The sequence below is a fragment of the Brevibacterium sp. Lmc1 genome, from assembly GCF_057654315.1.
The window spans coordinates 3,798,734-3,856,404 of the sequence record NZ_CM172803.1; the positions used below are offsets into that span (position 1 = coordinate 3,798,734).

At 64.9% G+C, this 57,671-nt stretch carries 45 protein-coding genes (1 of these 45 cut by a window edge); 15 read left to right on the forward strand and 30 right to left on the reverse strand.

The window, feature by feature from the left end; genetic code table 11:
- Positions 1–118: 118 nt before the first annotated feature.
- The gene (locus AC239G_RS17060) at positions 119–1,150 is read left to right on the forward strand and encodes an NAD(P)H-dependent flavin oxidoreductase (protein WP_181272436.1); all 1,032 of its coding nucleotides are present in this window, start codon (positions 119–121) and stop codon (positions 1,148–1,150) included.
- 48 nt (positions 1,151–1,198) lie between these two features.
- Here the strand turns inward: AC239G_RS17060 and AC239G_RS17065 are convergent, their stop codons facing one another.
- Entirely contained in the window at positions 1,199–1,930 is a 732-nt protein-coding gene (locus AC239G_RS17065) for a response regulator transcription factor (RefSeq protein ID WP_258041784.1), read from the reverse strand.
- 168 nt (positions 1,931–2,098) lie between these two features.
- Between AC239G_RS17065 and AC239G_RS17070 the strand changes: the two genes are divergently transcribed.
- The 3 genes from AC239G_RS17070 to AC239G_RS17080 all read left to right on the forward strand — a co-directional run bounded on the left by AC239G_RS17070 (position 2,099) and on the right by AC239G_RS17080 (position 6,009).
- Positions 2,099–3,010: a hypothetical protein gene (locus AC239G_RS17070; RefSeq protein ID WP_487489368.1), complete on the forward strand. Its 912-nt coding sequence runs from the start codon at positions 2,099–2,101 to the stop codon at positions 3,008–3,010.
- Positions 3,007–5,004: a sensor histidine kinase gene (locus AC239G_RS17075; RefSeq protein ID WP_487489369.1), complete on the forward strand. Its 1,998-nt coding sequence runs from the start codon at positions 3,007–3,009 to the stop codon at positions 5,002–5,004. Before AC239G_RS17070 ends, AC239G_RS17075 begins: the two co-directional genes overlap by 4 nt.
- A 117-nt stretch (positions 5,005–5,121) precedes the next feature.
- A complete protein-coding gene (locus AC239G_RS17080) occupies positions 5,122–6,009 on the forward strand; it encodes a hypothetical protein (RefSeq protein WP_487489370.1) in 888 nt (295 codons plus the stop codon).
- On the opposite strand, the gene AC239G_RS17085 is transcribed toward AC239G_RS17080, so the two are convergent.
- Together AC239G_RS17085 and AC239G_RS17090 are read right to left on the reverse strand one after the other, a co-directional pair.
- The gene (locus AC239G_RS17085; protein WP_482400870.1) at positions 5,951–6,355 is read right to left on the reverse strand and encodes a hypothetical protein; all 405 of its coding nucleotides are present in this window, start codon (positions 6,353–6,355) and stop codon (positions 5,951–5,953) included. The genes AC239G_RS17080 and AC239G_RS17085 overlap by 59 nt on opposite strands.
- A complete protein-coding gene (locus AC239G_RS17090; protein WP_487489371.1) occupies positions 6,352–7,365 on the reverse strand; it encodes a CPBP family intramembrane glutamic endopeptidase in 1,014 nt (337 codons plus the stop codon). The genes AC239G_RS17085 and AC239G_RS17090 overlap by 4 nt, the downstream gene beginning before the upstream one ends.
- A 181-nt stretch (positions 7,366–7,546) precedes the next feature.
- Between AC239G_RS17090 and AC239G_RS17095 the strand changes: the two genes are divergently transcribed.
- Together AC239G_RS17095 and AC239G_RS17100 are read left to right on the forward strand one after the other, a co-directional pair.
- Entirely contained in the window at positions 7,547–8,956 is a 1,410-nt protein-coding gene (locus tag AC239G_RS17095) for a sensor histidine kinase (protein WP_487489372.1), read from the forward strand.
- On the forward strand, positions 8,953–9,585 hold the full coding sequence (locus AC239G_RS17100; protein ID WP_487489373.1) for a response regulator: 633 nt from the start codon (positions 8,953–8,955) through the stop codon (positions 9,583–9,585). Before AC239G_RS17095 ends, AC239G_RS17100 begins: the two co-directional genes overlap by 4 nt.
- A gap of 106 nt (positions 9,586–9,691) precedes the next feature.
- On the opposite strand, the gene AC239G_RS17105 is transcribed toward AC239G_RS17100, so the two are convergent.
- From AC239G_RS17105 to AC239G_RS17115, 3 genes are all read right to left on the reverse strand, one after another.
- Complete coding sequence (locus AC239G_RS17105) at positions 9,692–10,453, reverse strand: 3-hydroxyacyl-CoA dehydrogenase (protein WP_173155457.1); 762 nt, start codon at positions 10,451–10,453, stop codon at positions 9,692–9,694.
- Between the two features lie 219 nt (positions 10,454–10,672).
- A complete protein-coding gene (locus AC239G_RS17110) occupies positions 10,673–11,251 on the reverse strand; it encodes an NADPH-dependent FMN reductase (protein ID WP_482400874.1) in 579 nt (192 codons plus the stop codon).
- Between the two features lie 8 nt (positions 11,252–11,259).
- The gene (locus AC239G_RS17115; protein ID WP_487489374.1) at positions 11,260–11,646 is read right to left on the reverse strand and encodes a hypothetical protein; all 387 of its coding nucleotides are present in this window, start codon (positions 11,644–11,646) and stop codon (positions 11,260–11,262) included.
- Position 11,647: 1 nt separating this feature from the next.
- Here AC239G_RS17115 and AC239G_RS17120 point away from each other — a divergent pair, with 1 nt between their 5' ends.
- On the forward strand, positions 11,648–12,307 hold the full coding sequence (locus AC239G_RS17120) for a TetR/AcrR family transcriptional regulator (protein ID WP_487489375.1): 660 nt from the start codon (positions 11,648–11,650) through the stop codon (positions 12,305–12,307).
- A gap of 67 nt (positions 12,308–12,374) precedes the next feature.
- On the opposite strand, the gene AC239G_RS17125 is transcribed toward AC239G_RS17120, so the two are convergent.
- From AC239G_RS17125 to AC239G_RS17140, 4 genes are all read right to left on the reverse strand, one after another.
- Positions 12,375–14,180, reverse strand: coding sequence for a dipeptide ABC transporter ATP-binding protein (locus tag AC239G_RS17125; protein WP_487489376.1), 1,806 nt, complete (start codon positions 14,178–14,180; stop codon positions 12,375–12,377).
- On the reverse strand, positions 14,177–15,238 hold the full coding sequence (locus tag AC239G_RS17130) for an ABC transporter permease (protein WP_244195243.1): 1,062 nt from the start codon (positions 15,236–15,238) through the stop codon (positions 14,177–14,179). The genes AC239G_RS17125 and AC239G_RS17130 overlap by 4 nt, the downstream gene beginning before the upstream one ends.
- Positions 15,238–16,329: an ABC transporter permease gene (locus tag AC239G_RS17135; protein ID WP_487489377.1), complete on the reverse strand. Its 1,092-nt coding sequence runs from the start codon at positions 16,327–16,329 to the stop codon at positions 15,238–15,240. Before AC239G_RS17135 ends, AC239G_RS17130 begins: the two co-directional genes overlap by 1 nt.
- A gap of 141 nt (positions 16,330–16,470) precedes the next feature.
- The gene (locus AC239G_RS17140) at positions 16,471–18,105 is read right to left on the reverse strand and encodes an ABC transporter substrate-binding protein (RefSeq protein WP_139469085.1); all 1,635 of its coding nucleotides are present in this window, start codon (positions 18,103–18,105) and stop codon (positions 16,471–16,473) included.
- 420 nt (positions 18,106–18,525) lie between these two features.
- On the opposite strand from AC239G_RS17140, the gene AC239G_RS17145 reads away from it, so the two are divergent.
- A complete protein-coding gene (locus AC239G_RS17145) occupies positions 18,526–20,064 on the forward strand; it encodes an alanine/glycine:cation symporter family protein (protein WP_139469084.1) in 1,539 nt (512 codons plus the stop codon).
- 289 nt (positions 20,065–20,353) lie between these two features.
- On the opposite strand, the gene fbaA is transcribed toward AC239G_RS17145, so the two are convergent.
- Positions 20,354–21,379: a class II fructose-bisphosphate aldolase gene (gene fbaA, locus AC239G_RS17150; protein WP_487489378.1), complete on the reverse strand. Its 1,026-nt coding sequence runs from the start codon at positions 21,377–21,379 to the stop codon at positions 20,354–20,356.
- Positions 21,380–21,597: 218 nt separating this feature from the next.
- On the opposite strand from fbaA, the gene AC239G_RS17155 reads away from it, so the two are divergent.
- The gene (locus AC239G_RS17155) at positions 21,598–22,920 is read left to right on the forward strand and encodes an MFS transporter (RefSeq protein ID WP_487489379.1); all 1,323 of its coding nucleotides are present in this window, start codon (positions 21,598–21,600) and stop codon (positions 22,918–22,920) included.
- A 36-nt stretch (positions 22,921–22,956) separates the two neighbouring features.
- Here AC239G_RS17155 and AC239G_RS17160 read toward each other — a convergent pair whose 3' ends face one another.
- Together AC239G_RS17160 and AC239G_RS17165 are read right to left on the reverse strand one after the other, a co-directional pair.
- Positions 22,957–23,445 (reverse strand): SRPBCC family protein, encoded by a 489-nt coding sequence (locus AC239G_RS17160; protein WP_487489380.1) that lies wholly within the window; start codon positions 23,443–23,445, stop codon positions 22,957–22,959.
- A 31-nt stretch (positions 23,446–23,476) separates the two neighbouring features.
- Positions 23,477–23,818 carry an ArsR/SmtB family transcription factor gene (locus AC239G_RS17165; protein WP_139469080.1) on the reverse strand — a complete coding sequence of 114 codons (342 nt, stop codon included), beginning with the start codon at positions 23,816–23,818 and terminating at the stop codon, positions 23,477–23,479.
- Between the two features lie 101 nt (positions 23,819–23,919).
- Between AC239G_RS17165 and AC239G_RS17170 the strand changes: the two genes are divergently transcribed.
- Genes AC239G_RS17170 through AC239G_RS17180 form a run of 3 tightly spaced genes read left to right on the forward strand, consistent with a single transcriptional unit; the run spans position 23,920 to position 27,232 of the window.
- Positions 23,920–24,564, forward strand: coding sequence for a TetR/AcrR family transcriptional regulator (locus AC239G_RS17170; RefSeq protein WP_139469079.1), 645 nt, complete (start codon positions 23,920–23,922; stop codon positions 24,562–24,564).
- Positions 24,561–25,499, forward strand: a complete 939-nt coding sequence (locus tag AC239G_RS17175) for an ABC transporter ATP-binding protein (protein WP_487489381.1) — start codon at positions 24,561–24,563, stop codon at positions 25,497–25,499. Before AC239G_RS17170 ends, AC239G_RS17175 begins: the two co-directional genes overlap by 4 nt.
- Complete coding sequence (locus tag AC239G_RS17180) at positions 25,496–27,232, forward strand: ABC transporter permease (RefSeq protein WP_487489382.1); 1,737 nt, start codon at positions 25,496–25,498, stop codon at positions 27,230–27,232. The genes AC239G_RS17175 and AC239G_RS17180 overlap by 4 nt, the downstream gene beginning before the upstream one ends.
- Here the strand turns inward: AC239G_RS17180 and AC239G_RS17185 are convergent.
- The 7 genes from AC239G_RS17185 to AC239G_RS17215 all read right to left on the reverse strand — a co-directional run bounded on the left by AC239G_RS17185 (position 27,222) and on the right by AC239G_RS17215 (position 36,612).
- Positions 27,222–29,513 carry a helix-turn-helix transcriptional regulator gene (locus AC239G_RS17185; protein WP_487489383.1) on the reverse strand — a complete coding sequence of 764 codons (2,292 nt, stop codon included), beginning with the start codon at positions 29,511–29,513 and terminating at the stop codon, positions 27,222–27,224. The two genes, AC239G_RS17180 and AC239G_RS17185, sit on opposite strands and share 11 nt — an antisense overlap.
- A 288-nt stretch (positions 29,514–29,801) precedes the next feature.
- On the reverse strand, positions 29,802–31,058 hold the full coding sequence (locus AC239G_RS17190; RefSeq protein WP_180345633.1) for an O-antigen ligase family protein: 1,257 nt from the start codon (positions 31,056–31,058) through the stop codon (positions 29,802–29,804).
- Positions 31,059–31,077: 19 nt separating this feature from the next.
- On the reverse strand, positions 31,078–32,256 hold the full coding sequence (locus AC239G_RS17195; RefSeq protein WP_139469075.1) for a glycosyltransferase family 4 protein: 1,179 nt from the start codon (positions 32,254–32,256) through the stop codon (positions 31,078–31,080).
- 4 nt (positions 32,257–32,260) lie between these two features.
- On the reverse strand, positions 32,261–33,622 hold the full coding sequence (locus tag AC239G_RS17200; protein ID WP_139469074.1) for a lipopolysaccharide biosynthesis protein: 1,362 nt from the start codon (positions 33,620–33,622) through the stop codon (positions 32,261–32,263).
- Positions 33,609–34,292 (reverse strand): sugar transferase, encoded by a 684-nt coding sequence (locus tag AC239G_RS17205; protein ID WP_487489384.1) that lies wholly within the window; start codon positions 34,290–34,292, stop codon positions 33,609–33,611. Before AC239G_RS17205 ends, AC239G_RS17200 begins: the two co-directional genes overlap by 14 nt.
- Positions 34,292–34,906, reverse strand: a complete 615-nt coding sequence (locus tag AC239G_RS17210) for an arsenate reductase/protein-tyrosine-phosphatase family protein (protein WP_139469073.1) — start codon at positions 34,904–34,906, stop codon at positions 34,292–34,294. Before AC239G_RS17210 ends, AC239G_RS17205 begins: the two co-directional genes overlap by 1 nt.
- A 5-nt stretch (positions 34,907–34,911) precedes the next feature.
- Positions 34,912–36,612 carry a tyrosine-protein kinase domain-containing protein gene (locus tag AC239G_RS17215; protein ID WP_482400882.1) on the reverse strand — a complete coding sequence of 567 codons (1,701 nt, stop codon included), beginning with the start codon at positions 36,610–36,612 and terminating at the stop codon, positions 34,912–34,914.
- Between the two features lie 380 nt (positions 36,613–36,992).
- Here AC239G_RS17215 and AC239G_RS17220 point away from each other — a divergent pair, with 380 nt between their 5' ends.
- A complete protein-coding gene (locus AC239G_RS17220) occupies positions 36,993–38,060 on the forward strand; it encodes an ATP-grasp domain-containing protein (RefSeq protein ID WP_139469071.1) in 1,068 nt (355 codons plus the stop codon).
- Here AC239G_RS17220 and AC239G_RS17225 read toward each other — a convergent pair.
- From AC239G_RS17225 to AC239G_RS17250, 6 genes are all read right to left on the reverse strand, one after another.
- The gene (locus tag AC239G_RS17225) at positions 38,049–39,212 is read right to left on the reverse strand and encodes a phenylacetate--CoA ligase family protein (RefSeq protein ID WP_139469070.1); all 1,164 of its coding nucleotides are present in this window, start codon (positions 39,210–39,212) and stop codon (positions 38,049–38,051) included. The two genes, AC239G_RS17220 and AC239G_RS17225, sit on opposite strands and share 12 nt — an antisense overlap.
- Positions 39,213–39,457: 245 nt before the next feature.
- Complete coding sequence (locus AC239G_RS17230; protein WP_139469069.1) at positions 39,458–40,678, reverse strand: DegT/DnrJ/EryC1/StrS family aminotransferase; 1,221 nt, start codon at positions 40,676–40,678, stop codon at positions 39,458–39,460.
- Positions 40,675–42,570: a polysaccharide biosynthesis protein gene (locus AC239G_RS17235; RefSeq protein ID WP_487489385.1), complete on the reverse strand. Its 1,896-nt coding sequence runs from the start codon at positions 42,568–42,570 to the stop codon at positions 40,675–40,677. The genes AC239G_RS17230 and AC239G_RS17235 overlap by 4 nt, the downstream gene beginning before the upstream one ends.
- A gap of 299 nt (positions 42,571–42,869) precedes the next feature.
- Entirely contained in the window at positions 42,870–45,557 is a 2,688-nt protein-coding gene (locus AC239G_RS17240) for a LuxR C-terminal-related transcriptional regulator (RefSeq protein WP_487489386.1), read from the reverse strand.
- A gap of 283 nt (positions 45,558–45,840) precedes the next feature.
- Positions 45,841–48,414, reverse strand: a complete 2,574-nt coding sequence (locus AC239G_RS17245; RefSeq protein WP_487489387.1) for a LuxR C-terminal-related transcriptional regulator — start codon at positions 48,412–48,414, stop codon at positions 45,841–45,843.
- A complete protein-coding gene (locus AC239G_RS17250) occupies positions 48,399–49,148 on the reverse strand; it encodes a helix-turn-helix transcriptional regulator (protein WP_427846182.1) in 750 nt (249 codons plus the stop codon). Before AC239G_RS17250 ends, AC239G_RS17245 begins: the two co-directional genes overlap by 16 nt.
- A 2,100-nt stretch (positions 49,149–51,248) precedes the next feature.
- Here AC239G_RS17250 and AC239G_RS17255 point away from each other — a divergent pair.
- On the forward strand, positions 51,249–52,442 hold the full coding sequence (locus AC239G_RS17255; RefSeq protein WP_139909269.1) for an acyl-CoA dehydrogenase family protein: 1,194 nt from the start codon (positions 51,249–51,251) through the stop codon (positions 52,440–52,442).
- Between the two features lie 38 nt (positions 52,443–52,480).
- Complete coding sequence (locus AC239G_RS17260) at positions 52,481–53,626, forward strand: acyl-CoA dehydrogenase family protein (protein WP_139469063.1); 1,146 nt, start codon at positions 52,481–52,483, stop codon at positions 53,624–53,626.
- Between the two features lie 407 nt (positions 53,627–54,033).
- Here the strand turns inward: AC239G_RS17260 and AC239G_RS17265 are convergent, their stop codons facing one another.
- From AC239G_RS17265 to pyrE, 4 genes are all read right to left on the reverse strand, one after another.
- A complete protein-coding gene (locus AC239G_RS17265; RefSeq protein WP_172171925.1) occupies positions 54,034–54,663 on the reverse strand; it encodes a TrmH family RNA methyltransferase in 630 nt (209 codons plus the stop codon).
- Positions 54,660–56,354, reverse strand: a complete 1,695-nt coding sequence (locus AC239G_RS17270; RefSeq protein ID WP_487489388.1) for an ABC transporter permease — start codon at positions 56,352–56,354, stop codon at positions 54,660–54,662. Before AC239G_RS17270 ends, AC239G_RS17265 begins: the two co-directional genes overlap by 4 nt.
- Positions 56,354–57,229: an ABC transporter ATP-binding protein gene (locus AC239G_RS17275; protein ID WP_139469061.1), complete on the reverse strand. Its 876-nt coding sequence runs from the start codon at positions 57,227–57,229 to the stop codon at positions 56,354–56,356. The genes AC239G_RS17270 and AC239G_RS17275 overlap by 1 nt, the downstream gene beginning before the upstream one ends.
- Positions 57,230–57,409: 180 nt before the next feature.
- Positions 57,410–57,671, reverse strand: partial view of an orotate phosphoribosyltransferase gene (gene pyrE, locus AC239G_RS17280; RefSeq protein ID WP_062862586.1) — the 3' end only. The gene runs 305 nt beyond the window's last position; 262 of the gene's 567 nt are visible here — the last part of the coding sequence; the start codon falls outside the window, past its right edge — the gene reads right to left on this strand; it ends in the stop codon at positions 57,410–57,412.

Genomic DNA, 57,671 nt, shown 5'->3' on the forward strand with positions numbered 1-57,671 from the left:
GTCACCTCATACTCGCCGCGGCCGATCGTGTGAGAATGGCGATGAGCACGCACGACCACGCGGCCGCCTCGCTCGGCTACAGACGCCGAGCCCGGGCCGCCGATAATAGGAGAGAACCGTGACGATCGCCTTCGCGAAGACCTCACTGCCCATCATCGGTGCACCCATGGCCGGTGGGACGACGACGCCCGAACTCACCGAGGCTGTCGCCCGGGCCGGCGGATTCCCCTTCGTCGCCGGCGGGTATCTCACCGCCGAGGCTCTCGCCCCTCTTATCACACGGATGCGCGAGACGACCTCGAACTTCGGCGTCAACCTCTTCGCTCCGAATCCCGTCCCTGTCGATCGCGAGGCTTTCGACGGGTTCGTCAGTGCGCTCGAACCGGCCGCTGCCGCTCGCGGTATCACGCTCGATCCCGAACCGGTCGAGGATGACGACAACTTCGACGACAAGCTCGACTGGCTCACCGAGCACCCCGTTCCTCTGGTCTCGCTGACCTTCAATCTGCCCACCGCCGAGGCGGTCGACCGCCTCCACGCCGTCGGCACTCAGGTCGTCGCCACGGTGACCTCGGTTGCTGAGGCCCGTGCGGCCGCCGAAGTCGGGGTCGACGGGCTCATCGTCCAAGGTCCGCACGCCGGCGGACATTCGGGTACGGCCGATCCGACGCGGACCATCGAGGACCGCGCGACCGTCGATCTCGTCCGTGACATCCTCGCCGAGGTGGACCTGCCCGTGGCAGCCGGCGGCGGAGTCGACGGTGAGGCCATGGTGGGAGAGCTCCTCGGTGCGGGGGCGAGCTCAGTCGTCGTCGGCACCCTGCTTCTGCGCTCCGACGAGGCAGGAACGGCACCCACTCATCGGGCTGCACTGGCCGACGACGAGTTCACGGACACCCAGCTGACCAGGGCGTTCACCGGGCGCCCCGCGCGTGCGCTGGTCAATGACTTCGTGCGGACGTTCGACCCGATCGCCGTCGACGCCTATCCGGCCGTGCACCATCTGACGAAGGAGCTCCGCGCCGCGGCGAAGAAGGCCGATGACCCGCACGGCCTGCACCTGTGGGCCGGAACCGGATACCGCAGCGCCCAGGACGGATCCGCGGAGACGATCGTCAAAGACCTCGGCGCTCAATTCGCCCGCGAGTAGTCGGCGAGCCGGCGTCCCCCGCAGACGCGCCTCTCCGAACCGCGCCGCTCAGTTCCCGGCGACGACCAACCCGGACTCGTAGGCGGCAACGACGATCTGGGTGCGGTCGCGCAACCCGAGCTTCGACAGGATCCTCGAGACGTGGGTCTTCACGGTCTGTTCGGCGAGGTACAGCTGTTCGGCCACCTCGGCGTTGGCGTGCCCCTTCGCCACCAGGGTCATCACGTCGATCTCCCGGTCGGTGAGCTGACCGAGCACCGCGGTGTCCTTGGCCACGGTGGGCCCGGCGACGTATTCGGCGATGAGGCGGCGGGTCACCGAGGGCGCGAGCAGCGATTCCCCACCGGCAACGACCCGGACAGCGGTGATCATGTCTTCGGCGGTGGCGTCCTTGAGGAGGAATCCGCTGGCACCGGCCCGGAGCGCGGAGAACACGTATTCGTCGGCGTCGAACGTGGTGAGCATGATGACTCGCGGGTGGTCGCCGGGCATGCTGAAGATCGCTCGGGTGGCGTCGAGTCCGTTGAGCGTCGGCATCCGAATGTCCATGAGGATGACATCGGGGCTCGTGCGGCGGACGAGGTCGACGACAGCGGATCCGTCATCGGCGCTGCCGACGACCTGCATGTCCGACTGCGCGTCGAGCAGCGCCCCGAACCCCTGCCGCACCATCGCCTGATCGTCGACGATGGCGACCCTGATCGTCGTCTCCGACGGAGGCGGCACACTCGCCGAGGCGGCTCCCCCGTCTCCGTTCCCCGCGTCCTCAAATCCCGGCATGGTCCAAACCTACCGGACAGCGGGGTCGCAGAACCCGCGCAATCCCCGAGAATCCGCCGCTTGGACCCGGTCTCGCGCAGATCTCATCCTCATGGGTGATACGTGCGGCGCTCATTTCACTCCTGCGTATGATGTGCCGGCGCATACCGGCTCCCTAACGTTCGAGTCATGATCATCACCGCCGTCATCCTCGCCACCGCAGCAGCGTTCTGCCTGGCCTTGGGCACCCACTTCCAGCAGCATGCCGTGGCCACGATGGCTCCGGGCCTGCGCCGTCGCGCTGCCTGGGCCACCGGGCTCGGCCTCATGGGGCTGGTCACGGTGCTCAACGTCATCGTGCTCGGACTCGGCCCGGTCGCCATCGTCCAGCCCATCGGCGCGGTCTCCCTCGTCTTCGCCGTCCTCATCGGCCGGCGGTACTTCGGGCTCCGCCTCGGTGCTCCGCTGCTCATCAGCATCGCGGTCACGCTCTTCGGAATCTTCTCCTTCGTGGCCACCTCGGCGAGGTTCGCCCACGACATCTCCGTGAACGCACAGTCGGTGACGTGGCTGCTCGCCGTGCTCATTGCCCTCACCGTCTTCGCGGGGCTGTTCTCGTTCAGCTCCGCCGGCCACATCCCCCGGGTCGTCATGACCGGGATCGTCTTCGGCACGGTCGCCGCGGCCACGCACGTCCTCGCCCGATCCGTCGTCATGTCGGGACTGCCCGGACTCGATACGTTCGGTCTGCGCTGGTGGACGCTGTTGGGCGCGGTCGGCCTGGCCTCGGCGGCGGGATTCTGGCTCGTCCAGACCGCTTACGCCTGCGGCCCCGCCGAGACCGTGCTGGCCGGCCTCACCGTCATCGACCCGATCGTCGCCGTCATCATCGGTGCCGCATTCTTCGGCGAGTACACGGGCCTGACTCCGCCGGCCACTCTCGGTCTGCTCGTCTCCGCAGCCATCGGCATCGGCGGAGTGTGGATGCTCTCGCGCTTCCACCCGAAGGTCCTCGAATCCCGCAGCACCGCTCGCACTGACACTGCGGTCGGCACCGCGCAGACGTCCTCGCACACAGCACAGGAAGGAATCACGCTGTGAACCACTCCCCCGATCTCACCTCCCCCGCACCCGCCGACGCGTACGCTGGAGACGTGCCCCGCCCAGCAGAGCCTCCGCAGATCGGCCCGAACTCCCAAGCGGCCGCCGATTCTCAGGCCGCAACCGCGCCGAGTTCGTGGTGGGCCAGAGTGTGGCACAATCTCGGCCGCGATGCCGGCCTCGTCGCCCCGAGCCTGCTCATCTCCCTTATCGCGTTCCCGGTGCTCATCGCCCTGTTCTCCGTCTCGATCGCCACTGTCATCGTCTGGGTCGGCGTGCTCCTCCTGCCGCTGACACTCACCGTCGCCCGCGCGTTCGGCGACCTCTCCCGGGCCCGTGCTCGTGCGTGGGGTGCCCCCATCGCCGAGGCGGCTCCCCGTCCCCGTGGACGCGGACTCCGCTGGTGGTTGGCTCCGCTGTCCGATGCGCGTGCGTGGTTGGATCTGCTCTTCGAGGCCGTGTTCGCACTGCCGATCCGGCTCTTCACGTTCTCGATCTCCCTGGCCTGGTTCGCAGGCGGTCTTGGCGGGATCACGTTCTTCGTCTGGGGCAGGTTTCTCCCCGAAGACGAAGGCGACACCGTCGACTGGGTGGTCGCCTGGGTGACGAACTCCTCGGTCACTGACCTCGGGTTCTCCGCCGAGGCGACGTTCCAATTCGTCACGGGCATCGTCCTGCTGCTGACTTTCCCCTTCATCCTCCACGCCATGGCTCTGCTCGAGATCGTTTCGATCCGCGCTGCCGGGTCGACTGATGGGGCAGCTGTCTCCGCGCAGGCGACTCGCTCAGAGCGGTCGGCTCATCCGGCGCAGTCGTCTGCACTGTCGGCCATCGCCGGGAGTCAGGGGTGGTTCTGGCTGATCGCAGCGTTCGTCGGGGTCGTGCTCGTCGCGGTCGCCTGGCCGGTGACCACCGTGCTCTACGGTGTCCCGACAGTCTTCGCGATGGTTCTTGCGTTCAGTCTCAGCGCCGCGCTCCTGCTGGCAGTGCGCTGGCCGATACCGGCGATCGGCCTCGGCCTCGTCGCTCAGCTGGCAGGCATTCTGCTCACTGCGGAAGTCTCGGGAGTGGTCCGACCGTTCACGGTCACCTCGCTGCTGGCTCTCGTGTTCCTTCACCTCATCATCGGTCTGCGGCACCGCTGGATCCACCTCGTCGCTCTGTGGTCGGGCAGTGCGCTCATCGGCGGGCTCGCTCTGGTCCTGCCGCATGCCGGCGAGCTGCCCGGGGCCTTGTCGAACGTCATCACCACCGCGGCCGTCGCCGCCGGTGCCGGAGCCATCGGCGTCATCGGCAACCTGCTCATCAAAGGTCGCAGGCAGCTCGAATCCGAACGCGAACTCAGCGCCGCGGAGCTGGCGAAACGGCAGGAGCTGGAAGAACGCAACCGCATCGCTCAGGAACTCCATGATGTCGTGGCGCACAGCATGTCGGTCATCAGTGTCCAGGCGACGACGGCGAAGTACCGGCTGCCCGGACTCGATGAGCGCAGCCTCGGTGAATTCGATTCGATGGCCTCATCGGCCAGGCAGGCGCTGACGGAGATGCGCGGATTGCTCGCGATCCTCCGCGGTGGCCGGGATGCCGACCTGGCGCCGCAGCCGACCGTCGACGACATTCCCGCTCTCGTCGATGTCACGCGCGGCTCCGGTGCGGTCGTCGATCTCGACTTCCCCACCGACCCCATGTCGCTGCCGCCGACGACGAGCCTCACGGCCTTCCGCGTGGTTCAGGAGAGTCTGTCGAATGCGCTGCGGCATGCCGCCGGCGCACCCGTGGCGGTCACCGTCACAGCCATCGGCTCCCGGCTCGAGATCTCCGTGCTCAACGGGGAACCCGACGGCGGGGCGGATGCGGTTGGGCACAGCCACCTCGGCGGAGGTTTCGGCATCAAGGGGATGCGCGAACGCGTCGAAGCCTTGGGCGGGAGCCTGCAGGTGGGGCCGACCCAGTACCGTGGTTTCGAGGTCAGGGCGTCGTTGCCGATGGAGTGAAGGTCCGAGGAAAGCGCTGAGGCGGCGCGGATTCGCGCCGAATCAGGCGAGCGTCGGGCGTCCGGTGCCATACTGGAAGTCCCCTCATGCTTTCCCATTCGGAAGGACTGTTTCCCCATGTCACAGCCGCCTCCTTCGCCATCTGCATCTCCGCCTTCGCCGGCGACCGCCTCGGCGTCGGATCCGAAGGCACCGAGACGATCGGTGCGGATTCTGCGGCGCACGATCGCCATCATCATCGTCGTGGCTTTCAGCCTGGCTGCGGCCGGCGGGATCATCGTCCTCCTCGGCGACATCGAGTCCGAAGCGACGTACAAAGTCATCGGCACCACGGCTCTGACCGGCGCCGTCAGTGTCGCAGCGTTCTGCGGTGCCACGCTCATCGGTCGCCGGACCCAGTGGTTCGGGATCGTCACGATCGGCATGGCTACGGTCACGATGGCGCTGAGCCTGTGGTTCCTCTGGGGCGACCCCTATGCAGATCCTGACAGCTATGAACTCGAAGAGGTCCTCTTCCAAGCCCTGTCCTCGTTCGCCCTCCTCACCGCTGTCGCCTCGATATCCGCGCTCATTCTGCTGCTGGTGCCCCGGTCCTGGGTGGTGCGGGTCGGGCTGCCGATCACGCTCGGACTGCTTGCTCTCGGCACGAGCCTGGTTCTCGTCACGATCTGGGTGGAACCGGCGTGGGAACTCGAGTGGCTGACCCGCCTCAACGGGATCGTATGGATCCTCGCCGCACTCGGGGTCGTCGTCGTGCCGCTGACTTCGCTGCTGCTCAGGACCGGGTCGAAGCCTGCGCGCGCCGACCGCGCCGGCGAGACGTCAGCCCGATCGACTCAACCGTCGTCGTCCCAGCCGTCGTCCCAACCGACGCCGGCTCTGTCGCCTTCGACGCTCGATCGCATCAACGCCGCCGCGCGGGCCAAGGGCATCACTGCAGATGAGCTCATCGATCGGCTTCTGACCGCGGAGCCTCGAACCCCTTCGGCAGACGAGAGTCGATGAAGCCTGCGACGAAGGCGCCGATGACGAGCAGGACGAGGAGCGCGATCATGCCGGCGAAGTTCGACAGCACAGGGTTTGTGAAGTCGAACAGTCCCGGCCAGATGGCGTAGACGACCACACAGCACACGCCCACGAATCCGAACACGTTGAGCGTCGCCTGGCCCGCGGACCGTGCGCGCTTCCCGCTGTGTTTTGAGGCTTCCTCTTCGGGGGTGCCGAACCCGGCGTCGGGTGTCGTCCCCGCCGCCTCGGCCCTGTCTTTGACCTCGTGGAGGACGGTGAGGACCTGGTCTTCTTCACACCCGCGCTTGCGCAGGTTCTGGGCGAGCTCGCTGTAGTAGCTCATGACAGGTTCGCTTTCGTTTCGGTGTCGGCATTCACATCGCTGTCCACCGCGGTTTCCTCGTTCTCTGGGCTGTCCCCGCGGGGACGCATCGGTTCACGGTCGGTCGGGCCGCCTCGGCGAAAGATCGATCCACCTCGGCGGAGATGATCGAGGACGACGATGATGCCGAAGACGATCGGAGCCGCTATCGACATGACGACCTCGACTGTGGGGGCGCTCGTCGCATTGAGGTCGGCACCGGCGAGCACGCCCAGACCGAACGCGAAGACGTTGTTGACGATGTGGAAGGCGATTCCGGCCTCGAGACCGCCGGTGATGATGGTCAGGGTGCCTACGATGACGGCGAAGATGCCGACGTCGATGAGTCCCGGCAGGTCGTAGAGATGGCCGGCGACGAAGATCGGCACGGGGATGAGCACGGCCCACGCGGGGTGGCGCAGCCATGAGCCGATGATGTTCATGGCCAGGCCGCGGAAGACGATCTCCTCGGCCGTCGCCTGGAACGGGACGAGGAGGATGATTGCGATGAGCATGGCAAGCACTTGGCTGTTCCACACGATTCCCGAGGTCAGGTTGCCCATCGCCCCGTCGGAGAAGGCGACCATGACGATCGCGCAGACCACCCATACGACCGTGCCGACCAGCAGATACCGGCCGAGCTGCCCCCAACGCATTCCGCCGCGGAGCGAGATCATCGAGGAGAACGAGCGCCGGTATATGCATAGGGTCGCGAGCTCGGCGGCCGGCCACATGAGAATGACGTTGACGAGTCCGAAGAGGACGCCCGTGGTCGTGTTCATGTCGATGAGGCGTTCCGACCATGTGTTGAAGTCACCGTCGGCGCCGAGGGCGAAGAGTGCCCAGAGAAGGAAGCCGACGAACAGGACAACGATTGCGATGAGGTAGAACACCGCGGTCAGGAGCGCCACGAGGATCGGCTTGAACCACCTGTTGTCGGGCAGCGCGGCGAACTGACGATGATAGTGCAGAGTGTGGGGTCGGTTTATCATGTCTCCACCCTTTCGAAACCGGCGGCCGCCCACCATCGGTCAAGGGCATGATTCATGTCATCCGATCGAATGAATGCGCACGTCAGGGCGCATCTGGCCGGGCTGCCGCGCCCTCGCGGCCGCTCCGAATTCATCCTTTCGGGCGACACCCTCGCGGCCCGCGCCCGGGTAGGCTCGAAGGGTGACACCTCGCCCCGCCCGCCGCCCGCTCGCGCATGCCCTCCTCTGGACCGGCATCTCCGCGGTCGTCGGCGCGCTCATCCTCTTCGTTGTCATCGGAAACCAGTGGCCGAACCCGAAACCCACCGGTGCTGAGGCGGACGCGCTCAGTGCCGAAATCTTCGTACACATCGTCTTCGGGCTCGTATCCTTCGTCTGTCTGCCAATCGTGCTCGTCTTCGACGGACGCCGGATTCCGCGCAAACAACTGCGTCCGAAGGTCCTTGCCTCAGAGAAGCTGCGCGAATTCCTCACAGTCACCGGTCACGGCGGTGATGAGTTCCTCGCCGCCGACGGATCCGTCGAATCGCTTCAGCGGCGACCGGGAGGCTGGATTCCCGTCACAGTCGGGATCATCGGCATACTCCTCGGCACGGTCAGCATCCTCGGCGCCTTCGCCGCTTCGATCATGCTCATCTCACTGTCGGCCCGGCGCAGTTGGGCTCTCGACTTCGTCGCACTCGCCGCCACACTGGCAGCCTTCTCAGCGACCTATGTGCTCACTCCACAGGCCGCGGGAGCCTTCGATCTTCCCGTGTTCGTCTTCGGCGGCACGATGTACGCCGTTATCGTCATCGTCGGTGTCATCCGCGGTGCCCGCGAGCAGGGCTTCATCGACTCCGCCGCCCAGACCCTGCTGCGCGAACGCTCCCGGCAGGACCGCGCCATCGCCGAGGTGCGACGCGGCATCGCCCGCGATATGCACGATTCCCTGTCCCACCACCTCTCCGTCATCGCCATGTATTCCGGTGCGCTGTCCGTGCGGCAGGACCTCGACCCCGACGAGGTGCGGGAGAACGCCCGCCTCATCGCCGATGCCGCCCGCCGCTCCGGCGTCGAACTCCGGGAGGTGCTCACCATGCTCCGCAGCGACGATCAGGGCACGGTCATCGACCCCGACATCGACCGCCTCGTCGCGGCCAGGGGCGACACCGCTGAGCTGCGCTACCTCGAACCGGTGACGGGCGCGGCGCTCCACCGGTGCGGGGCACTCGAGCAGACGACGATCTACCGCTTCGTCCAGGAGGCGATCACGAACGCGGTCAAGCACGCACCAGGCCAGACGGTGACGATCAAGGTCGGCTTCGATGAGGCCGACGGTCACCTCGTGCTCGTCGCCAGCAATCCGCACACAGGCCTGGCCCCGGCCTTCCGCGCCGGAGCGCAGCAGCTCGTCTCCGGATCCGGGTTGGGACTGCTCGGGCTGCGGGAGAGAATGGAGGCCATGGGCGGCGATCTCACCGTGGCGACGACCCCGGAGTTCACCCTCCGCGCCCGCATCCCCATCGATGCCGACATCTTCACAGACGGCGACGCCCCGGGAACCGCCGGTACGATCGGCTCCCCCGACGAGCAGGAGACGCAGCCATGAGCATTCGGGTAATCATCGCCGACGACGAATCGCTCATGCGCTCGGGGCTCAAGCTCCTCCTCGGCGCGGCGACCGATATCGAGGTCATCGCCGAGGCGGTCGACGGTGTCGAAGCCATCGACCTCGCCCGTCGGCTGAGTCCCGACCTCGTACTCATGGACATCCGGATGCCCCGTCTCGACGGCCTCGAGGCCGCGCAGACGCTGCTGTCCGATCCCGAACATCCGCAGGTGCTCATGCTCACGGCCTTCGGGACCGACGATTTCATCCACCGCGCCCTGCAGTCCGGGGCGGCTGGTTACATCCTCAAGGACACCCCGCCGGAAGAGCTCATCAACGCCGTCCGCGCGGCAGCCGACGGCACCCGCACCCTGTCGGCGACCGCCCTGGCCACGTTGATGTCGTCCCGTCCGGCCGCCTCGACGTCGGGTCAGGATCCGCTGGCGTCCCTGTCGACCAGGGAACGGGAGATCGCCGAGGCGGTCGCTCAGGGTTTGACGAACGCGCAGGTGGCGCGGTCACTGTTCGTCTCGACGGCGACGGTGAAGACCCACCTGGCACGCATCTTCGACAAGCTCGAGGTGACTTCGCGAGTGCAGTTGGCGCTGCTCGTCAACGCCCACCGCTGACAATTCCAGTCAACGGCAGAGCCGCCCCACCGCGACTGCGGAGACGGGCGGCTCTGTCGGTTGGACGCTCCTCGGGGAGGGCCTCCTCGGTGAAGGTGTCAGTCGATCATTTCGGAGCCATGCGAATGGCGCCGTCGAGGCGGATCGTCTCACCGTTGAGCATCGGGTTGGCGACGATCGATTCGACGAGCTGCGCGTACTCGGCGGGCTTGCCCAACCGGGCCGGGTGCGGCACGGACTTGCCGAGGGATTCCTGCGCCTCGGCGGGTAGGCCGGCCATCATCGGGGTCTCGAAGATGCCGGGGGCGATGGTGACGACGCGGATGAGAGAGGCGGCGAGTTCGCGGGCCATCGGCAATGTCACGGCGGCCACGGCGCCCTTGGACGCCGAGTAGGCGATCTGGCCGATCTGGCCGTCGAAGGCCGCGACGGAGGCGGTGTTGACGATGACTCCGCGTTCTTCGCCGTCCGGCTCCTGCTGTTGCATAGCCGCAGCGGCGAGGCGGCAGACGTTGACGGTGCCGACGATGTTGATGTTCAGCACCTTCTGGAATGCCTCGAGCGGCAGGGGACCCTTACGGGAGACGAGCTTTCCGGGGGTCGCGACGCCCGCGCAGTTGACGACGACGCGTAGAGCGCCGAGCCCGGTCGCGGTGTCGACGGCGGCCTGAACCTGCTCTTCGTTCGTCACGTCGGCGGTGACGAAGTGGGCGGAGTCGCCGAGTTCGGCGGCGACCTGCTGCCCCACCTCGGCGTTGAGGTCGACCATGACGACCTGGGCACCGGCGGCCAAGAGGCGTTCGGTGGTGGCGCGGCCGAGTCCGGAAGCTCCGCCGGTGACGAGGGCGACGGTGTTCGTGAGATCCATGAGTGTCCTTTGCATCGCTGAGCGAACAGTTGATCACTGCGACTCTAACGCAGAAGTGGGGACAGTCACTGTGCATGGTCGGGTGGGGCCGCCTCGGCGCGGGATCACCCTGACGGCGGCGTCGGTCGCGACGGGGACGATGTCGGTCGACGCGGGGACGACAAAGCCCGCCGGTCGGGTGACCGGCGGGCCTGTCTCAGCTCAGCTGCGAGGGCGGACTCAGGCGGCCTGCTCCTCGGCACCGGCTTCGCGCACGGACTTCAGGGCCTCGCCCCAGGCGACGATGTCGTCGACCATGGAGGCGAACGGGGCGGCCGAGATCTCGGTCGGGGCGAACGTACCGTCGGCGACGTCGGTGAAGATCGAGAACGATGCCTGGTCGCGGACGACGGCGAGCTTGTAGTTCGCGAGGATGTGGCGCAGGTGCTCAGCGGCGCGCACTCCCTTGTCGGCGCCGTAGTTCACGATGCCGGCGACCTTGTGGTTGAACTCGGTGGCGACGAAGTCGAGGGCGTTCTTCAGCGAACCGGAGATCGAGTGGTTGTACTCCGGGGTGACGAAGATGAAGGCGTCGAACTCTTCGAGCTTCGCGCCCCAGGCCTTCGTGTGGTCGTTGGCGTACATCTTCGCACCGGCGGGGATCACCTCGTCGAGGAGGGGCAGGTCGAAGCTGCCGAAGTCGACGACCTCGGCGCGGACGTCATCATTGGAAGCCAGCTGCTGCTCGACCCAGCTCACGATCTGCGGGTTGAGCGCCTGCGGGCGGGAAGTTCCGGGGATGATGGCAATGTTGAGCATATGCGTCCTCAAATCGTTGAGCGGTGTCCACCGGCCGGGCGGCCATGGCGGTCGAGTTCACGGGCCGAGCCTGCGACCTCGGCGAACCGGGTCGGCTGCAGCTCCACCGTGACCAACATTGTTGAACACTCAATCATTCCCGGATCGAGAGTGACCCTGGTCACTGGTTGGGGCTGGGCCAGGTCACTGACCGGCCACTGCCCGATCACTGTCCTGGTGACAGGGCCCGACGAAGCCCGCGACCGGTCGCAACGGGCGCCGAACACGGTGATACCGTAATTCCCCGCGAAATCAGGCCCGCAGAGACCACCTGTCGTGTATGGTCGTTGGGCAAGTGAAAGACTGTTCGTTAAAAAGTCGGCTTCAACGGAAAACAAGGCAAGGAGTCCGGTCATCGTGCGCTCAACCAACGGCCGCAACAATATTCTCCGCTCGGCCCGGGACACCTTCGCGGACAAAGGATTCGACGGCGCGTCCATCCGCGATATCGCACAGACAGCAGGTCTGAGCCTCTCAGCGCTCTACTACTACTTCCCGTCCAAGCAGGAAGCTCTCTACGAGCTCGTCCACACAGCCTATACCTGGTACGTCGAGCACTGCCGAGCGGTCATCGCCGACGTCGATGACGATGTCGTCGATCAGCTGGCCGTGGCGGTGCGCTACCTCGCCCGCTATCGCATGGAGAACGTCTCGGTCTCCACCGTGCTGCTGCGCGACACCGAACGGCTCACCGGCGACAACGCCGTCCGCGTCAAAGAACTCCAGCGAGAGGCCCGCGAGATCATGGGCGATATCGTCCAGGCCGGCATCGATGCAGGGAAGTTCCACGTCAGCAGTGCGGCTCTGGCCACTCGCGCCATCCACTCGATCTGCAACTCGCTCTCACTGTGGTACCGGCCGACGGGCGACCTGACGCCTGACATGATCGAGCGCGACTTCACTCAGTACTCGATGCGCATCCTCGGCATCGACCCCGACGAGTCCGAGCTCGACCGCCTGTTGGCCCTGCCGGTCAATCAGGCCGGAATGCTCGATTTCATCGCCGACACCAACTGACCCCGTTGCTACCTGACGGCGGCGCAACAACCTCGCGCGAGGTTGCTGCGCCGCCGTCAGGTAGTAATTAGGGGGTTGGGCGGAGGGTTCTTGCCAGCTCGCGGCGCTTCGCCTGCTCCTTCGGGTCCGGGACCGGCAGTGAGGCGATGAGGCGTTTCGTGTAGTCCTCCTGCGGCGCACCGAGCACCTGCTCACCCGTGCCCTCTTCGAGCAGCTCGCCGTGGAAGAGCACCCCGATGCGGTCGGAGAGCATATCGACCACGGCGAGGTCGTGGCTGATGAACAGGGCCGCGAAGTCGAAGCGGTTCTGCAGCTCGACGAAGAGCTCGAGCACCTTCGCCTGCACGGACACATCGAGCGCCGAGGTCGGCTCGTCGGCGATGAGCAGCTCCGGATCGAGCGCCAGTCCGCGCGCCAGGGACGCCCTCTGCCGCTGACCGCCGGAGAGCTCATGCGGATACCGCGCCGCATACGCCTTCGGCAGCTGCACAGAATCGAGGAGTTCGGCCACTCGCTGCGACCGGTCGTTCGCACTCATCTCCCGGCGATGGATCGCGAACGGTTCGGCGATGCACTCCCCGATCGACAGATGAGGATTGAACGAGGCCGCCGGGTCCTGGAACACAAACCCGATCCGTCGCCGGATCTTCGAGAACTCACGCTCCTTGAACCCGACCATCTCGTGCCCGAGGACGGAGAGGCTGCCGCCGCTGGCCCTGGTCAGGCCCGCAATCGCGCGTCCGATCGTCGTCTTGCCCGACCCCGACTCACCGACGAGCCCGTAGACTTCGCCGGCCTTGATATCGAAGCTGACCTTCTTCACCGCGTGGAAGTCCGGCTTGCCGATCCCGCCCGGATAGACGATATCGAGCTCGCGCGCGGTCACGATCGATTCGCGTGCGTCCCCGTCCTTCGCCGAGGCGGCTCCCTCCTTCGCCGAGGCACCCCCGTCCGACGTCTCCCCCGCCGAGGCGACCCCACCCGAGGCCTCCCCCGTCGAGTCAGTGCGCGCTGAGGCGGCGGCCGCCTTGCGGCTTCCGGCCACGGTCGACCCGATCCGCGGCACCGCGGCGAGGAGTTCGCGCGTGTACTGCTCCTGCGGATCGTTGAAGAGCTGCTCGACGGTCGAGACTTCGACGAGGTCGCCGCGCAGCATCACGGCCACTCGATCGGCGAGGTCGGCGACGACGCCCATGTTGTGGGTGATGAGAACGATGGCAGTGCCCGTCTCGTCTCGCAGATCGCGCAGCAGGTCGAGGATCTCTGCCTGCACGGTGACGTCGAGTGCGGTGGTGGGCTCGTCGGCGACGATGAGCTTCGCCCCGAGAGCGAGGGCCATGGCGATGACGATGCGCTGCTTCTGCCCGCCCGAGAACTGGTGCGGGTAGTAGTCGAAACGGCTTTCGGCATCGGGGATCCCGACCTGCCGCATGGCCTTGACTACGCGCGCCTTGAGGTCGGCCTTGTTCGCCTTCCTATCGTGCGCGCGCAGACCTTCGGCAATCTGCCACCCGACCGTGAAGACGGGGTTGAGCGCCGTCGACGGCTCCTGGAAGACCATCGCCACATCCCGGCCGCGCATGGCCCGCAGCTCATCGGCGGAGACGCTGAGCACGTTCGCACCGGAGATGACGATGGCCCCGGTTCGCTGCGCCGTCTCGGGCAGCAGACCGAGGATGGATCGGGCGGTCACGGTCTTGCCGGACCCCGACTCACCCACAATCGCCAGCACCTCACCGGGCGAGACGCTCAGCGACACGTCCTTGACCGCGTGGACGTCCCCGCCGTCGGTGGAGAAGGTGACGTCGAGACTGTCGACATCGAGGATGCTGCCCGTCGCCGAGGCGGTCCGCTCGTGTTTCTGCTTGCTCATGCCGTGACCTCCGCGGGCTTGACGTTCTTGACCTTGGCTTTGCGTCGCACGCGCAGACGCGGGTCGTTGAGGTCGTTCATCGACTCACCGACCAAGGTGATTCCCAGCACCGTGAGCACGATGGCCACGCCCGGGAACACCGCCGTCCACCACACACCGGAGGTGACGTCCGGCAGTGCCTTGTTGAGGTCGTATCCCCATTCCGACGCCGAAGTGGGTTCGATTCCGAAGCCCAGGAACCCGAGTCCGGCCAAGGTCAGAATCGCCTCGGAGGAGTTGAGTGTGAAGATCAGCGGCAGGGTCCGAGTAGCATTGCGGAAGATGTGCTTGGAGATGATCCGCGTCTTCGAGGCGCCGAGGACGATCGCCGATTCGACGAACGGTTCGGCCTTCAGCCGCAGCGTCTCGGCACGGACGACGCGGAAGTACTGCGGGATGAAGACGACCGTGATCGAGAATGCGGCCGCGGCGATGCCGCCCCACGCACTCGACTGACCGCCGGAGATCGCAATCGACATGACCAGCGCCAGCAGCAGGGTCGGGAAGGCGTAGACGGCATCGGCGATGACGACGAGGATGCGGTCGAGCCATCCGCCGATGTAGCCGGAGACGAGACCGAGGATGACACCGGCGAAGATCGACATGACCACGGCCACGACGATGACGGCCACTGCGGTCTGGGCGCCCCAGACGACACGGGAGAAGACATCGTAGCCGCCGACGGTCGTGCCCCAGATATGGGTGCCGCCGGGTGGCAGCTTCGACCCGAAGTTGCCCTCGGAGGTGCCCAGCTGGTTGAAACCGTACGGGGCGATGAGCGGAGCGAAGATCGCGCAGATGAGCACGATTCCGCACAGCACGAGGCCGGTGATGAGCATTCCGCGCTGCAGCCCCACGGACTGGCGCAGATGCGAGATGATCGGCAGGCGGGAGAACCAGGACTTCTTGGCCCGGTCGTCGAACGCCACTGCCGGTACTCCGGAGCCGGGAGCCTCCTCGGCGAAGGTCTGGGCCTCTTCAGCCGGGCCCTGGTTCTGCGGGTTGTCTGGAGTAGACATCAGTACCTCACTCTCGGGTCGATGAACGCGGCGATGACGTCGACGAGGAAGTTCGTGACCGCGACGATGACGGCGAGGAACACGACGATTCCCTGCACTGCCACGAAGTCACGGGCGGTCAGGTACTCGGCGAGTTTGAAACCGAGTCCCTTCCACTCGAACGTCGTCTCGGTGAGCACGGCGCCGGCGAGCATGAGCGCGATCTGCATACCCATGATCGTGATGATCGGGATCAGCGCTGGACGGTACGCATGCTTGGTGACCAGGCGGTATTCGGAGATTCCGCGGGATCGACCGGAGTCGACGTACTGCTGCTCGAGCGTGCCGATGAGGTTCGTGCGCACGAGCCGGAGGAACACTCCGGCGGTGAGCACGCCGAGGGCGATCGCCGGCAGCACCGCATGGGCGAGCACATCGCCGAGGACCGAGAAGTTGCCGATGCGCAGGGCGTCGATGAGGTAGAACCTCGTCGGGCCGACGACACCGGACATGATGTATTCGGTCTCTGTGGTGCCGCGGCCGGCGACGGGCAGGATCGGCAGGAAGACGCCGAAGACGAGCTTGAGGATCATGCCCGCGAAGAACACCGGGGTCGCATAGCCGAGGATCGCGAGCACACGCAGTGCCGCGTCGGGCGCCTTGTCGCGGTGGTAGGCGGCGAGCATGCCCAGCGGGATGCCGAGGATGAACGCGACGATGAGCGCGTAGAAGACGAGTTCGACGGTCGCTGCTCCGTAGTTGAGCAGGATCGACGAGACCGGCTGCCCGTCGGAGACCGCTGTACCGAAGTCGCCCTTGAGCAGATTGCCCAAGTATTCGAAGTACTGGACGAGGATGGGCCGGTCGTAGCCGGCGGCGTGGACGCGCTCGGCCAGTTGGGCCTTCGTCAGGCGTCCTCCCAACGCTGCGGTGATCGGGTCACCGGTGATGCGCATGAGGAAGAACACCAGAGTGGTGAGAATGAAGATGGTGGGAATGATGAGCAGGAAGCGGATGAGGACATAACGTCCCAGACCGCCTCCCGAGGGCTTCTTGACCGCGACCGAAGTCTCGGCGGCCTCAGCCCCTGGTTCGCTGATGGCAGCAGACATGTGTTCCTTATGGGATGTGTTTCGATGCGCCAGCGGCAAGAGACAGCTCGGCGAGGGTCACTGCAGGTGTACGGACCTCGCCGCGGACGCGCCACGAGGTGCAGGCGGCCTGATCGGCTCACCTGCACCTCGTGTGGGTGATCACTTGCTCAGCAGTGCCAGACGGAACTGGAAAGCGGGGTCGAGGGTGTCGTCGACGCCCTTGACGTCCTTGCCGGACACGGCGATCTGGTTGCCCTGCAGCAGCGGCAGGGTCGGCAGTTCGTCGGCCAGCTCACCCTGGATCTTCTTCAGGGCATCTTCGCGCTTGCCCTTATCAGCGATCGAGGACTGAGCGTTGAGCTCCTTGTTCATCGCTTCGTCACGGTAGTGGTTGGCGAGGAACGACGGAGTCTCATCCGTGTCGTAGAAGAACGGCATGAGGTAGTTGTCGGCATCCGAGTAGTCCGGGAACCAACCCAGCTGGTACATCGGGTACACGTCGTCGGTGCGGTCCTTCGAGTACTGGACCCACTCGGTCGACTGCAGCTTGACGTTGAACAGCCCGGTCTTGTCCAGCTGGTCCTTCACCAGGGCGTACTCATCGCCTGAGGAGGGGCCGTAGTGGTCAGGGTTGTACTGGAGCTTGAGCTCGACCGGGGTTTTGACTCCGGCGTCCTTGAGTGCCTTCTTCGCCTTCTCGACGTCGGCGCCGCCCTTGCCGTCGCCATATTCGGACTTCAGCGGTTCATCGGAGCCGGGAAGTCCGTCGGGCACGTGCGAGTACAGCGGAGTGAAGGTGTCCTTGTAGACCTGGCTGGCGATCGCCTGACGGTCGACTGAGTCGGCCATGGCCTGGCGGACAGCGAGCGCCTTCTTCTCGTCGGCGTCATCGGTCTTCGCACCGAAGGGCATCGTGTCGTAGTTGAACACGATGTAGCGGATCTCGCCGCCGGGTCCCTTGTGGACCTTGAGGTCCTCGTTCTTGCCGAGGTCCTCGACGTCGGTGGCCGAGAGCGAACGCCACGCGACGTCGATGGTGTTCTCCTGGACGTCGAGCTTCATGTTGTTCGCGTCCGAGTAGTACTTCATCTGCACGGTCTCGGTCTTCGCCGGCTCGATGAAGCCCTTGTAGTCCGGGTTCGCCTTGTAGGTGATCAGCTCGTTGAACTTGAAGCCGTCGATCGTGTACGGGCCGGCGAAGGCCTTGCCGTCGACGATCTCCTGGTCCTTCGTGACCTTGTCGGCCGAGAATACGTCTTCATCGACGATCGGGCCGGCGGCGCTGGCCAGGACTCCGGGCCAGGTCTGGTCGTTCTTGCGCTTGAGGTTGAAGACGACGGTCTTCTCATCCGGGGTCTCCACGGACTTCAGGCCGCCGAGCAGCGAAGAGGGCCCGTTGGGATCCTGGATCTTCAGCTGACGATCGAAGGAGAACTTCACGTCCGAGGAGGTCAGTTCGTTGCCGTTGGCGTACTTGAGTCCGTCCTTGAGCTTGACCTCGTACTTCGTCGGCTCGGTGAAGTCAGCGGACTCGGCGATCGAAGGGTTGAGCTCGGCCGTACCCGGCTTGTAGGCGAGGATGTACGGGTAGATCTGCTGCTCGACGAGGGAGCTTCCGTTGTCGTACGCGGCGGCCGGATCCAACGCCACAACCTTGTCCGTGGTTCCGACCGTGAGCATTCCGCCTTTGTCGTCCCCGCCGCCGCCTCCGGTCGTCGAGGTCGAGCAGGCGGAGAGGAGCAGAGCGCCGGCCGCAGCGATGGCCACGGCCTTTGCGCCAGTTCGTCGTTTCATGGTGTTCCTGTCTTTCACAAGTGCTCTTCGTGTCTTCTTTGCTCGAAGAGATCCGCACCACATCTTACGGTTCCCGTCCCAAATAGTGAACTGACGCACATGAAGTGATCCAGTTCGCAACGACTTCGCAACAATTCGCCGAGGCGGCTCTGCTCGCCACAGCGAAACTTCCCTTGCCGGGACAGCCGGGGCACTCCCCGCCGTCACCCCACATCACGCCCACAACCGCCGCGAACCGCTCCCAGCCGTAGCCCATCCAACGGCCGCGACTTCGGCGGCGCAACGGGGAGCCGCCTCGGCGAATTCGATTTGCGTCACCGATGACAATCGGTTTGACTTATGAGGTGCATCACAGAGAAGACACAGGTCCTTCACTGTTTCGATGCTCAGAAACCCCTGCCCCCCTCTGATTGGAAAAGCGTGTCCGCAGTCCTTGATTGGCTCAACGGAATCATCTGGTCCTCCGCCCTCGTGTACCTCTGCCTCGGTGCCGGCGTGTACTTCACGATCCGCTCCCGAGCCGTCCAGATCCGACAGATCAAAGCGATCTTCACGCAGATGTTCCGCGGGAAGAGCTCGAACGAGGGCGTCTCCTCCTTCCAAGCTCTCGCGATGTCGTTGGCCGGTCGCGTCGGCGTGGGCAACATCGCCGGTGTCGCCACCGCAATCGGCTTCGGCGGACCTGGCGCGGTGGTGTGGATGTGGATCTCCGCGCTGCTCGGAGCCTCAACGTCTTATGTCGAGTCGACTCTCGGCCAGGTCTTCAAGGAACAGGACCCCAAGAGCGGCGAATACCGCGGCGGACCGGCTTTCTACATCGAGAAGGCCTACCGGCACACGAAGGCCAAGGGCCTGTTCAAGGTCTACGGTCTCGTCTTCGCCGCTGTCACGGTCCTCGCGATGAGCTTCATGCTCCCGGGCATCCAGTCGAACGCGATCTCCGGTGCGGTCGAGAACGCGTGGGGAACTCCGACATGGATCACCGCGGTCATCCTCGCGGTCATCATGGGCTTCATCGTCATCGGCGGAGTCAAGCGCATCGCCCACTTCGCCTCACTCGCGGTGCCCTTCATGGCCGTCATCTACATCATTGCGGCGATCGCTGTCACACTCGTCAACGCCGACCAGATCATCCCCGTCTTCCAGCTCGTCTTCACCTCCGCATTCGGCGTCGACGCAGGACCGGACGCGGCCTTCGGCGGCATTCTCGGCATGGCTGTTCAGTGGGGCGTCCAGCGCGGGATCTACTCGAACGAGGCCGGACAGGGTACCGGCCCGCACGCTGCCGCTGCCGCCGAGGTCTCGCACCCGTCGAAGCAGGGACTCGTGCAGGCCGGTTCGATCTACATCGACACCCTCTTCGTGTGCTCAGCGACTGCTTTCATGATCCTCTCCACCGGTATGTACAAGGTCTTCGATGCCGACGGCGAGACCATCATCGGCACAGGACGCGGTCAGATGGCCGAAGCCATCGCTGCAACACCCGGTGAGAAGTGGCCTCAGGCCGGACTCGACACGATGATCTCCGGCTTCGGTGCGGGCTTCATCGCGATCTCGATCTTCCTCTTCGCCCTGACGACGATCGTCGCCTACTACTACATGGCGGAGACGAACCTCGTCTACCTGCTCGGCAAGGCCAAGAGCACATTGGCCCTGACGATCGGCACTCGTGTACTGCAGGTAGTCATCGTCATCGCGGTGGCCGTGGGCGCGATGTCGACTTCGGGCAGCGCCTGGGCACTCGGCGACATCGGAGTGGGCCTCATGGCCTGGCTGAATGTCATCGCGATCCTCATCCTCCAGCAGCCGGCGTTCAAGCTCCTGCGCGACTTCGAACGCCAGACCAAGCTCGGCCTGGATCCGGTGTTCGAGCCCGAGAAGATCGGCGTGCGCAACGCCGACTTCTGGGATCAGCGCGTGGCTCGCCTCAAGGCCGGCGAGGCGGTGCCGGAAGGCTGATGCCCCACGCGGTCGGCTGCCTGCCACCCGGCAGGCCGCCGATCGGCAGGAAGGCCATTCGGCAGACTACTCGTCCGCCGAACCGAGGGACGATACGAGGTCCGGGACAATGGCGTCCCGGGCCTCGTGCCATTCACAGCGACGCACAGAGCAGCGGCCGCCGCCCTGAATCGGGCGACGGCCGCTGTCGGTTCGCGGGGCAGACTCTGCTGCTCTCCGGCTCACCAGCCGAGCTGGCCGCGCTGGCTAAGCTGGCTGCGCTGGCTCAGCCGACTGAGCCGGCTGAGCCTCACTTCTTCAGGCTGGTGCCTGCCGAGCCGAGGTTCTGGCAGGCTTCGACGATGCGTTCGGCCATGCCCTTCTCTGCGGCCTTGCCGTAGGAGCGCGGGTCGTAGAGCTTCTTGTCGCCGACCTCGCCGTCGATCTTGAGCACTCCGTCGTAGTTGCGGAACATGTGCTCGACGACGGGGCGGGTGAAGGCGTACTGGGTATCCGTGTCGATGTTCATCTTCACGACTCCGTGGCGGACCGCCTCGGCGATCTCTTCTGCACTCGAACCCGAGCCGCCGTGGAAGACAAGGTCGAAGGGAGCCTTCTTGCCGACCTCGGCCCCGACCTTCTCCTGGATCTCACCGAGGAGTTCGGGACGCAGCTTCACATTGCCGGGCTTGTACACGCCGTGGACGTTTCCGAAGGTCAGAGCCGTGAGGTAGCGGCCCTTCTCGCCGGTACCCAGCGCTCGTGCGGTGGCCAGCCCGTCCTCGACGGTGGTGTAGAGCTTGTCGTTGATCTCGTTCTCGACGCCGTCCTCTTCGCCGCCGACGACGCCGACCTCGATCTCGAGGATCGATTGCGCTGCCGTCGAGAGCTCGAGCAGCTCCTCAGCGAGAGTGAGGTTCTCGTCGAGCGGAACGGCGGAACCGTCCCACATATGCGACTGGAAGTAGGGATCGCCGCCGTTCTTCACGCGCTCGGTCGACGCGGCCAGCAGGGGCTTGACCCAGGCTTCGACGGCGTCCTTCGGGGCGTGGTCGGTGTGCAGCGCGATGTTGACGTCGTAGCTCTTGGCCACTTCGGCGGCGAAGACGGAGAACGCGATGGCGCCCCGCACGCGGTCCTTGACCGTCGGGCCGGACATGTATTCGGCACCGCCCGTGGAGATCTGCACGATGCCGTCGGATCCGGCCTCGGCGAACCCGCGGATGGCGGCGTTGATCGTCTGCGAGGAGGTGCAGTTGATCGCGGGGTAGGCGAAGCCCTGGGTCTTCGCGCGGTCGATCATCTCGGCATACACTTCGGGGCTGGCGATGGGCATACATGCTCCTTGGTCGGGGTCGGCCGTTTCTGCTGCCACCAGCCTACTCGTTCCGCCCCGCCCATGGCAGGAGGTCCCAACGGCGGCCTCACCGAGGATGCTCTCTCCTGGCACCGATCGTGGACGAATCCGGGAACGCAATTTCGGATCCTGCTGCCGAGGAGGCCCGACCCTAGCTCAGACCTCGCTTCGGACGCTGCATTCAGTACAGTGGCCTCATGGCCTCGACGCTGACTCCGCCCGGTTCGGGCAATCGCCTGCGCATCTTCAATTGGGCTCTGTGGGACTGGGGCTCGGCGTCCTTCAACGCCGTGATCATCACCTTCGTCTTCGCCCCGTATCTGACGAAGTCCGTCGCCGCCACCGAGGAGGCCGGATCCTCGGCATTGGGCTGGTCGATGGCCGCGGCCGGTTTCGTCATCGCCGTCGTCGCCCCGGCCGCCGGCACCCGGGCCGACGCCGGGGGTCGGCATCGCCTGTGGCTGGGCGTGCACACCGCGATCGTCGTGCTCACGATGTTCGGACTGTTCTTCGTCCGCGACTCCCCCGACTATCTGTGGCTGGGCCTTCTGCTCTTGGCAGTCGGCAGCGTCTTCTTCGAATTCGCCGAGGTGTCCTACAACGGCATCATGGTCCGGATCACCAACCCCGACAACGTCGGCAGGGTCTCCGGATTCGGCTGGGGCATGGGATACGTCGGAGGGCTGGTCCTCCTCGTCATCCTCCTCGTCCTCGTCATCCAACCCGAGGTCGGCTTCCTCGGCGCCAGCGACGAGGAGGGACTGCGGTTCCGCATCGTCGCGGTCCTGTCCGCCGTGTGGTTTGCGATCTTCGCGATCCCCGCTCTGTTCTCGGCACCGGGGGCGAAGGTCAAGGGCACTTCGGGTGGGCACCCGATCCGAGCATTCATCGCCGACTACGCCGCACTCGTGCGCCGTCTGATCCGGATGTGGTCGACCGAGCATCAGACGCTGCGGTTCTTCATCGCCTCGGCGGTCTTCCGGGACGGTCTGGCCGCGATCTTCTCGTTCGCGGGCGTCCTCGCCGCCGGCAGCTACGGGTTCTCCGCCTCCCAGATCATCATCCTCGGCGTGGCCGCGAACGTCGCCGCCGGTGCCGGGGCGATGATCGCCGGATGGTTCGATGATCGGCTCGGACCGAAACCCGTCATCATCGCCGGTCTCATCGTCATCATCCTCGGCGGACTGCCGATCCTCTTCAGCGCCGAGGCGGCCGTGTTCTGGGTCTGTGCCCTGATCTTGAGCTTCTGCGTCGGTCCGGTTCAGGCGTCGAGTCGGTCGTTCCTGGCCCGCATCACTCCGCCGGAGTCGGCCGGGGAGAACTTCGGCCTCTATGCCACGACCGGAAGGGCCGTGAGCTTCCTGGGCCCGGCGATGTTCGCCTTGGCGATCACGGTCTTCGGCTTCCAGCGGGCCGGGACGCTGGGCATCCTCATTGTTCTGGCGGTCGGCCTGGCGCTTATCATTCCCGTCCGACCCGACGCCCCGGCCCACTCCATGCAGGCCCGCGAGGAAAGCTGAAGCATTGCGGAGAGGCCGGGAGCCGGCCGCACCGGCTCACTGCCGGGCGAGCAGATCGTCGATCTGGTTGATCGCTCCGGTCGAGCCTTCGATGACACCCATCTCCAACACGGTGCGCAGTCCCTCAGCCGAGTCGAAGACCGATTCGTAGGTGGCACGAGTTCCGGTCTTGGTCGCTTCGAAGCGGTAGATGCACCGGCTCCCGGGCATCGATTCGACGACGCTGAAGTCCTCATCGGCGAAGTAGTCGCGGAACTCCAGGCGCGCGGGACGGTCGACGGCGGTCAGTTCCCACAGTCCGCAGAACTTCTCGCCCTCCGGGCTCGTCATAAAGTATGTGACTCTGCCGCCGGGCTCGAGCGAATGGTCGACTACCGTGGCCGGATACGTCGGCGGACCCCAAATCTGCTCGAGCTGGCGGGGATCGGCATAAACTTCCCACACCCGTTCGCGCGGCGCCGCGAACTCGGCGACGATCGTCAGCGTCAGTGTCTCTTCGTCATGAAATGTGTCGATGACCGGCATGGCTGCTCCTTAAGCATTGTGGTGGTTTGCTTCACGACCCGGCCTGTTCGTCCCCGGACAGAAGGTCGTCGATTCTCTGCACTCGGTCGACCCACTGGTCTTCGAGTTCGGCGAGCATGCTCCTGATGGTGCGAAGCGGACCCACCTCTGCGTGAGCGATCTGCTGCTTTCCGACTCGTCGCTTCGTCACCAGTCCTGCACGTTCGAGGACTGCGACGTGCTTCTGCACTGCGGCGAAGCTCATGTCGTAGTCGGCGGCCAGATCGGTCACCGAAAGCCCTTCTCCTGCGACTCGGCGTACGATATCGCGCCGGGTGCGGTCGGCCAATGCTTGGAACAGCGCATCCGCCTCGTCATCGAGAAGTCCTTTCATGCGATCAATCATACAACCGAATGGTTGTATGTAAATAGGTGCAGGCAAAGATTCTCGCGACCCGTTGACATTCGACATTGAACACGCGTTTAATATTAAACATGCGTTCAACGAATCCCGATTCCAACTCGCGCCGCTCTCCCAACGCCTCCCCGGAGACTGCCGAGAAGATCCTCTCTGCCGCCGTCGCCGAGTTCGCCCGCCACGGGTTCACGAAGACGACGGTCCGCGGCATCGCCGCGGCCGCCGAGGTCTCCCCCGGCCTGGTCATCCACCATTTCGGTTCCAAGGACGGGCTGCGCAGCGCATGTGATGAACACGTATTCGAGCGAATCGCTGAGTCGAAGGCGGCGAACGCCGGCTACGCCACCATGGCAGTGCAGATGATGTTCGACGACCCCGAGATGTCCACTGCTGTGGACTACCTCGTCAAGTCCCTGCTCGACCCCAGCGAGCATGGCCAGCGCTACTTCGACCACTACGTCGACCTCGTCGAGTCCTATATCACCGAAGGATTCGCCGGCTACACCTTTCGACAGAGCGAGGATTCTCGTGGACAGGCGGCGACCATCGCGGTCATGGCCCTGGCCCCCTCCCTGCTCGAGCACCGCCTGCATTCGGTCCTCGGCACCGATGACACTACCGCAATGATGACCCGACTCGCCCCGCATCTGCTCGACCTCTACCTGCACGGTGCCCTCGAGTCAGTCCCCGACAACTCTCAACCAGGAGATGAGGAACCATGAGCACATTGACCCGTCCCCGCCGCACCGACGACGGCCGCGCATCCGCCTCGGCGGCGATCTCGATGCGGGACGTCGTGAAATCGTACGGACGCGTCCGCGCCCTGGACAGCCTCGACCTCGAGGTCGCCCGCGGCGAGGTCCACGGCTTCCTCGGCCCCAACGGCGCCGGCAAGTCGACGACGATCCGGATTCTGCTCGGAATCCTGCGACACAACTCGGGTACGGTGCGCCTCCTCGGCGAGGATCCCTGGTCGAAGGCGGTGCCCCTGCACCGCCGCCTGGCCTATGTTCCCGGCGATGTGGAGCTGTGGCCGGGACTGACCGGCGGTGAGGCGATCGACCTGTTCGCCCGGTTGCGCGGAGGCGTGGACAGACGTCGTCGCGATGAGCTCATCGAGCGGTTCGACCTCGACCCGCGGAAGAAGGGCCGGACCTATTCGAAAGGCAACCGGCAGAAGGTCGCGCTCATCTCCGCCCTGGCCTCGGACGTCGAACTGCTGCTCCTCGACGAGCCGACGGCCGGACTCGACCCGCTTATGGAAGCGGTGTTCCAGGACTGCATCCGTGAGGCGAAGGACGCCGGTCGCACGGTGCTGCTCTCCAGCCACATCCTCGCCCAGGTCGAAGCCCTGGCCGATCGGGTGTCGATCATCCGCTCGGGTCGCATCGTCGAGACGGGGACCCTGTCCGAGCTGCGGCACCTGTCGCGGACGACGATCACCGTCGGACTCGAACACGATGTGCCCGCCCTGTCCGAGATGACCGGAGTCCACGACCTCGTCCGCGAAGGTTCGCGACTGCATTTCAGCGCCGATACGGCGCAGCTGCCCCGTATCATGCGGGCGCTCGGCGAACACGATGTCGAATCGCTCACCGCGACCCCGCCGACCCTCGAGCAGCTGCTGCTGCGTCACTACGGCAAGGAGGAGTCATGAATCTGCTGGCCGCATACACGGACGACGGGGATCGCACTGTCCACGGAGGCCCCGGGAACTCACCGCGAACCGGGCATCATCATGGTGCACATGAACGTGTTCGGCGTGGCCGCCTCGGCGAGGGAAACCTGGCAGGGTTGGGGAATCTGCTGAGATTCATGCTGCGGCGGGACCGCCTGTGGCTGCCGATCTGGGTGCTTGCTCTCTCTGCGCTCACCGCGTACTTCGCTAATGCGATCGCCGTGGTCATGGATTCGGATTCGCTGCAGGCGATGACGGCGTTCGCGAAGAATCCGGTGATGGCGCTCATCACGGGGCCAGGTTACGGGCTCGACCAGGTGACGATCCCGCGGTTCATCGTCGGCATGTACGGGGTGTTCCTCATGATCGGGGCGGCTCTGATGTCGATCCTCACCATCTCCCGCCACACGCGCGCCGAGGAGCAGACGGGGCGGGCCGAACTCGTTCGCGCCGGCGTCACCGGTCGGCACACTCAGCTCATCGCCGCCCTTGCGCTCACGGTGTTCATGAATCTCCTGCTCAGCGCGGGCATGGCTGCGGCGTTCGGATTCTCTCAGGCCGAACCGGATTCGTGGTCGGCGACGATGCTGTTCACGGTCGGAATCGGCGCGGTGGGCTGTGTCTTCGCCGCCGTCACCGCGGTCACTGTGCAGCTGAGCGCGTTCGCCAGGGCCGCCTCGTCGATGGCCGGAGCGGTGCTCGCACTCAGCTTCGTCCTCCGCGGGATCGGTGATATGTCGCACGTGTCCGGGGGTAGCCTCGATTGGCTGTCGTGGCTCTCGCCCTTGGGGTGGGCGCAGCAGACGGCACCGTTCACCCTCGACCGCTGGTGGCCGCTGCTGTACTCGGCTGGTCTGTTCACGGTCCTCGTCGTCGCGGCCGCGATGCTGCAGTCTCGTCGTGACCTGGGTGCCGGAATCGTCGCAGAACGGCTGGGCCGGTCGCAGGCGGGACCGCTGCTGTCGACGCCGCTGGGTCTGGCGCTGTGCCTGCAGGCCTCGAGCCTGATCTGGTGGTCGATGAGCATGCTGGTCATGGGTGTGGTGTTCGGATCGTTCACCGGGCCCATGGACGAAGGAGCGGCGGGGATGCCGCCGGAGATCCTGTCGATCATGGGCGGTCGGTCCGGAATCGTCGACGGCTACCTCGGATACATGGCCCTGTACTTCGCCATCATCGTCGCCGCGTATGCGGTCATCGCCGCTGGTGGGCTGCGGTCGGAGGAGTCCTCTTTCCACACCGAACCGGTGCTCGCGACCGCGGTCTCCCGCAGCGGATGGTTGGCTTCCTGGGCAATGGTGACTCTGGTCGGGGCCGGTTGGCTGATGGGCATGGCCGGCCTCGGTGAAGGGGTGGGTGCCGCGATGTCGATGGACGATTGGTCCCTGGTGTGGCCGACCTTGCTCGGGCATCTCGCGCAGGCGCCGTCGATCTGGGCGCTGCTCGGATTCGCCTACCTGCTCTACGGCCTCGCCCCGCGGCTGATGAGCCTGAGCTGGATCGTCTTCGGCGCCTCGGCGGTGCTCGCCCTCTTCGGCGGGCTGATGCAGCTCGACGACGCGGTCCTCGATCTGTCCTTGTTCACCCATATCGGCCAGTATCCGGCCCAGGATCTCTCCGCCGAGGCGGTGCTGTGGTTGGCAGGGATCGCTGTGGTCCTCGTCGGGGCTGGGATCCTCGGATTCCGAAGGCGGGACCTCGTCACGGCGTGAGGTACCCCAAGGACCGGGCGCGGCTGAGGACGTCCGCCCGGTTCGAAACTCCGAATTTGCGGTAGAGAGCGGAGAGACGGTTCTTCACGGTTCCGGTGACCTGCTGCAGTTCGCCGGCGATCTCAGCCACGGACAGGCCACGTGCCAGCAGGTCGATGAGTTGGGCTTCGCCGACGTTGAGCTGCGGCGCTTCTGCCAGGTCCACGGAGACCGAGCCGATATGGCGCAGCCGCTCCATCAGCTGCGCCGGTGAAGCGAAGGTCACGGAGAACTCATTCGCAGCTTCCGCCCATACGGGCGAGTCAGCCGTGAGGTCGACGAGTCGACTGCGATCGGTCAGCGGCAATAGTGCAAGCGGCAGAAGCGAGCCCACCCAGGTCGAAAGACTCACAGCCATCGTGAAATCAGTCTGCGCTGCAGCCTCGTCCCCAGTGCGCAGTTTGGCTGCTGCTCTGATGGCGGCGAGTTCTGCGCGGCTGCGCGGACTGAGCGAACGATGATAGAACCAGGTGTCGGCGCACGCGATCGCATCGTCGTTGCGCCCGGCCACGAGCTTTGAGCGGACGTCGAGGACGATGCGCGCATCACACGCCGGTGAGAGCCTCTCTCGGTCGAGCTCGGCCCATCGCAGCTGGCCGAGTGCGATGAAGGCCATGCTGCGTCCGAACGCAAGCAGATCCTTCTCGGCTGCGGATAGGACTCCGGAATCGCGAGACCGCTCGGCATCATCGTTGACGAAGAGCAACCCGGATTCGGACTTTGCGGACAGCACTGCCAAGGTCCGAGCGATGAGAGGCAGATAGACCCACAGCGTTCGCAGCTCGGGATATGCGGACAACGCATCGAATTCCGTCTGAGCGCGTTGCAGGTCGAGACGGTCGAGGGCCCGCAGCGCCGCGGCGATACGCAGCGGCGGAGTGACGAGCTCGTCGATGATGACGCTCGGCCGTGTCGCTGAACGACCTGCGACAGAGCCGCTTCCGGCACCGACTCGGCTGAGCTCGGACGACTCTGTTGCCAACGCGAGATGGATATCGGCTCGTTCACAGTCGCCGCTGACGGCCGAGATGAGAGCCGTCCACGCGATGATTGCCGGCAGCAGGAAGTCGCCGTCGATGTGTCCGGCCCGAGCGGGCCCCTCGATCTCATTGAGCAGGGACAGTGCCCGGCGAGACTTGGCTGCATGGTGGAGTGCGATCGCAGTGAGGAGTCGGACGACGGAACGCCCACGCACACTGGGCATCTTCGCCGCGGCACGGATGCCCAATTCTGCGGCATCACCGTGTCGGCCGGAATCGCCGAGACCGATCAGCTGACGAACGGTGTCGATGACATCCACCGGCAATCCGTCCAGCAGGACTTCTCCGCTCTCATCTTCTCCCGGTGCCGAGGCGCCGAGGAACGCCGGCAGTCGTGGCCTCAGCAGTCCCGGGCCGGTATGCCTGATCGCGGCGGCACGGATGCGCGCCGGATCGGCGGCAGCGGAATCAGCGTCGATATCCTCGGCGAGTGTTCCGAAGAATTCAAGTCCGGGCCAGTTCGCACGAGTCTTGGGCGGCAGAAGACGAAACGCGGTGCAGGCGGTCCGAGGAGTGAGCAGGAACATCGGTATGCCCACCGCCTCGGTCACTCGCAGCAGCTGGGGCCAGTAGCCGCCGTGTCGGGCCAAGAGCAGCACGTCGCTGAGTAGTTCGGGCTCGACGGTGCCTGCCGATTCCATATGTTCGATGAGCACTTCGAGAAGTGAGACGACCACCGGCCCCGCACCGGGTGTGGCAGTGAGGTCATATCGCAGCTTGGCCGCGATGAGGGTTGGAACTCGCAGCAGCGATCCCCGCACCGAATCCTCAACGCGAGTGAGTATCCCGCTGGAGTGGAGTCGGTTCAGGACTCCTTCAGGATCGTTGACCCCAATACCGCCGAGGAGGTCATCAGCCACCGCGGTCAGCGCCCGCACGGCGGTCGTCTCTGACACAGCACTGAGTTGAGCGAGCACCGAGGCTGCCGCCGTGTCACCGGGTCCCAGCTCTAGGGACAGCCGTGGACACAGTTCGACGACCCAATCGGCAAAGGAAACGGATTCGGGGACCACCGTGACCCCTGCGGTGGCTGCGGCACGGAGGACCGCCTCGGCGAAGTGAGCACGACCGGCGCATTCCGTCCACAGCAGGTGGCAGAGCTCGGTGTCGACCAGGCTTACGCCTGAGGATTCGAGTTCGACGATGAAGTCTCCCAGGCTGAGGCGAGGATCCTGCGTGGTCCCTTCAGCATTCGAGCTCATGGTCGCCCATCCTTCATCTCGGCGGATCACACCCGCGTCACGCTCATCGACGTACACGTGAGCTCCTCCTTCCCTGTCCGGTCTTCACCGGCCGACCCTGTCAGCACGCAGCTCTCGAGCCTGCCCGGACTCCCAATGTGCCCGTATACCGGGTGCTTTTGTGCTCCACCGCGAGTGGTCTGCGGTAGTCCGCCAAGGGAATGCGGATACACGAACGGACCGGAGGACAGCTCCTCCTCAGCGGGAGTTCGTCTGACCTGTTCACCCGCCCCGGATACTGGCCGTCGTTCAGCTCGCCGCGTCGATTTCCGACCGTCCTCGTGCAAACTGGCGGACAGCTGCAGGCGGGAGGCCAGCGTACAGAATCGGCAGAGAGACGAAGAAGATCGTGAAGAGTGTGCCCACGAGGCCGACAGTGAAGAAGGAGACGCTTTCGACGCAGGACAGACCCATGACCCCAACCGCCGAGGCGTAGAGGACATGTCGACGTCCGACGTCGAGGTGTGATTGGACGACCCTGCGCCAGGCCAACCCGAGGATCAGCAGCATCAGGATCAGCTCGACCAATCCTCCGCCGACCAACGATTCGACGAAGAAGCTGTGGAATTCCTCATAGGGCATTCCCCTCTCCTGAGCGATCATGACGCCGCGGAAGCTTCCGCTGCCGAGCAGGATCCCGTGCTCTCGCCAGATGTCGAGTCCGATCGACCAGACGACGTCGCGGCCCGCCAACGCGGCGTCCGGTCTCAGAATGAGTTCTTCGAGTTTGTCTCCGACTCCGGTGGTGACTACGACCGCGGCACCGATTCCGCCGACGGCGAGGAAAGAAGCGAAGTACTTCGGTTTGGTCCGGAGCCTGAGCACGGCGAAGACGGTGAGGAAGATGAGTGAGGCGGCAATCGATCCCCGCGACATGGTCAGAAGCAGCGAGGCGATCTGCAGGGCGAAGAGACCGATGTTGTGCGCGCGACAGCGTCGGCCATGGAGGTACAGCATATGGGCGACGAGGCCGAGGAACAGGAAGTATCCGAACTGATTGCGGTTGGCGAAGAAGCTGGCGAACTCGAACTGGTAACTCGAGTCGGCGCTGAACATCAGAGGAATGTCGGATGCGTGCTGCACGAAGTTGACGATGATGGCGATGAACGTGAGCCACAGAAATCCGCCGAGAAAGGTGTGCAAGTCGTGCTCACTCGGGTGCAGCGCCTGGACCAGGCCGGCGAAGACAAGGATTCCGATGATCCCAGCGGCCGCTCCGAGCAGGTCCAGAACGTCATAGGTTCCGTACCTCATGCCAACAGATACCAGGGTGGTCGCCTGCATGATTCCGTAGACGATGGCAATCGCGATCCACGGATCCCTTGGCTGAACTCGCCGGTGGAAGGCCGCGACGACGATGACCAGCAACTGCAGCATATAGCCGAAGCCCACCGCTACCATGAACGGCACCGGGACTCCGAATGCCACCACCACAGCCACCGGCACGATTGCGACCAGGAGAAGTATGAGCAGAAGCCCGCCGACTCCGCTTCGAGTCGAACTCATGCGGTGAGCAGCTGCTGACTCAGGTCGCATCGAGGACCACCCCGCCGAGGCGTTCATAGGTCACCGCCCGATCGAAGCGCTCCTCGGCCATCCGTCGTGACCCCATACCGCGTTCCACCAGATTTCGGTCTTGGGCCAGTTCCACCAGCGCTGCGGCGACGGCTTCCGCCGTCGGTTCACAACTGATTCCTGCTCCGTAGGCGACGAGCAGGTCCCGATACTCGGGGCATTCCTGAGAGTTGACGACCGGCAGCCCTGCCGCAGCGTAGTCGCCGATCTTGTTGGTGATGGACTGTGCGGCTCCCGCAACGATGGGATTGACCGCAATATCGCACCCCCGCAGACGTGCGACCATATCCGGATACTCGAGTCTGCCGTAGAAGATGACCTCTTCGAGCAGATCGGCAGTTTCCCCGCGCCATTGGTTCTCGAACGGTCCCGTGCCCATCACATGCAGGCGCATGCGCTTTCCTGCACGCTTCAGTATGCGAAGTGCTTCGAATACCGTCGGCAGGTCGTAGCTGTGCCCCAGGGTGCCGACGTATGCAAGTTCGATGTATCCGTCGTCGGTCGGTCGGTTCGCGCCGAAACTGTCGAAGCGCTGCAGGTCGGTGCCGAGATAGACGGTCGTCACCCCGGCCGCGTCCCCGCGAGCCTCAGCAACGCGATTCGAGTAGGTCTCGGAGACAGTGACCACTGAGTCTGCAGCACGATAGATCCGTTCCGCTGTTCTGCGCAGCGGTGCGAGCACGGAACGTCCGGCCCAATGTGGTCTGAGCACGAGTTCGAAGGCTTCGGGCCACAGATCCTGCACATCGAGGATGAGTCGCACACCGTTTCTTGCGGCGAATTCGGTCGCAGCGTGCGCGGCTTCGAGCGAGGGCACGGCGCAGTAGACGACGTCGGGCACCCGTCGGTGCCGCAGATATTCCTTGAGGTTCCGACCGAGGGCCCGGTGGCTGAGAAGACGACGCATGGAGACGTTGGTCCGATAGGCAGGTTCAGAGACGTAGGTGGTCACGAAGAGCTGAGTCTCCCTGTCGGAAGGGTCCCGATGCTTCTTGGACAGATGGTGGAACGACGAAGTGACCAGCTCGACCTCGGCTCCCCGACGGGCGAGAATGCCGGCCAAGGTGTCGAACCTGTCATCCGGCCGTCTTCCGCCGCCGGTGAAGTGGGCGATCATCAATACGTCCATGGGGTCACTTCCTCGTTGTGTCTGAGTGTCGATGGATGGCGTCGCTCATGGCTGTGTCGGCCATGGCCGTCACATCCGCTTCCGCGGCCGATCGTGGATCGCTGTTCTTCGCATCCTCGGCGAGCCCGTCGCAAGCCCAAGATTCGGGTCTGCTCTTGAGCACTCGGATGAGTGCGTACGCACCTGCTGCGGCACAGACGGAGTACCCGATGATCGACCCGTAGGCTGCACCGAGCATGCCGTAGGGCGGAATCAGCGTGAGATAGGCGAGCACCGAGGCGGCCGTACCGACGATTTCGACGATCGAGACCCGTCCCGGCGCGTCCAAGGCAATGAGCAGACCCTGCTGGACGCGAGTCAGTCCGAATACGACAGCTGAGGCCGCCAAGGGAACGATCACTGCGGTCGCCGGCCGATAGGACTCGGGAAGCACGAAGATGATCATGGCGAAGGCCGCGCCCGCCAGCACTGCCGCGAAGACGATCAGCAGAAGGACGCTTCGGACGATGACACGGAGGACTGGGAGCGGGCCCGATGAGAACGACTTCGACCAGCTGCGCAGAGAAGCGTCAACCCACTGCTGCACCGGCCACGTCGCCATCTCGAGAACTGTGGCGACGGTGACATACAGGCCGAGCTCCGCCGAACTGCTCAGCATGGGAAGCAGCAGTCGGTCCGAGCGCAGCATCGCGGTGTTGCTGAAGTCTGAGGGGAGCAGAACCCAGCCGCGGCGGCGCAGCCCCCGGCTCTCCGCCCGGGAGGGTGCCGACTGCTTCCACGAGCGCGGCGCGAGGAACAGAAGAGCGACGGCAGGAAGCGCCGATGCGGCATATGCCCACATCCACACCACCGGGTCGTCCACACGCAGCAGCACCAGCAATGCGGCACCGACCACGATGATCACCTGGGTGGCGACCGCGTTGACGGTGAACCACTTCCATTCCCGGCTGCAGACATAGGCGACGCGCAGCGCACGCACCAGCGAATTGAGTGCAACATATCCTGCGATTGCGATGACGCCCATCCACAGCCATGTGGTGCTGAACGGTGACACCATCGCTGCGAGGACCACGATCGGAAGGATGCAGAGAGTCCCCGGCGTCACCATTCGGGCGAAGACTCGGTATTCGCTGCCGAAGCCTCCGGACCGAGCGGCGATGAAGGGCCGCTCGAGACCCATGATCGCGAACACGGAGAGGAAGTACGCGAGCTGCAGGGCAAAGGCGAGATCTCCGCGTCCCGACGGGCTCAGCACGAAGGCTGCCAGCAGGTTCACCGCCACCGCTCCACCTGCAGCGACCATCTGCGCGCTGACCAGGACAACGGCCGCGAGCTTCGCTCCCCCGAGTCTGCTACGAATCTCCATTGCCCGCGTCCCTCTCTCCGGTGAACGTGGGCATCGTGTCGAAGCCGCCCTTGCTGATGCCCTGCCGTCCGAGCACGGTCTGCACTGTCTGCAGGAGAATGAGCAGGTCGAGTCTCAGACACCGGGTGTCGACGTATTCCACATCGAGTCGGAATTTGTCGTCCCAGTCGAGGTCGTTGCGGCCACGAACCTGCGCCAGACCGGTGATTCCGGGCAGCGCCTCGTGTCGCCGAGACTGTTCAGGAGTGTACCGGGCAAGATACTCCACCCGCAGCGGTCGCGGTCCGACGAGACTCATCTCGCCGCAGGCGACGTTCCACAGCGAAGGCAGTTCGTCGAGGCTCGACGCCCGCAGGAACCGGCCGAGCCGGGTCAGTCGCTGTCCATCGGTGATGTGGTCGGCGTCCGGATGCAGCATGGTTCGGAACTTCAGGATGTCGAACACCTTCCCTCCGCGCCCGGGACGAGGCTGCCTGAAGAGCACGGGCCTGCCATGGACGACGAGCACGACAACGGCGACGACCGCTTGCAGGGGTGCTGTGATGATCAGCCCGAATACGCTGAGGCAGACATCGATCCCTCGTTTCACGGTGTCGTAAGGGCGTCGTTGCGTACGGGTATTCATTCGGCGCGCGCGAGTGGCTGCCGGCTGTTGCTCGATCTCGTCCATCATTCCTCCTCACCGAGGTTGAGTGCCCTCTGGAACAGGACTGCCACGCCTTCGACCGCTGGGGCGAGCTGCAGAGCCGCGAGCGCATAGATGTCCCGATCGCACCCATACGGGTCGATCACGTCATCATCTGTGGGAAGATCCGGTGCGCGTCTGCGACTGCGCCGTCGCACCGCCGCTCCGACCGCGGCCCGCAGACGCGTCGCCCGGTCCGCTGACGGAAGAGCGCCCTCGCTGACGATCTCGTCGTCGCGAGTCACCGCCGCGAGACTTGCGAGTTCGCGGATCGTGAAGGTCCGCCGAACGATGCGCGGGTTGAGTTCGACGACTGCGCGTCGGTGCTCGCGTGTCATGACGAGCACGAGGTCAGCCGCGCTGAGCGAATCCTCACTGACCTGCCGCGCCCGCTGGGCCCGGATGTTGATCACCCCCATGAACCCCGCAACTTCCCGGGCTTCTTCGGGCATCATTCGCCCCGGTGCGGCACGGGTGCCGGCCGAGCGCAGGCGGATCTCGGAGACGTCGGCGAACCTCTGGGCCAGCACCAGCTCTGCAAGACGCGAGCGGCAGAGGTTTCCGGTGCACACCGTGAGCACGGTGAAGCTCTGAGACATCAGCTTTAATCCGCTCTCTGCGGCTTCGCATTACCGGGAACCGCGCCCACCCGGGGCAGCTCTGCGGTCTGCGGTTCCTCGAAGCCCGTGTCATCGGCCGGAGCGCATCGGTGATCGGCGAGTCTGCTCCGACTGGGGATCGGCCAGAACTTCGGGGCGGAGAGATGCTTCGATCCGAAAGGTGCCGCTGGATGACGATCGACCGCCGTGTCGATGCCGTCGTCTGCGGGACCCTGTACATGACTTCGATCCGGTCGGAACATCCAGCTCGGGCCGGTATCGGCCGACAGTCGTTCGGTCTCGGTCGGGGGCCTGCCATAAGCCTCCGCTGCACCGTAGGTGTACAGATCCTCGCCGTTCGGCGGCAGCATCGTGACGACTATCCCGGCGACACGGGCGCCCACGGCCAGGTGGGTGCGGATCGACTCGGTGAAGGCGCGCTTCTTAGTGTTGCTCGCCGCGGAGACCATGATGATGCCTGCCGCCTTCGTCCCGACCACTGCGGAATCTGTAACAGCCAGGGTCGGTGGTGCGTCGAGGATGACATAGTCGAAGTCTTCGCCGAGCTCGTGCAGTACAGCGTCCATCGCTTGGGAACCCAGCAGCTCACTCGGATTCGGTGGGATATGCCCTGCCGGCAGGGCACTGAGCCCGTGTTCGCCCCATGGTTGGAGGACGTCGGAGATCTCCACCCGACCGACGAGGACGTCACTGAGCCCCGCCGCGCCTTCGATGCCCAAATATTCGGCGACTTTGGGCCGACGAAGGTCACAGTCGACGAGAGCCACCCGCAGCCCCGATTCGGCGAGGATGATCGACAGATTCGCTGCCGTGATCGATTTGCCCTCACCGAGACTCGGCGAAGTGATGGCGAAGACTCGGCGCTTGGAGCCGACTCCGAGGAATTCGAGGTTGGTGCGCAGTGCCCGAAACGCCTCTGCCGTGGGACCGTATTTGAAGGCTCGAACCACCAACGGATCGTCGGCGACAGCGGAGTCTCGGGGGATTCTTCCGATCACGGGGGTCTCGGTGAGCTGCCTGATATCCTGCACCGATCGCACCCGAGTGTCGAAGACCGCGGTGAGGATGGCGATTCCGATCCCGCACAGCAGCCCCAGCAGCAGTCCGGCGGGCACGAGCAGACTTGCCCGTGGACTCACCGGTGCATCTGCGGTCTGAGCTTCCTGCGTGGTAGTCAGGCTGATCGAACTCCGCCCGTCCGCACGTTTGGGTTCGAGCCGATTCTGCACTGCCTGAGTCAGGCTTCGGCTGATCGCCGCGGCGATCCGCTCAGCCTGCTGAGGATCCGAATCGGCGACGGTGATGTCGATGAGGACCGAGCCGTCGGGGGTGCTCGCTTTCACATCATCGCGCAGTTCGGCCACCGTGGTGTTGAGTCCGAGTTCGGAGATCACCGGGTCGAGGACGACGCTGGACCCGACGATGTCTGTATAGCTGCTGACGACTTCTTTTGCGAAGCTGTTTCCCTGCACCAGGTCACCGGTTCCTCCCGCATCAGATTGGACCGACACGTAGAGCTGGGTGTGCGCTTCATATGTGGGCGTCATGAGCGCGACGGGCACGGCACCTGCGACGATTCCGAGCACCGTCGCTGCTGTGACGAGCAGCCATCTGCGTCGAAGGATCCTCACGTAGTCGCGCAGGTCCATGCCCGCGCCGTTGGGTGCCGATTCTGTCATGCCCATGTCTGTGTCCTTCCGAACTGCGTAACTGCTGCGCGTAGAACCGATGCCGATGATTGCGACCGGTGATGTCGGCGAGCGCCCTTGGACTCCTCTGCGCCGCTCTGACCTTTGCTGACAGCTCGGCGAATCGGACTTCACGCTACATTCGCAGGCCGTCGTCGAACGCGGTCTGCGACAGAGCCTGCGGTGATCCGCAGTGGCCCTGTGGAAAGCCGCCCGAACGCGTGTGGACCGAGTCATACCCTGGTTCGGCCCCAATGATGCGGATATGCTTTCAGTGCCGAGCCGATGAAGGCCGGTCAGTGGCGTCAGCCGTTATTCGAACCGAGAAGTCCCATGCGTGAATCAAAGAATCCGCTGGGTGACTGCAGGAGGACCACATGACGTCGATTCCAGCCACAGTCGTGATCGGCTCGGCCGGTCGACGCCTGTATCTCATCGACTGGTTCCGCAAGGCCTTCGAGACTCTCGGCGTCGAGGGGCGCGTAGTCGTCACCGAGAACGACGAGACGAGTTCGTCCGCGACTTATGGCGACATCGGCAGAATCATGCCGAAGTACTCGGACCCTGCTTATGAGACCGCCCTGTTGGACCTCATCGCCGACCTCGAACCGCAGCTGTTCATCTCCGTCAACGACTATGAACTCCTTCATCTCCATGTGAATACGGACCTCGCGGACCGAATGCGACAGTTGGGAGTGCTCGTCCCCGGTGTGTCCGCCGAATGGCAGCGCGGCTGCGTCGACAAGTTGCGGATGGCGCAGATGCTCACCGCGATCGGCGTGCGAACTGCGCCGACGGTCACCGGCGGAGACGGCGCAGGACTGTCGGCACTTGCAGCGTATACCGATGACGTTGTCGTCAAACACCGGTTCGGCAGCGGTTCGTCGGGTCTCGCGATCGTGTCCGCTGCTCGGGCAGAAGAAGCTGTGGCCGAATCACTGCTCTCCGCACCTGCGCAATCGGGCGGTGAGCCGACTGCCGACGATGTCGTGATCCAACCCAAACTCTCCGGCACCGAACACGGTGTCGATATCGTCGGTGCACTCCATGCCCCCGGTGACCTCGCCGCTGTCCTTGCCCGACGCAAGCTGCGGATGCGAGCGGGCGAGACGGACAAAGCGGTTACGGTGGATCCTGCCCCGTTCGTGGCGAATTCGGCTCTCATCGCGAAAGCGGCTGGGCTCACCGGACTCATCGATGTCGACATGTTCCTCGACGGAGAGGGACGCAGCACTGTCATCGACATCAATCCGCGCTTCGGCGGCGGATATCCATTCGTGCATCTCGCGGGAGCCGATGTCCCGCTGTACTACCTGGCCCAGGCCATGGGCAGAGATGACGGGTTCGAGTGGAGTCGTTATGAGCCCGGCGTTGTCTCCGCGAAATACGAAAGTATTCGAGTCGCCGGAAGAGTGCCGGTGACTCCTACCAGTTCAGTTGAGTGATCGGGACCTGAACAGACTTTCTGGATCGGGAATCTCGTTGACGAAGCTCTGACGTTTACCGGACCCGACGACGAGGTGCTGCGAATCATAGGTGAAGTCACAGCGCACGATGTCCCCGACGCAGTCGTCGAGGATACTGCGAAGACGGAGCTCGAGGGCTGCGGATCGGGGCGCGTTGAGCACCCACGTAAACTTCCCGATATCGTTCTGACGAAGCTGGAACTGTCGGATCTCCTGGAGCTGGTCAGCAAGTTCCATCATTCCCATATGCAGTATCCTCTGAGGCACCTCTGCGGTACCGCCGATGCAGAAATCCCGGTTGCGCCCACTGAGCTCCTGCAATATGCCGGGAATCGGCGCACCGGCGTCGTCGACAGCGAACCGCCCGACGTCCCCTGTGTCGTATCGGATATAGGGCGAAGCACGATTGAACAGGTCTGTGACCACAATTCGTCCGATTCCGCCCGGCGGAGCTGGGCGGTCCGAGTCCAGGTCCAGGATCTCGAAATGGAAGGTCGCAGTGTTGAGCCTGTAACGGGTCAGCGCGCCGTCCGAGATTCCGAAGATCCCATTCTCGGTATTGGAGTACCTCATAGCGAGATCAACTCCTGCTTGGGCCCGGATGAGTTCGTTCAATGAGCTGGTAGCGGGCTCACCGATTCCAAGCACTGCACCGATGACTCCTTCTGCGAACTCGATGTCGTACCTGCGAAAGCCCTCGAAGAGCGCATCCAGATAAGAGCACAGCGCAACGACGATTGTGCCGTGTCGGCGCCTCAGCCATCGAGCGATCGCCCGAATACTCTGCTCATCGTGCTCTCCGCTGTACATCCGCTTGCCTTGTAGGAAATACACCAGCTTGGATTTGACCGAAACGTCGAACCATGTCGTGCCGTGGAGGGTCGGGGCAAACGGGTCGGCGCCGAGGAACCGAAAAGCAGCTACCATTTCGGCCCTGTGATGAGAGATCCGGTCGGCGTCGAAGTAGGAATCGTAGAGTACACCAGAAGTCCCAGACGAATATCTGCTGGCAAGGTTGTCAGAATTCACCCGCTCATCGAAGAACTGCGAACGGTCCGCCACCATCATCGGTTTCGTGACCACCGGCAGTGACTCGAAACCCTCGCCCTTCAAGTTCTGGTAGAAGGGCACATGAGTGCGAGCATGCCGCGCGATCTGTTCCAATGCGGCAGAGGATGAACGGGATGCGGGGTTGTTCAGCGTCGAATAGACCTCTTCGACGACTGACGGTGAGACTCCATTCGGCAGCATCTGAGCCGCGAATCGGCGGGCAGTGGACAACATGAAGTTTCCCTTCTCCTCTTCCGAGTATCTGTGTCAGGTTGCGTTGGCGCGTTGGGGAATTCGAGTATGGGACCGTCTGCCACGGGACTGGGTCACGGCGCAGCTCCATCGACGGCTGCGCCTCGAAGCTCGAAGTACGCAGTCGCAATGACAATGACATGTTCGATGTCGGCATCGGTCATCTTCGATCCGCTCGGCAGGTTGAGGCCGGTGGAGAAGATGCGTTCGGAGACTTCTCCGCCGTATATCGGCGCCTCGGCGAAGACCGGCTGCAAGTGCATCGGCTTCCACAGCGGTCGGGTTTCGATATCGTGTTCAGCCAGCCAGGCTCCCAACTCGGCCGCACTGAATCCAGTCCGATGCTCGTCCACGAGGATCGCAGTCAGCCAGGCATTGTCGCAGTGGTCGTTGTCGTTGCCGAACACAGAAACCCCCTGCACCGAGGCGATTGTGTCGCTGTAGCGTCGACGGATCTCCCGGCGACGGTCGACCATCGCGTCGAGCCGGGTCAGCTGCGCCCGTCCGATAGAGGCGAGCAGATTGCTCAGCCGATAGTTGAACCCAATCTCCCGGTGTTCGTAGTGGGCCACCGGCTCCCGGGCCTGGGTCGACAGGAAACGGGCGTACTCTGCCAGTCGGGAATCGTCGGTGAGCAGTGCTCCACCGCCCGAGGTGGTCATGATCTTGTTGCCGTTGAATGACACGACCGCGGCGTCGCCGAAGCTGCCGCAGGTGACAGCTCCATAGCGGGATCCCAGCGATTCGGCGGCGTCGACGAGGACGGGGACTTCGAATTCGGCCGCAATCGGCAAGATCCGGTCGTAGTCGGCGGGCCGTCCGAGCAGGTCGACCGGGACGATTGCCGCCGGCTTCTTCTTACCTCGGATCGAGTTCTTCAAAGCCCGGTGCAGCTGTACCGGATCCATGTTTCCGTCCGAGGAGCAGTCGACGAATACAGGTTCGGCTCCGCAATAGGTGATGGCGTTCGCCGTTGCGGCGAAAGTCATCGTCGACGTGATCACCAGGTCTCCCGGCCGCACTCCGAGACCGAGAAGGCCGAGGTGGAGAGCCGCCGTGCCGGATGAGAGCCCAACTGCATAAGAGACTCCGACTTTTGCCGCAAGCTCGGTCTCGAACGCTTCGAGGTCCGGACCGACAGGTGCTATCCAGCCGCTGCGAAACGCGCGCAACAGGAATTCCTCTTCGAGCTCCCCGACGTCGGGGCCCGACAGGAGGATCCGGCTAGCGGCCGGGACAGGCTGAGGCTCCGGTGCGGTCTCCGGTTTCGTCGGTGCCGCGTCCGAGATCGTCATGGCCTGACCTCATCCGAAATCAACGTGGTCGGCACCGGCAGGTGGACAGCTCCGCCGGCGGGTTCTCGGCGGCCCACTTGATGACCGAGTTCCGGTTGGGGGCGGCAGCTGCGGTCACAGAACTCGTCGATGACGCCTCGCTCAGCCATCACGACCGGCAGATCGGCAGGTGAGAGCTCAGGTGCCTCAACACGGCTGATCTTGTCGTGGATGCGGATGACGGTGCCTTCGTAGTCACCGAAGAGCTCCTCGTCGAGCTTCTCACCCTCGCGCAGGCCGGTATAGACGATCTCGGTATTCTGATTCGACATCGCAACCAGACTCCGGGCGATGTCGACGATGCGCACGGGTTCACCCATGTCGAGAACCATGACGTAGCCGTCCTCGCCGATCGTCGCCGCCTGCAGCACCAGCTGGCATGCCTCCGGGATCGTCATGAAGAAGCGTCGGACCTCCGGATCGGTGACCGTGATCGGACCGCCCTGTCTGATCTGTTCCTGGAAGGACAGGAGCACCGATCCGCGGGAGCCCAGAACATTGCCGAAGCGAACCGAGAGGTAGGTGCCTGGCGACTTCGCTGCGAATCCGCTGACGAGTCTTTCGGCGATCCGTTTGCTCCGGCCGAGCTCGCTCGTCGGTGCGGCGGCCTTGTCCGTCGAGATGTTGACGAAGGTTTCGACTCCGACTGCGCGTGCTGCTTCGAGGACGTTGAGGGTGCCGTGGACATTCGTCTTCCACGCCTCCTCGGGGAACCGCTGCAGCATCGGCAGATGTTTGAGCGCCGCCGCGTGGAAGACGATCTGCGGCTTCGCCTCGGCGAAGACATGATGAAGTGCAGCCCGGTCTCGGATGTCGGCAAGCACGGTGTTCGGCGACATCAGCAGCGCCGAGCCGTAGAGCGTGAGTTCGACTCCGTGCAGCGCCGTCTCATCGCGATCGAGCATGACGAGGCTCTCCGGATGGAGAGCGAACAGCTGCCGGCAGAGTTCGCTGCCGATCGATCCACCCGCTCCCGTGACGAGAACCCGTTTGCCGGCTACCTTCTTGGCGATCTCTGCCAGATCGGTGTGCACCGGAGCGCGGCCGATGAGGTCTTCGACCTTGATATCGCGGATATCGCCGATCTCGACCTTGCGATTGACCATCTCGGCCAACGGCGGGATCGTCCTCAGCCATTTCCCTGTCGGCTCCAGGGACTCGCGGCATTTCTGCAGGAATTCCGCGTCGGAATCAGCGATCGCGACGATGACACCAGCCGCATTCAGCCATCCGGCCGCCTCGGCGATGTCCCCACTCGTCCCACGGACACGGACCCCGTGGATACTCAGATGGCGCTTGTGCGGATCATCGTCGATGAGTCCGACGGGCAGATATTCACCGTCAGGGTTCGAGAGCATCTGGCGGATCAGGGATTCAGCCGCGTCGCCGGCGCCGACGACGAGTACTCGCTCGCCCCGCAGCGGACGGGTCGCGATCTGGTGGGACCAGCGGATGAGGTAACGGCTGCCGGTCATGAAGATGACTGCGGAGAAGACAGTGAGCAGGACGAACGGCGAATCCCCCAAGGTGACGGCCATCAGTCCGCACGCAACGATCAGGGCGATGACGGCGATACCGCCGTATTCGGCGAAGCTTCCGTAGTGATAGCGACTGCGATAGAGACCGGTGAGCAGGCCGAGGAGCACTTGCAGAACCACTGCCGCCCCAAGCGCGGATCCGAGTTCGACTCCGCTGACGACTCCTGAACCCATGACCGTCGAGGCAAGCAGGCCGGCAGCCGTCCAAGCGACGGGATCGAGGACGAGCTGGAGCCTGGTCTTGCCCTTCCAGATCCGCGTTGTCAGCCGTGCCGGCCACGTCGATCCAGAAGTCGCTGAAGGTGGCGAAGCCACACCGCCAGCCCTCCCCCGGGTGAGTGGATTCGGATGTTCTGACACAGTCATCGTGATCTCCCATGTTCGACTCTCCCGGCCCCGTCACTGTGGCGGCCGGGCATCGTCGGTGAGAGCCGACGATGCTGCGATTCCAACTGCGGAATGCGTCGACTTCACGCTATGAGTGCGATGACTCTGTTCTGGTGCTTGCGGAGAGGAGACTGCGGTCATCCGCGACTGCGGTGCGGGTGTCCGCGGGGCGTTCTGCCGCAGACGGCGCGAACCGTCTGCGGCTCATGTTCACCAAGGATGGCGGCTCAGACCGCGGCGAGACGCGGGTTGCCCGCGAGCCTGGATACGAGCTCTGTGCGTGATCCGACATCGAGCTTGCGGTAGACAGCGGTGAGGCGGAGTTCGACGGTGCGCAGGGAGACGAAGATCCGTTCGGAGATCTCCCGGTTCTTCAGTCCCGCACGGACCAGTTCGACGACCTTGAGCTCCTCGTCGCTGAGTTCGCCGAGGCGCGGCAGCTCAGGCATCGTCGGCGCCTTCGGCTCTTCGACGATCTGCCCGGTGCGGAGATGGTCGGCGAGACGGCCGGCCCCGACTTCGCGAAACAGCGCCGCAGCGGCAAGTCTCTGTTCGCGTGCTCTCAGGTTCGAACCGTTGTCGGTCAGGCGAGAGGCGAACGCCGCATGAGTGACCGCCTTCTCGAAGACGAACTCTGAGGTGCTGGACTGCCGCAGCACTCGCCCGAACAGGTCGGTGGCAGTCTCCCCGGCGGCCAGAAGCGCTTCGCTCCGACTGACGGACAGATCGGTCCACCGAGAAGGGCATGCCTTCGCGCGGTCACGCAGCTTCTGAAGCAGAAGAGTCGCATGCTCTCTTCTGCCGATACCCACCAAGGCTTCAATGAGGTCGCCCTCGAAACGACGCACGTTCGGGTTGGTCTCGTCCGCGGACAGCTGTTCGCAGCGCCGAAGGTGTCCGATCGCTTCGGCCGCGCAGTCGGCGCGCAGGAGGTATCTGCCCTGGAGCGCATTCAGCTCGGCCAGCAGACGGTGGTTGTTCGTCGCCGAAGCCCGGACCGCGGCCTGTTCCTCGACGAGCCCCGCTTCACCGGCGCGTCCGGTCAGCAGCATCTTCCAGGCGTGCAGCAGCAGGATCCGATCCTGCCGGACGACGACGAGTCCTCTGCGCTTGTCGGCCTCAGATTCCGCGATGAGCCTGTCGATGACGTCGACGGCCTGGCTGACTCGGCCGAGGCGCATTTCCAGATCAGCGCGGACACAGTCCACCTGCCGCTTCCAGACCCTGGTCGCGGCACAGGTCTCACCGATGTGGTCGAGCACAGCCGAGGCGGCTTCATAATGCTCGGTGAGCACCAGTCCCTGGGCGACGGCGAGTCCGAAGCTCGGCCTGATCGCCTCCTGGTGTTCCTGCAGGCTCGCGAAACCGGCGAGCGCCGCCCCGTCCTTTCCGCAGTTGCTGTCAAGCAGGATGCGCACGGCCTGGACAAGCTGTGCCTCGCTGTCGCGAAACTGCTCATCGGCGGCTTCGGCAAGTGCCAGAAGTTCCTGGGCTCGGGCGAATTCGCCTCGTTCACAGTGGCAGAGCGCCAGCGTCAGCTGCAGGCGCGCCACTTCGGCGGGTGCCTGCTCCGATTCGTATCTGCTCCACGACGTGAACAGTGAGGACGGCAGCGTCTGCGTCTCGAGGAAGACGTTGCGGACTTCGAGAGTCCGAGCGCGGATCACGACTGCAGCCCGGTTCGAACGAGAGGCGATCTTCACATAGCGGCGGGAGAAGGCGAACTGCCCGTGGTCGGACAGCGTCTCGGCGATCTCGACCAGCTGACCGCGCAGCTCCTCGAGATCGTTGCAGACCCGGATGGCCCGTTCGGCGAATTCGGCCCCTCCGGCAGTGAGTCCGCGTCGCACCAGTCCGAGAGCGTGTGCCGCCAGCTGCTGGGCGGTCTCCTCACCCGGGTCGATGAACGAAACGTGCCAGGCTTCGACCTGCGGCCACGTGTCTGCGCAGTCTTCGGCCAGGATGAGGTGGGTTCGGCGGCGCTCGCTCGCCCCCATCGACTGCTGCACCATGGCACGGACGAATCCGTGGGGTATCCGCAGAAAGGCTCCCCGACGTTCGATCGTCCCGCGCGATTCGAGTTCGTCGACGGCTTCCCAGAATCCGGGCAGCCTCCTGGCCAGAGGCCGCAGCGGAGTCAGTGGGGACAGCGACAGGCATCTGAGCAGCGCTTCGGCATTGGGCGTCAGCCCCTCGACATAGTCGGCGATCATCGGACGGCTGGCCGGTCCCACTCGCACCGGGATCGACAGCGCGATCTCCCCGCGCATCTCACTGGGCGCCATCTCCTCGAGGATGTGGCTGACGGCCAAGGGACGACCCGAGGCTGCGTGGGCGGCGACCTGGGCTGCCTCCTCGGCGATCCGCGTGTGTCCGAAGCGGGCCAAGGCGAGGTCCCGGGCGAGTTCGATGAGCTCGGCGATGCTGAGATCCGCAAGTTCGATCTCCGGCACCGAGGCGAACGGACCGTCATCGTCGATCGACCGAACCGTGATGACGATGTGCAGACGTCCTGACTTCAACCGGCGCAGCGCCTGACCGAGCACCCGCTGCGAGTCCATGTCCATCTCGTCGGCATTGGGCACGAGGATGAGCGTGTCCTCGTCTCCTGGAATCGATCGGAGAGCCGTCATCATGTTCGGCACGATCTCATCATCGGCGAGCTCCGCCGGATCGGAGGGGCCGTTCACGGATGCGCTGACTGCGGCGAGCAGACCGCCTATCCCTGACCAGGGCGTGTCCTCATCGAGCGGACTCGATGCGACCCTGATCACCGTTCCGTCCCACTCCGACTCGAGTGCCGACAGGATCGATCGCCGCCCGGACCCGAAGCCGCCGGTGAGGGCTGCGGCACGGTGCCGCGAGAGGAGGGAGCGGAGCTCGCCGACTTCCTTGCGGCGAATCACCTGACGCATGATCCGCCTCCCGTCGTCGAGTCCGGGGAACTCGTTCGGAGAAGGATTTCCGGCCCGGAGACGGGCGCCGCCGTTCGCACGGCGCGGGGGTCGGTTCGATGAGGAGACTGAGGCGTGATGTCCATACTCAGATACTGCTCGCCAGCAGCCGTCTCGGACCAGGTGGTCGATACTGGAGTCGCCTTCGGGTCACTACTCAGTCACCACCAGGTCACCACCGGAGCACCGCAGTGAGTACTCACCCGAGCCCGAAATCCCGCAGTCGGTGATACTCGGCTCACGCTCAGGCGCGCAGTCGGCCTTCGGCATCCCGCATCGCCTCGGCGACCTGGTCCCTGCGCTCGATGCCGAGCTTGCGGAACAGCCGGTATGTGTGGCCCTCGACCGTTCGCACCCGCACTCCCAGTTCCAGCGCGATCTCCGCATTCGATCGGCCCGCGACGATGAGCGCGCTGATCTGCTTCTCCCGGGCGGTCAGTCCTATGTTCTGCCTGCCCGGTCCGTTGCTCTGACCAGCTCCGAATCGCGCGGCCAGAGCGATGCACTTACCCGCCAGGTCAGGCATAGACGCTCCGTATTCCTCCGCAAGAGACGTCAAGGCTGCACGATCATGATCACGCAGTGCAGCGCCGAGGCGGCTGACGATGTCGAACTCACGCCCGGTTCCGTGCGCGGCCGCTTCACACATCGCCTCAGGTGCGATCTCGTCGAAGTGCAGGAAGAGGTGCAGGCGGATGAGTACGACGATCGCGGCTGCCCCATCGGCTTCGGCTTCGTCCATCATCCGGCGCAGCTCGTGCTCGTACCGGGTCTCACCGGTGCGTATCGCCCGCGCGGTGGTTCGCAGTACGAGGGCTCGACGATATTCGTGGTAGAGGGCTGTGACGGGCAGCTCGTCGAAGCGGGCGTGCAGCTCGTCGGCGTCAGCAGCGGTTCCGACACGAGAGACCGCATATTCGGCCTCCGCCAACGCGATGGCCAGCTGCGTGCCCAAGTTCCAATAGGTGAGCGATTCGATCGCGGCGCGAAGCGCCTTCATCGCCCCCGGCAGATTGCCCTCGAGCAGGTGAGTCTGCGCCCACAGCAGGTCGATCGGCCCGGACCGAGCTGACAGGTACGCGATGTCATGCGTCGCCAGTGTCGTCATCAGCTCTCTCGCCTCAGCGGTTCGTCCCAGCTGCAGAAGTGTGCGCCCCTGCAGCATGGTCAGGTGAAGTGCCCCTGTGCTTTCGTTGCTGAAATCGGCTTGAGCGGATTCGAGGAGCGCGAGCGCTTCCAAGGTGCGTCCCGAGTCGAGCATGTCGGTCGCGTGCAGCATCGTGTCGAGCAGATGGAAGTTGCCCGTTGCCCCGCCCTCGGGTGTGAGTCCGTCGAAGACGTCCACGGTGATCGGTCGTTCTTCGGCCACGACGGCGGCGACACGGTCGAGGAATTCGAGTCCGAACGCTGCGTCCACTCCCCCTCCGGGGTGTCCGTCACCTTCCTCGTGCAGCCGATTGAGAGCGGTGCGGAAGTCCGCAAGCCGCAGGGCCGGAGACATGGAGGCGGAAGAGCGGTTCATCCAGACCACGAGCGCATCGACGACCAGCGGAGCACAGCATGCGGTGCGAACCGCATGGGCCAAGATGTCGAGTCCGAGGGGAATCTTATTGCAGCCGCAATAGAGCAGAGCGACCGAGAGCAGCTCGTGTGGGCTCAACTTCTCCGTCGGGATCTCCGCGATCAGCCGCATGGCCCGATGCCAGTCTCCGAGGCGAGCGGCGATGAGTGCGGCGTCGATGGTCCTCGACTCGCCGACTTCCGCTCCGCAGATCAGTCCCCACTCGGCCCTGACCACCTGCGACCACTCCGCAGGTGCATCTCCGCTGGAGTCGATGAAGTCGAACCACTCTCGACTCCGACCGGTCGGGGTCGTGTACCTGATCGTGTCCGAGGTGTGGTTCTCCACTGCCTCATAGACATGGGGTCTCTGCGCGTCGATCTTCAGTTCACCGGCGGCCACGAGGGCATCCGCGGCTTCCCCGAGCCCCGCCTCGAGCAGTGTCGCCAGCTCCACCTCCCCCGCGAGGACGACCAACTCGAGGGCCTCCGTCTCCTGGGGCGAGTGGTCGGCAAGACCGATCCGTGCGTAGTCGCGGGCACGCGCATCATAGTCGGTGTCGTGTCCGTCGAGGATCCACACTCCTCGGCGCAGGAGGAAGCGCGACCGTCGTGCGGTGTATTCGAGGAGTTCGATGAGCTTTCCCGGATTGCGTTTCGAATGGAAGTCGACGATGTCGACCACTGCTTGGGACACGATGTGACCGAGGCGGTGTTCGATCATCGACCGATAGTCCTCACGCGGCAGAGGACCGAGGACGAGATGCTGGAGCACACGGTCTTCGACCAGAGTCGAGAACGGCATGACCCCACTCTCGGGGTTGGACCGCGACATCGCGACGAGCCTGATCGAGCCGGCGCTGGCCAAGTCGGTCAGGACCTCCTGCGAACGGGAATCGAGCAGGTGGGCATCGTCGACAAAGACCGCCTGCGAGGTTCGAGTCGAGGTGAGCCGGGACACGATTCGCCCCAGCAGCGTGGACGGGTCGCCGTCGAGGTCGACGAGCAGACCGAAGACGCCGAACTCGGTGTTCTGGTGCACGCGGTCCCCGCGGATCCAGATTCCGTCGCTCCCGTCCTCGAAGGCCGTTCTCGCCAGAAGGGTCTTGCCGACGCCGATCTCGCCTTCGATGAGGATGCCGGAGCATTCCGAGCAGCGCGGCGACTGACGAATCAGTTCGAGTTCGCCCTTGCGCCCGAAGATCGTCGTGCCGTCCTGGATGCTCTCGCCCGATGATGTGGTCAGCTCTTCAGCCATTCCGTCACCACCTCTCGCAGCTCCTGCCGATTGGCCACATGCACTCGGCGGTAGAGACGTCCGAGGTGCCATTCGACGGTTCGGGCCGAAAGGTGCAGCTCTTCTCCGATCTCTGCGCTCGTTCGACCCTCGACGATGCCCGTGATGATCGAGTGCTCGAGCTCGCCCAGATTCGCGTGGAACCGTTTGCCGTCGGCATCGAAGTCGAGCACGCGCCGGCTCCGGCCCAGCAGGATCCGGGCTTCCTTGGTGGCGGCAGCATTGCCTGAGGCAACGGCGCGTTTTCGGGCCTCGCCGGACAGCTGGGCGCAGAGCACGACCGCGCCGAAGATCAGCGCCTCACGGGCCGCGGTGATGAGCGCCTGCAGATCGTCAGTGCTGAAGGCATGTGCCACGGCGCGCAGCAGGCGACCGAGGGAGCCGTCGACCCTGCCGGACGACGCGGACAATCCGCCGATGGCCTGTTCATGCCCGAGTCGACCGGCCTCGAGCCAGGCCAGGCAGGCAAGGGTGTGCGCACCGTGTTCTTCTGCCCAGGCCCCGAGCTCATAGAGTTGCGGGGCTGCCGGCCCCGGCGACGTCTGCGCCAGTGCCTGCAGGTCGAAGAGTCTGGCTTCGAATGAAGCCCACCACGAATGCCGACTGGCATCGGCCTCCTCGTCGACAGCGATCGAGACGACCTCCGTCCGCTGGTCTGTCAGCACAGCGGAGAGAGACAGTGCCGACCTGGCCATTCCAGCGATATCGACGATGTCGCAGGGGTCGGCACCGAGATTGAGTTCGCCGAGGATGCAGTGGGCCTTCGCCGCGTTTCCGGTGCGCAGGTCGATGAGCGCGTTCGTCAGCCTGGTCAGCCGCCGACTGGAGGTCAGTTCATCCATTGCCGTCCGCGCCTCGGCCCAGTTGCCGGCGATGAAATTCGCCACGAAGAACTGCGGGATGGCATCTTCCCGTTCGAACGATTCGGGCCCGGGAAGTCCGAACATCAGCCGGGCCTGCGCGATATAGCTCAGTCCCAGTTCGATCCGCCCGGACATCACTTCTGCCACGCCGAGGAACGCACATGCGCGCAGACGGTGGCGCACCGAGCTCGCATGGTTGAGATAGACGCTCTCGGCCAAGGCACAGGCAGCGGCGATACGACCTCCTTTGAGGTCGAACCTGGCGCGCGTCGCATCGAGCCGACCAACGTCGATCGGCAGCGAAAGCGTGTCCCGGACCCAGTCCAGCCGCAGTTCCTCGGGCTTCCTTGGGTCCATCAGCCTCAGTTCCATCGAGGCGAGACGGGACAGATACTCCTGTGCTGAGGTGTCCGGATTCAGACACGCCTCGGAGACAAGCGGGTCGACGATCTCCCGGGCCTGCCTGAGACGGCCGGCTCCCCATTCGCTGCGGGCGTGCTCGAGGTCGAGTTCGGGACCGCGATAGCCGCTGGTGCGGATGATCTCTGCGGCTTCGCGGTATCTGCCCCGCGCGTTTGCCCAACCGGCGGCATCCAGAACCTGCTTGGGAGTCGGCACCCGGCCCAAGGAGATCGACCACGCGGCGTAGCCGAAGAGCGTCCTGCCGTGAAGTGCCGAAAGGTCCGTTCCGGCATCGAACCGGGTGAGCAGTTCGAGGCTGCGAGAGGGAGGGACCATGGCTCGGACGTTCTCAGCCGTGACGGGTTCGTGCATGCTCACCGTTCCCCCTCGACCCTTCGAAATCGAGAGCAGACCGTCCTCCGCCAAAGAGTCGATCGTCTGTGGACTGGTGAACCCGACGAGCACGTCATAGGGCACCGCTTCGATGAGAGCGACGGTTTCGATGACCTCGCGGCTGGACTGATCGACCCGGGCGATCGCGGTTTCGACCCCGCTGGTCCGGCTCCGCCCGAACAGCAGCCTCTCGAGCAGCCGCGGATTGCCGTGGGCGAGTGCAGTCAGCTCCGAGACCGATCTCGTCTCGGTCTCCGAGAGTCCGATGCTGTTGATCATCGCAGCCGCATCCGCCTCGTCGATACCGTCCAGATCGATCCTGACAATGCTTCCCGACAGCCACAGCCCGGCGATGAGATCGACCGGCGAACGCGCCGATTCGGCGGCGATGACGAGTTTGATCCTGCGTGCATCCGTCAGCTGAGCCAACACTGCGAGGGAATGATCGTCGACGAGATCGGCATTATCGACGACGACCAGAGAGCGACCGCCTTCGGCTCTGCGCTCGAACAGATCACCGATCACCGACAGCGCACGCCCGGGCGGAAGGTCAGTGTCGATGCCCTCCCACGACAGCAGGATTTCGAAGATTCCGAGGTTCCGGACCCGCGCGTTCTCCGAGCCGCGCAGGCGGGTGACCGCAAGATCGGGGTCGAGACGAGAGAGCGCAGCATTCACCAGCGCGGTCTTCCCGATGCCCGCCGCGCCGATGATGAGAGCGCCCAGATGCCCCTGCCCGGAGATCGCGCCGACGACCGTCGAGAGCTCGGACTCATAGCCGAAGAGCCGACGCGACGGTGCGACCGGGGGGATATGCGTGGTCCTGCCTGACACGTCACTCAGCTTTCCGTACCCCTGGGGATCTTCTACAGCGGGGAATGCGGAGCCCAGCGGCGCGGGGTTCAATCCGGAGAAGCTCACGTCTCGGAATCACCATTGGAATTCCTGGATCAGTATTACCACTTGGGATAGGTGTAGTAATACATCTCTGAAATAAAGTTAGGCGATTGTGACATCAACATCCGATCCCACCGGAGGGCCGCCTCGGCGAGGGTCTTCGTCGTCTCCCACTTGTGAGCCCGAACACCGAACCGTACCATTGGAGGAAAGTTACTGAACGATCTATAAGGAGTTCGCATGGACACCCTACTGAATGCAGAAGAGCGCGAGTTCGCGCAGCAGATGCGTCAGTTCTACCGCACGGAGATCCCCGAGGAACTCCGCTTCAAGGTCGCCACCGGCCAGGAGCTGAGCAAGGAAGACATGGTCACCTCGCAGCGGATCCTCAACCAGCACGGCTACGCCGTGCCGAACTGGCCGGTCGAATGGGGCGGCCAGGACTGGACCCCCGTGCAGCGTCACATCTGGCTCGAAGAGATGCAGCTGGCCTGCGTTCCGCAGCCGCTGCCGTTCAACGTGTCCATGGTCGGACCCGTCATCGCCACCTTCGGCTCGCAGGAGATCAAGGAACGTTTCCTGCCCGCCACCGCGAACATCGACATCTGGTGGTCGCAGGGATTCTCCGAACCCAACGCCGGCTCGGACCTCGCCTCGCTCAAGACCACCGCGGTGCGCCAGGGCGACAAGTACATCGTCAACGGCCAGAAGACCTGGACGACCCTGGGCCAGTACGGCGACTGGATCTTCAACCTCGTGCGCACCGACCCTGACGTGAAGAAGCAGGCAGGCATCTCCTTCCTGCTCATCGACATGAAGACCCCCGGCGTCACCGTCCGTCCGATCCAGCTCATCGACGGCGGACACGAGGTCAACGAAGTCTTCTTCGACAATGTCGAGGTCCCCGTCGAAAACCTCGTCGGCGAAGAGAACAAGGGCTGGACCTACGCGAAGTTCCTGCTCGGCAACGAGCGCACCGGAATCGCCCGCATCGGCGGTTCGAAGGTCAACCTCGCCCGTGCCAAGGCCTACGCCGCGGTGACGAAGACCGCTCGCGGCACTCTGTTGGATGACCCCCTGTTCTCCGCTCGTCTGACGAAGATCGAAGCCGAACTCACCGCGCTCGAGATGACCCAGCTGCGGATCCTCTCGACCCAGGCCGCCGGGTCCGACAAGCCGGATCCACGCTCCTCGGTGCTCAAGCTCAAGGGCTCCCAGCTGCAGGAGGACATCTCCGAACTCCTCGTCGACGTACTCGGTCCGCAGGGTCTCGACTTCGTCTCCGACCGCGTGCAGGGCCAGGGTCTGTCCGACCTGCCCAACGGCGCTGTCGATGCTCTGCCCGGCTACTTCAACACCCGCAAGGTCACCATCTACGGCGGCTCGTCCGAGGTGCAGCGCGGAATCATCTCGAAGGCACTGCTCGGTCTCTGAGATACCGACGCTCACTCGATCTCCCAAGAAGGACAACAATGGATCTTGAACTCAACGACATTCAGCAAGAACTCGCCAGCACACTGAACAAGTACCTGCGCAGCGAGTACGACATCGCCAAGCGCGAAGAGATCCTTCGCAGCGACGAGGGCATCTCCCGCGAGAAGTGGCAGGCCTTCGCCGAGATGGGTCTGCTCGGACTTGCGATTCCCGAGTCCTACGGCGGCGCGGACATGACCTTCAACGAGGTGGCCGTGGTCGCCGAGGCGTTCGGTCGCTCACTCGTCCTCGAACCGTTTCTGGCTACCGCAGTCCTCGGTGCCAATGCCGTTCTACTCGGCGGCAGCGAGGAGCAGAAACAGGCCATCCTGCCCGGTGTGGCAGAGGGCCAGACCTTCCTCGCTCTCGCAGCACTCGAGCCCGGACTGCGCTACGCGATCGACGCTCCGCAGACTCAGGTCTCCGGTGCAGACGGCAGCTTCACCCTCACCGGTGAGAAGAACAACGTGCTCGGCGGGGACGTGGCCGACCACTTCGTCGTCACCGCCACGCAGAACGGCGAACTGGGTCTCTACCTCGTCGCCGCCGATGCCGAAGGTCTGAGCCGTGTGGCTCAGCGCCAGGCCGATGGTCTGGGCAGCGCGAACCTCAAGCTCGAGGGTGTCGCCGCCCAGCGCCTCGACGCCGCCGATGCCAACGCCGTGCTGTCCGAAGTCCTCGACCTGGGCAACGCCGCAATCATGGCTGAGGCCGTCGGTGCGCTCGAAGCCTCGCTGACGATGACTGCCGAGTACCTGAAGACCCGCGAGCAGTTCGGTGCACCGATCGGTGCGAACCAGGCTCTGCAGCACCGCGCCGCCGACCTCTACGCCGAACTCGAGTACGCGCGCAGCATGGCTCTGTACTCTCGCCTGGCCGTGACCTCCGAGGTCCCCGGGGCTGAGAAGGACCGTCACCGCGACGTCATCGCCGCGAAGATCATCGTCGACCGGGCTGCTCGCAACATCAGCCAGGAGTCGATCCAGATGCACGGCGGCATCGGCATGACCATGGAGTACCCTATCGGTCACTACGCCAAGCGCCTGACGGTCATGACCCGCACGTTCGACGACTCGGATTCGCTGACCGCAGAGCTCGCCGAACTCGGCGGACTCATCGAACCCCACGCCGCCGACCTCAGCTGAGGCACCGGCACTTCAGCGCCGCACGTTCGACCCCGAGCGTGCGGCGCTGCGTCGTCGGGGCCTATCAATGCCCACCGAGGCGGCCGGATCCCGGCAGCACGGAAGCGCCGAGGCGACACGACGTTGGTCGTGCCGCCTCGGCGCTTCTTCGTCTCTGTATGCCGGTCGGCAACCTCCGTGGCGGCGACTCGGTCCACCGCACTCCAACAGAGTTGGATTGTTGGGGCGATCCACTGTGATCTGAGCGCGAATAACCCCGTGGATCGACCAAACAATGCCGTCAACCGCACCTGCGCAAGGAGGACAGGGCCTCCTCGGCGGGACCACGGCCTTGTGGACGAGGAGGACGGGATTTCCTCAGGGAGACCAAGTCCTCCGCTGCGAGGCCTGCGCTGCCGGCAGCGAACTCAGCTCACGGGCTGGTCGTACACGTGCCGGCGGATCCACGAATGCATGGTGATCGCGGCGGCTGCTGCGGCGTTCATCGACCGTGTCGAACCGTACTGCGCGATCGAGAGCACGTCGCGGCTCGCCTGGTGCGCTTCCTCGCTCAGTCCCGGTCCTTCCTGACCGAACAGCAGCAGGCAGCGCTTGGGCAGGTCGTAGGTCTCCAGCGGCACGGAATCCGGGAAGTTGTCGATGCCCAGCAGGGGCACGTCGTTCTCGGCGCACCAGCTGAGCAGGTCGTCCACGCTCGGATGGTGGATGACGTGCTGGTACTTGTCGGTGACCATCGCTCCACGCCGGTTCCAGCGGCGTTTGCCGACGATGTGCACGGCTGCGGCGTTGAAGGCGTTGGCGGTGCGCACGACCGAACCGATGTTGAGGTCGTGCTGCCAGTTCTCGACTCCGACGTGGAAATCGTGCCGCGAGGCATCGAGGTCGGCCACGATCGCATCGTGCTTCCAGTACCGATACTGATCGACCACATTGCGCCGATCACCCTCAGCCAGCAGCTCCGGATCGAAGTGCTCACCCACAGGCCAGGGGCCGATCCACGGACCGACCCCCACCTGCGGTTCAGCGCTTTCGGTCACTTGTCGTCGCGGGAATCATCCGCCGACTTCGCGTCCTCTTCGTCTTCTCCGCCGGACTTCACGTCCGACTTCTTCGTGCCGGATTCCTTCGCCGAGGCGTCCGCCGCCTTCGCGTCCTTGTCCGCGTCCACGTCGTCCGTGTCCGCGTCCACGTCGTCCGAATCGGCATCATCCGCGTCGTCAGCGCTCGAGTCCGACTTCGCGGCGCCCTTCGCCGAGGTGGCGGCACCGACCTTCTGCGCGCGCTTGCTCATCTTCACGGTCCTGCCGCCGCGTCCGCCACCGGACAGCACCGAGCGCACGTACGCACCCGAGGCCAGAGCATGGAGGATGACGGCGAGGACCAGCGCGATGCCGGCGGCGACGAGACCTTCCCACCACTCGGCCTGACCGGCGAAGGAACGACCGGCGATGCCCAGCGGCGAGGTGAACGGCGTCCACGACAGCACCTTCGCGACGGTGCCCGAGGGTCCGATGATGACCGGAGCGAAGATGCCCGCCACGGTGATGACGCCGATGATCGTGAGGAAGGTGGCACGCGCCTTGGAGCCGACGACGGTCGACGCCCAGACGAGCAGCGCGAACACCGACCAGGCGGTGAGCAGCAGGGCCAGCGCGAACCAGCCCAGGCCCGGCAGCATGGCGAATGCCAGGGACGTCTTGCCCGACAGCGAGAGTCCGAGCTCGGTGATGACGGCGGCCGCAACGAGGTGGACGACGACGAGGGTCAGCATGCCCGTCACTCGCCCCGAGGCCGAGGCACGCGGCGGAATCGTGGCTGCGATGATCTCGGTGATCCGGTTTCGCTTCTCCAGGCGCAGGTTCTGGTACAGCGCAGTGCCCAGTGTGGCGACGACGAGCAGCGACAGCGCGACCATGCCCCACAGCAGCGGGGTGGCCACGGCACCGTCGACGGCCGGGGTCTCGAGCAGCGTCGCCTCGGTCTTCGGTGCGAGCTTCTCGAGCAGGGCATCGGGCTGCTTGTCGAGGGCGATGATCGTCGGCTGCCCCTGACCGCTCGGGTCCTGGATGAATGCGGCGTCGACCTTGCCCTCACGCACGAGCTTCTCGGCGGCGGGGGCGTCCTTGGCGTCGGTGATCTTCACACCCAGCTGCTGCTCATACATCGCCGCCTGCTCGCCGACTCCGACCATCGCCATGGTCGGGGTGCCCGAGTCCTTCTGCACGTCAGCGACGATTCCGGAGATGATGGCGGCCAACACGCCGAGGATGATCACGGCGGCCGTGACCAGGAAGTAGGGGCTGCGCATGGCCGTGGTGGACTCACGGTTCGACACGAGCCACGCGGCCTGGCGGTTGCCGACGTCGACGAATTCCGAGACCAGTCCGGTCTCCGGCAGTTCGTCGGGGTCTGGGGTGTCCTCGGCGAGTTCGAAGGGAACGTCGTCGAGGCCGGCGGTGGCGCCGGACTCGTCCGCTTCCTTCGCGTCGGAGGCCTTCGCGGCTGGGTCCTTCGCCTCGGTGCCCTTCTTCGCCGAGGCGGCCGATCCAGTGGTCGCACCGGCGTCGGTCGCCTCGTCGACCGAGTCGGCCTCCTCGGCGGTGGTCTCGTCTTCGATCACATCGTCATCGACGGGCACACCGAGGTCGTCGATGCCTTCGCCGGCCGTGCCCTTGGACACGAGCGGTTCCGGGGACTCGTCATTCGCACCATTGTCTTTGCGCGCCATTACAGAGCCTCCTTGTACTGCTCGGCCAGTGTCGGGCGGACACTTTCGAAGTTCTTCACATTCTTCAGCTCGGCCACGGCAGCGGCGGCTGACTTCGCATCATTCGCGCGGAAGCTCACGCCCTCGCGTCCGACGGTCTTCACATCGCTGATTCCCGTTCGGGATTTCAGTGCCGAGGCGGCCGCCTCGGTGTCCGTCGTCTCGACGCGATAGTGCTGGTCACCGAGCAGCTTCTCGACGCTGCCCGAGGCGGTCACCTTGCCCTGGTTCAGAACGATGACATCATCGGCGAACTCCTGTGCGGCCTCCCAGTCGTCGGTGGCCAGGATGACAGGCACTCCCGAGGATGCATGGGCCCGCAGCAGGGACGTGACCAGGCGCAGCGAGGCGGCGTCGAGGCCGGCGAAGGCATCGTCGATGACGACGACGTCCGGGTCCGCGGCCAGGGTCGCGGCGATGTCGACGCGGGCGATCTCGGCGCCGGAGAGGTTCTTCAGCGGTGCGTAGCCGCGGTCGGCGAGCTCGAGATGGCCGAGCAGGGTCAGCGCATTCCGTTCGGCCGCACCCAGGGTGATCCCGTGCAGGCGGGCGAGGTAGACGATCTGGTCGAGCACGCGCATGTTCGGGTATCCGCCGCGCTCGGCGGGCAGATAGCCGAAGTTCTGCCGGTCGCCGAAGTCGAGTTCGAAGTCCTCGAGTTCGATGGTGCCCTCATCAGCGGCGATGAGGCCCATGATGATGCGCACCAATTCGGTGCGGCCCGCCGAGCGGGTTCCCACGATTGCGGTGATCCGGCCCGCCTCGGCGGTGAAACTCACCTCGTCCAGATATGTCCGCTTCCCTTTGCGCAGGGAAACCTCTTTCAGTGTGAGCACGCGTCATCCTTTACATCAAACAGTTCTTGGGGAGTGTCTCATCTATCGTGTTGAAATAAGAGACTTGTTTCAAACCACGTCCTCGATTTCGACAGAATTGCCAGTCGAGTCCCAGGTCGTGATCGGTGAGTCGAGTTCGCCGAGGGGGCACCGTTTCGCCCCACTTCGCCGAGGCGGGCCTCAGTCGAGTCCGAGATCCGCGGTCGTCAGCGCGGTCAGGTACGGAATTCCCGTGGCTTCGACCCGTTCCTTGGCGCCGGTGTCGCGATCCATGACCACCGCCACGGCGACCACCTCGGCGCCGGCTTCTTTGAGCGCTTCGACGGCGGTGAGCACGGAACCGCCCGTGGTCGACGTGTCCTCGACGGCGACGACGCGCTTGCCGGCGACGTCGGGGCCTTCGACACGACGGGACATTCCGTGCTTCTTCGCCTCTTTGCGC

Bases quoted from the DNA above. Each gene is read 5' to 3' on its own strand.
- AC239G_RS17065 (WP_258041784.1), bottom strand. From the start codon at position 1,930: ATGCCGGGATTTGAGGACGCGGGGAACGGAGACGGGGGAGCCGCCTCG.
- AC239G_RS17070 (WP_487489368.1), top strand. From the start codon at position 2,099: ATGATCATCACCGCCGTCATCCTCGCCACCGCAGCAGCGTTCTGCCTG.
- AC239G_RS17080 (WP_487489370.1), top strand. From the start codon at position 5,122: ATGTCACAGCCGCCTCCTTCGCCATCTGCATCTCCGCCTTCGCCGGCG.
- AC239G_RS17085 (WP_482400870.1), bottom strand. From the start codon at position 6,355: ATGAGCTACTACAGCGAGCTCGCCCAGAACCTGCGCAAGCGCGGGTGT.
- AC239G_RS17090 (WP_487489371.1), bottom strand. From the start codon at position 7,365: ATGATAAACCGACCCCACACTCTGCACTATCATCGTCAGTTCGCCGCG.
- AC239G_RS17100 (WP_487489373.1), top strand. From the start codon at position 8,953: ATGAGCATTCGGGTAATCATCGCCGACGACGAATCGCTCATGCGCTCG.
- AC239G_RS17105 (WP_173155457.1), bottom strand. From the start codon at position 10,453: ATGGATCTCACGAACACCGTCGCCCTCGTCACCGGCGGAGCTTCCGGA.
- AC239G_RS17110 (WP_482400874.1), bottom strand. From the start codon at position 11,251: ATGCTCAACATTGCCATCATCCCCGGAACTTCCCGCCCGCAGGCGCTC.
- AC239G_RS17115 (WP_487489374.1), bottom strand. From the start codon at position 11,646: ATGACCGGACTCCTTGCCTTGTTTTCCGTTGAAGCCGACTTTTTAACG.
- AC239G_RS17125 (WP_487489376.1), bottom strand. From the start codon at position 14,180: ATGAGCAAGCAGAAACACGAGCGGACCGCCTCGGCGACGGGCAGCATC.
- AC239G_RS17130 (WP_244195243.1), bottom strand. From the start codon at position 15,238: ATGTCTACTCCAGACAACCCGCAGAACCAGGGCCCGGCTGAAGAGGCC.
- AC239G_RS17135 (WP_487489377.1), bottom strand. From the start codon at position 16,329: ATGTCTGCTGCCATCAGCGAACCAGGGGCTGAGGCCGCCGAGACTTCG.
- AC239G_RS17140 (WP_139469085.1), bottom strand. From the start codon at position 18,105: ATGAAACGACGAACTGGCGCAAAGGCCGTGGCCATCGCTGCGGCCGGC.
- fbaA (WP_487489378.1), bottom strand. From the start codon at position 21,379: ATGCCCATCGCCAGCCCCGAAGTGTATGCCGAGATGATCGACCGCGCG.
- AC239G_RS17155 (WP_487489379.1), top strand. From the start codon at position 21,598: ATGGCCTCGACGCTGACTCCGCCCGGTTCGGGCAATCGCCTGCGCATC.
- AC239G_RS17160 (WP_487489380.1), bottom strand. From the start codon at position 23,445: ATGCCGGTCATCGACACATTTCATGACGAAGAGACACTGACGCTGACG.
- AC239G_RS17165 (WP_139469080.1), bottom strand. From the start codon at position 23,818: ATGAAAGGACTTCTCGATGACGAGGCGGATGCGCTGTTCCAAGCATTG.
- AC239G_RS17170 (WP_139469079.1), top strand. From the start codon at position 23,920: ATGCGTTCAACGAATCCCGATTCCAACTCGCGCCGCTCTCCCAACGCC.
- AC239G_RS17175 (WP_487489381.1), top strand. From the start codon at position 24,561: ATGAGCACATTGACCCGTCCCCGCCGCACCGACGACGGCCGCGCATCC.
- AC239G_RS17180 (WP_487489382.1), top strand. From the start codon at position 25,496: ATGAATCTGCTGGCCGCATACACGGACGACGGGGATCGCACTGTCCAC.
- AC239G_RS17185 (WP_487489383.1), bottom strand. From the start codon at position 29,513: ATGAGCTCGAATGCTGAAGGGACCACGCAGGATCCTCGCCTCAGCCTG.
- AC239G_RS17190 (WP_180345633.1), bottom strand. From the start codon at position 31,058: ATGAGTTCGACTCGAAGCGGAGTCGGCGGGCTTCTGCTCATACTTCTC.
- AC239G_RS17195 (WP_139469075.1), bottom strand. From the start codon at position 32,256: ATGGACGTATTGATGATCGCCCACTTCACCGGCGGCGGAAGACGGCCG.
- AC239G_RS17200 (WP_139469074.1), bottom strand. From the start codon at position 33,622: ATGGAGATTCGTAGCAGACTCGGGGGAGCGAAGCTCGCGGCCGTTGTC.
- AC239G_RS17205 (WP_487489384.1), bottom strand. From the start codon at position 34,292: ATGGACGAGATCGAGCAACAGCCGGCAGCCACTCGCGCGCGCCGAATG.
- AC239G_RS17210 (WP_139469073.1), bottom strand. From the start codon at position 34,906: ATGTCTCAGAGCTTCACCGTGCTCACGGTGTGCACCGGAAACCTCTGC.
- AC239G_RS17215 (WP_482400882.1), bottom strand. From the start codon at position 36,612: ATGGGCATGACAGAATCGGCACCCAACGGCGCGGGCATGGACCTGCGC.
- AC239G_RS17220 (WP_139469071.1), top strand. From the start codon at position 36,993: ATGACGTCGATTCCAGCCACAGTCGTGATCGGCTCGGCCGGTCGACGC.
- AC239G_RS17230 (WP_139469069.1), bottom strand. From the start codon at position 40,678: ATGACGATCTCGGACGCGGCACCGACGAAACCGGAGACCGCACCGGAG.
- AC239G_RS17240 (WP_487489386.1), bottom strand. From the start codon at position 45,557: ATGCGTCAGGTGATTCGCCGCAAGGAAGTCGGCGAGCTCCGCTCCCTC.
- AC239G_RS17245 (WP_487489387.1), bottom strand. From the start codon at position 48,414: ATGGCTGAAGAGCTGACCACATCATCGGGCGAGAGCATCCAGGACGGC.
- AC239G_RS17250 (WP_427846182.1), bottom strand. From the start codon at position 49,148: ATGGCCAGGTCGGCACTGTCTCTCTCCGCTGTGCTGACAGACCAGCGG.
- AC239G_RS17255 (WP_139909269.1), top strand. From the start codon at position 51,249: ATGGACACCCTACTGAATGCAGAAGAGCGCGAGTTCGCGCAGCAGATG.
- AC239G_RS17260 (WP_139469063.1), top strand. From the start codon at position 52,481: ATGGATCTTGAACTCAACGACATTCAGCAAGAACTCGCCAGCACACTG.
- AC239G_RS17270 (WP_487489388.1), bottom strand. From the start codon at position 56,354: ATGGCGCGCAAAGACAATGGTGCGAATGACGAGTCCCCGGAACCGCTC.